Below are 55,443 nucleotides of genomic sequence, written 5' to 3'. Positions count from 1 at the left end.
TGCGGCAACCTGGTCGGCGCGCTGCGCGGCGCCGACGCGCTGCCGGCCGCCTTCCTGAGGCCGCTGGAGGGACGCGACACGATCGAGCGCCTGGCCGCCGCGCTCCTCTAGGCTGGAGGCCCTCCACCCGGACGGAAGAGATCGCATGCGAAACGTCGCGCGGACCTCGCTCGTTGACTCCGCCATCGAGGAGCTCCGCAAGGAGATCACCAGTGGCGCGTGGCCGGTCGGGACGAAGATCCCGTCCGAGAGCCGGCTCGCCGAGAGCCTCGGCATGAGCCGGCTGTCGGTGCGCGAGGCCGTGCGCGTGCTGGCCCATGCCGGGCTGCTGCAGACCAGGCAGGGCGACGGCACGTACGTGACGGCGACCGACGAGTCGCAGGTGGCCCTGCGCCGGCGGCTCGACCGGGCGGCCGCGATGGACATCATCGACGTACGCCGTGGGCTCGACCTGGTGGCCGCCCGGCTGGCGGCGGTCAGGCGCACCGGCGAGGACGTGGCCGCGATGCGCGAGGCGCTGGCCCGGCGCGAGGCGGCCGCGCGGGCGGGCGACCTCGACGGGTTCGCCGACGCCGACGTGGACTTCCACCTGCTGGTGGCCGACGCGGCGCACAACGCGCTGCTGGCCGACCTCTACCGGAGCATCCGCGACGCGCTGCGCGACAGCGTCAGGGACAAGGAGCACGCGGCCCTGGCGCCGGACCGTTCGCACGAGGACCTGCTGGAGGCGATCGAGGCGGGCGAGGCGGCCAGAGCGGTCGAGGTCTCGGTCGCCCTCCTCGACGACCAGGAACGCGAGCTCTGACCCGCCCCCGCCCCGAACGGCGGCGGACGGGGTGGTCAGCCGCCGATGACGAGCGTCTCCCCAGGGCCGTCCTGCGCGGGCGGGCCGGGGTCGGCGGCCTTCCGGCGCCGTGACGCCCCCCACGGGCGGGGCAGCCGCATCGCCGCGAGCACCACCAGGGCCCCGCCGGCCGCCGCCAGCACCAGCGTGTACCCGGGAACCAACCCACCCGGCGCCCCCACTGCCGAACCCCCTCCAACCGCGCTGTCTCCGACAATCTGAACCGGGGTGGACTTGCCCGGAGAGAAGCCCGGCGGGCGGACGGCGCCCCAGGGGTCCTTGCCGTCGCCGCCGAGCGTGGCCACCATCTCCGGCGGCACCGGGTTGACCAGCAGCCGCCCGGGGACCGTGAGCGTGCCCAGCTCGTACGGCGCGAACCACCCCTGGACGCCCTCCACCTTCCACACCCCGTCGGGCACGACCAGCGACGTGGCGTAGTGTCCGGCCTCCGGCAGGGCCGTGCCGTCGAAGGTCAGGACCTTGCCGTCACCGCGGGTGAGGCGCAGGCCGACCGGGTCGAGCTTCCCCACGAAGGGATGTGTGCCGTGTTGCAGCACCCAGAACCCCACCGTGTACGCCTTCCCGCCCGCGAACTCCTCCGGCGGCGGATCGAGGTAGGTCACCGCCCACCCGCCCTGGACGGACGCGAAGGCCGGGGCCTCCCACCAGGCGAACGCCAGCACGGCCACCACCAGGGCCAGAATCCTCTTCATCACGCACCTCCGACCTCCATACACCGGAGCGCCCCGCGAGGTTCCGGGCCCGCGTCAGCGGATCGGCGCCCCGATCGCCCGCGCGACAACCTCGGGCTGCGACTCGGGCAGGAAGCGGGCCGACGTGCCGCCAGGCCGGATGGGTCTGGGGGAAGCCGTGGAGCAGCAGGACGGGCGGCCCCTCGCCGCCCGAGGCGACACGCAGGCCCGACACCGTGTGCCGGCGGAAACCGGGGACAGAGACGGCCATGCCCCGGAACGATGCCAGGCGGGTGCGACATTTTCCGGTACGGCGAGCACAATGGAGTCAGCACGGAAAAGTCAGGGCGACAATTCGGCGAGGAGCGAGGAGGCTTACGCCGTGTCCGCCGCCGGAGGCGAATATCTGACCGCGATGCTCGACGTTCTGGTTTACGAGAACGTATTGGTCGCGTGGCGGCGTGTGCCGCCCGGCGGCTACATGATCGTCACGCATGAGGGCGAGGAGGTCCGGCTGACCGCGCAGCAGGCCGGGATGTGGGCGCAGGGCGCGTTCGCGGTTTATCTCGCGCTGGTGGATCAGGGCCGGATCACTCCGCGCATCCCCGGTGACCCGGCGACACGATAAGCAGCGCCCGAACAAAAACCCATTTTTCCGGATTTATCGCTACGCACACCATGACCCACCGAACCGGCCGGAAGTCAAACCGGTTTTCTGGCGCGTCCGAGAATGTGCGGAAGGCTCGGCGTGGCGGGCGACGGGCGGAACGCGAACCGTTCGCGTTCCTCGACCACCAGGCCGCTGTCGATCATGGCGCGCTCGGTGTCCCGGTTGGGCCGGCACCCACCCGCCAGCCGCCGCCACAACGGCGTCACGAGGTCCTGGAGCAGCGCCGCGACCGTCCGCGAGGAGCGCACGTGCTCGTAGAAGCGCACCTCACCACCGGGCCTGAGCACCCGGGACACCTCGCCGAGCGTCGCCCGCTGGTCGGGCACCGAGCACAACACCAGCGAGAGCACGACGGCGTCGAAGGAGGCGTCCTCGAACGCCAGGTCCGCGCCGTGCCCGGCGACCACCCGTACGGGCACCTGAGCCGCACCGGCGGCGCGCACGGCGAGCTCCCGCAGCACGTCCTCCGGCTCGACGGCGACCACTTCGTGCACGGTCGTGGGGTAGTGGGCGAAGTTCATCCCGTTTCCCGCGCCGATCTCCAGCACCCGCCCGCTCAGCCCGGACAGCAGGCGCCGCCGATGCCCGGCCACGCCCCGCCGCTCAGCCTCGGCGCTCATCCGCTCGTACGCGCGGGCGAAACGGGGGTTCTGGAAGCGCGACAAGTCCTGCACGCCACCCACGCTAGCCCGCGCCCGTGCGCGTCGCGCGCCGGGACGGCCCGTCACGGACGGATGAGCCGGACGGAGGAACCGGACGTTGGACCCAGGCGGAGGAGCCGGGCGGAGAAACCGGGCGGAGGAACCGGACGACGGCGCCGGGCGCGCCGTGCCCGGCCCTCGATCCGGCGCGGCGGCCGGACGTGGTCCTGTTCGCGCCGGTCAGGACGCCTGGTTGTTCATGAAGCGCGAGATCAGCCAGTGGCCGCCCTCTTGCGTGAGCACGAAGAGCTCGCGGTAGTTCGTGTCGCCCTGCTTACTGGTCGAGCGCGCGATGGCGTCCTTGCCTCCGATGGTGCGCGTCTCGTCGATGGTGTGCGTCGCGCTCTTCAGGTCGTTGCCGTCCTGGAGCTGCTTCTGGAAGAGGGTGCGGATGGCCTGCGCGCCCGTCGCCGTGGCCTCCCCGTCCATGGCCACCACCGCGTCGTCGGTGAACGTCCCCACGACCTGCTCGACGTTCCCGCCCTTGAGGGCGTCGAAGTAGTTCTGGACGGCGGCGCGCGGCTGGGTGGCGGGCGCCATCGTGGCCGTCCCCGTGGGCGAGGCGGTCTCGGTGCCGGTCATCGTCTCGGTCGGCGACTCCATGCCGGTCTCGGTCTCGGAAGGCGTCATCATGGTGTCGGTCGGTGTCGCCGGACTGGCCTCCCCCTTCATCGCCTGCGTGTTGCTCCCGGCGGAGCAGCCCGCGACTAGGACGACGGGAACGATCGCGGCAAGCAGGAGTGCCCTGCGCTGAGAAATCTTGCTCATGGCCGGGTTGATGCCCCCGCCCGTCGTCACCGAATGCCCGGTTTATGCACTCCGCACGACCCCTTTACCTGGACCCGGTATTACTCACGGTAACGGTTCACTGTCATTGGTGAGACCGGTCAGAGCTGCGATCGTTGCCGCACCGAGACCGGGAGGCGAAGGGGCACCTATAGCGTCCCTCCAGTGCGGCCAACACAGGCGAACCCCGAGCCACTGCCCCAGCGCGAGGACGCCGAACGCTGCGCCAGCGTCCGGTACGACCGGAGGTGCGTCCTGCCCGCGGCCCACCGGACCCCACACGTCTACCCGCCGGTCGAGAGCGTCTAGAGCCGCGTCGTCGCAGGTGAGCGGGCGGCCCGGCGGGGCAGGTGACGGCGAGCCGACCGACCCGGGAAGGGCCACGGTCGCGCTGTGCCGGTGCGGCCGGTCGTCGACCAAGCCGTTCTGCGATGGTTCGCACAAGTCCGTCGACTTCCGGGCGCCGAGCGAGCCGGATCCGCCCACCGTTCCCTGAGCCCGCTCCAGCACCCACAGCGGCGCGAACAGCGAGGCCGAGGCGGGGAACACGCGCCGCCCGCCGGCGGGCGGCACCGGCTCGGGACGCGGGACGGCCTCGGCCGGCTCCCGTTCGAAGCGCCGTTCCAGCAGGCCGCGCAGGTCGGGTGAGCGGGCCACGGGCGGGCGGCAGGCGCATCAGGCGTTCCTGCGGTAGACGGAGACGTGCGCGCGGCTGTCGTCGGTGAACGGGGTGCCGAGCCAGTCGGCCCAGCGGTGTTCCAGGGCCATCCCGGCCAGCCGGGCCATCAGGTCGAGCTCGCAGGGCCAGGCGTAGCGGTGGTCGGCGGGCAGCAGCCGCACGCCCTCGGCGGTCAGCCGTACGCGGGTGGTGCGCATGTGCTGGGTGGCCGGGGCGAGGCCGGCCGCCTCGATGAGGACGGCGTCCTCGGCCAGCGACAACACCCGCAGCGCGGACCCGTTCCGGAAGGCGGCCGGGTCGGGCACCCACGCCTCGACCACGAACCGCCCGCCCTCGCGCAGGTGCCGGGCCGCGTTGGCGAAGCAGTTGACCTGCGCCTCCTGGGTGGGCAGCGCGAAGATCGTGTTGACCGCCAGCACCACCAGCCGGTACGCCCCCTCGACCCGCATCGTGGAGAAGTCCCCCACGGTGACCGGAACGGCCGCGCCACCGGGTTTGGCCCGCAGCTCGCGGGTCATCTCCGTGGAGGCGTCGATCCCGGCGACGGACAGGCCGCGGGCGATCAGCGGGAGCGCCAGCCGTCCGGTGCCGATGCCGAACTCCAGCACCGGGCCGCCGTCCGCCAGCGCGGCCAGCCGTTCGACGGCCGCGCCGGTCGGCAGCTCCGTGACCGTGGCGTCGTAGATGTCGGCGATGGAACGCCCGTAGGCGGAGGCGTCGTAGGCCACGCGCACCTCCTGTCCCCCGTGTTTCAGCAGGTCAATGCCCATGGCCTGATCGGCTAAACGCTGACCTCCACCCGCCCGCCGGCCACCCGTACGGCGTAGACGGGCACCTGGACGGCCTCCTCGTCCAGGCACGTACCCGACACCAGCGAGAAGACCTGTTTGTGCAGCGGCGAGGCCACGGTGGGCTCGCCCTTCCGGGTGCCGACGATGCCGCGCGAGAGCACGTACGCGCCGCTGAACGGGTCGAGGTTGTCCAGCGCGTGCACGTGCCCCTCGTACGTGCGGAACAACGCCACCTGCCGGTCGCCGACCAGCGCGCAGACGCCGCGCTCCGGCGGGATGGCCGCGTACGCGCAGACCGGGGTCCAGCTCATCGGGCCATCACCGGCCTGATCTGGCCGCGCTCGGCGGCGAACACGATCGACGGGTCGGGCACGCCGGGGGCGTTGACGAAGCTGACGAACCGGCCCAGCTTCTCCGGGTCGTCCAGGGTCGCCGCCCATTCGTCGGCGTACGTGGCGATGTGCCGGTCCATCTGGGCGTCGAGGTCGGCGCAGATGCCGAGCGAGTCTTCCATGATCACCTTCCGGAGGTGGTCGAGGCCGCCGTCGAGCGTGTCCAGCCAGGCGGCGGTGCGTTGCAGGCGGTCCGCGGTGCGGATGTAGAACATCAGGAACCTGTCGACGGTCCTGATCAGGTCGTCGGTGCTCAGGTCGGTGGCCAGCAGGTCGGCGTGGCGGGGGCTGAAGCCGCCGTTGCCGCCGACGTACAGGTTCCAGCCCTGCTCGGTGGCGATGACGCCGAAGTCCTTCGACCTGGCCTCGGCGCACTCGCGGGCGCAGCCGGAGACGGCCGACTTGAGCTTGTGCGGCGCGCGCAGGCCGCGGTAGCGCAGCTCCAGGGCGATGGCCAGGCCGACGGAGTCCTGTACGCCGTAGCGGCACCAGGTGGAGCCGACGCAGGACTTCACCGTGCGCAGGGCCTTGCCGTAGGCGTGGCCGGACTCGAATCCGGCGTCCACGAGCCGCCGCCAGATCCGCGGGAGCTGCTCGACCCTGGCGCCGAGCAGGTCGATGCGCTGGCCGCCGGTGATCTTCGTGTAGAGCCCGAAGTCGCGGGCGACCTCGCCGATGACGATGAGCTTGTCCGGGGTGATCTCGCCGCCCGGGATGCGCGGGACGACCGAGTACGTGCCGTTCTTCTGGATGTTGGCGAGGAAGGCGTCGTTGGTGTCCTGCAACGCGGCCCGCTCGCCGTCCAGCACGTGCCCGTTGTGCAGCGAGGCGAGGATCGAGGCCACGGCGGGCTTGCAGATGTCGCAGCCGCGTCCCTGCCCGTGCTCGGCGATGAGCCGGGAGAACGTAGTGATCTCCCGTACCCGGACGATGTCGTACAACTCGGCCCGCGAGTGCGTGAAGTGCTCGCACAGCGCCTTGCCGACCTCGACGCCCGACCGCTCCAGGAGCCGCCTGAGCATCGGCACGCAGCTCCCGCAGGTGGTGCCGGCCCGCGTGCACGCCTTGAGGCCGGGCACGTCGGTGACCCCGCGCTCGGCGACGGCGTGCCGGACCTCCCCCGCGCACACGTTGTTGCACGAGCAGACCTGCGCGTCGTCGGGCAGGTCGAGTTGTGCCCCCTGTGCCCCCGCGCCGCTGAACAGCAGGTCGGCGGGCGGCGCGGGCAGCGGCTTGCCGACGAAGGGCCGCAGCGCCGAGTACGGCCCCGCGTCGCCCACGCAGACGCCGCCGAGCAGCGTACGGGCGTCGTCGCTGATGAACAGCTTCTTGTAGACCCCGGCCACCGGATCCATGTAGGTGACGTCGAGCGCGCCCTCCATCGCGCCGAACTGCGCGACCTCGACGCCGAGCAGCTTGAGCCTGGTGGACAGGTCGGCGCCGGCGAACGCGGCCGTCCCGCCGGCGATCCGGTCGGCGGCCACCTCGGCCATCGTGTTGCACGGCCCGGCCAGGCCGTAGACCGTGCCGCCGGCCAGCGCGCACTCGCCGATCGCGTAGACCGCGGGGTCGGAGGTGCGCATCCCGGCGTCGACCACGATGCCGCCGCGCTCCCCCACCTCCAGCCCGCACGCCCTGGCCAGTTCGTCGCGCGGCCTGATGCCCGCCGAGAACACGACGACCTGGGCCTCGATCAGCGTCCCGTCCGGCGTGCGCAGCCCGGCGACCCGGCCGTCCGGGCCGGTGACGATCTCCTGGACGCCCGCGCCGGTGTGCACGCCGAGCCCGAGCGCCTCGATGTGGCCCCTGAGCACCGCGCCGCCGCCCTCGTCCACCTGGCGCGGCATCAGCCGGGGGCTCATCTCGACGATGTGCGTCCGCAGCCCGAGCGCCCGCAGCGCGTCGGCCGCCTCCAGCCCGAGCAGGCCGCCGCCGACCACGACGCCCTCGGCGGCGTGCTCGGCGGCCGTCCGGATCGCGTCCAGGTCGTCGATGGTGCGGTAGACGTGGGCGTGCTCGTGTCCGGGCACCGGCGGCACGAACGGCGCCGACCCGGTGGCCAGCACGAGCACGTCGTACGGCTCGGTGTGCCCGTCCTCGGCGGTCACCGTACGGGCCGTCCGGTCGACGGCGACGACGCGGCTGCCCAGCCTCGTCACGATCCCGGCGGGCACCGGGTAGGCGAGATCCCGTTCGGTGGCCCCCGACAGGTACGAGGTCAGCGCCACCCGGTCGTAGGCCGGGCGCGGTTCCTCCCCGATGACGGTGATCCGCGCGCCGGGCTCCCGGCCCGCCATCGCCTCGGCGAAGCGGTGGGCGGCCGGGCCGTAGCCGACGACGACGATTCTCCTCATACCGGTACTCCTTCCTGATCGCACAGCCAGCCGACGATGCCCTCCACGGCGTCGCGGCAGGTGCCGCAACCGGTGGTGGCCCTGGTGGCGGCGGCCACCCCGGCCACGTCCCGGGCGCCGGCCTCCCAGCACGCCCTGATCTGTCCCTTGGTCACGCTGTTGCACCGGCAGACCTCGGCCGCGTCCGGCATCAGCACCGGGCTGCCGGCCACCGGCGCCGCCGACAGGCCCGGGAACAGCAGCCCGGCGCGGTCGCCGGGCACCGGCCCGCCGCGGTCGAAGAGCTGGGTGAGCGTGCCGACGGCGTCGCTCTCGCCCAGCAGGATCGCGCCCACCAGCCGCCCGTCGCGGATGACGAGCTTGCGGTAGGTGCCGCGGGCGCGGTGGCTGAAACGCACCACCTCGGCGTGCTCCTCATCGAGCTGCGTCTCGCCCATGGCGGCCAGCTCGACGCTCTTCGCCTTGAGCCTGGTGACCAGCCGGGAGCCGCGGTAGCGGGCCTTGCCGCCGGTGATCACCTCGGCGGCCACGGCGGCCTGCTCCCAGGCGGGGGCGACCAGGCCGTACACGGTGCCGTCGTGCTCGGCGCACTCGCCGATCGCGAAGATCGAGGGGTCGTCGGTGCGCAGCTCGTCGTCCACGACGACGCCGCGACGTACCTCCAGGCCCGCCGCGGCGGCCAGCCCGGTGACCGGGCGCACGCCGCAGGCCAGCACCACCAGGTCGGCCTCGACCAGCTCGCCGCAGGCCAGCCGGACGCCGCCCGGCTCGACGGCGGTCGCGCTGACGCCGGTGCGGGTGGTCACGCCGAGCCCGGCCAGGGTCTCGCCGAGCACGTCGCCCGCCTCGGCGTCGAGCTGGCGGTCCATCAGGTGCCCGGCCAGGTGCAGCAGCGTGACCGGCAGGCCGCGTCCGGCCAGGCCGCGGGCGGCCTCGACGCCGAGCAGCCCGCCGCCGACGACGGCCGCGCCGCGCGAGCGTCCGGCCGCCGCCACGATCCGCTCGCAGTCCGCCAGCGTGCGGAACGGGACGGCCCGCCCGGCGCCGGGCACCGGCGGCACGACCGCCTCGCTGCCGGTGGCCAGGACCAGCAGGTCGTACGGCTCGCGCCGCCCGTCCGCGGTCAGCACGTGCCTGGTCTCCCTGTCGATGCGGGCGACCTCGGTCCCGAGCACGGCCTCGACGTCGTGCTCGGCGTACCAGGAGGGGTCGAGCAGGCGTACCTGCTCCGGACGGGAGCCACCGGCCAGTACGTCCGACAACAAAACCCGGTTGTACGGCCGGCACGCCTCGGCCCCGAACACGGTGACCCGCATCTGCGGGTCGCGTGCCCGCGCCTCGCTGACCAGGCGTGCCCCGGCCATTCCGTTCCCCACGACGACGAGCCTCATGAGTCCCTCTCCAGCCTGACCGCGCAGACCTTGAACTCCGGCATCCCGGAGACCGGGTCGAGCGCCGGGTTGGTGAGCCGGTTGGCGCCCTCCCAGTGGAAGGGCATGAACACGGTGTCGCGCCTGATGGCGTCGCTGATCCTGGCCACCACCCGGCTCTCGCCCCGGCGGCTGCTGACCCGGACCAGGTCGCCCGCGGCGATGCCGAGCTGCGCGGCCAGGTCGGGATGCAGCTCCACGAACGGCTCCGGGGCGGCCCGTACCAGCGAGGCGATCCTGCGGGTCTGGGCGCCGCTCTGGTAGTGGGCCAGCACCCGGCCGGTCGTCAGGCGTACGGGGTAGTCCTCGTCGGGCTCCTCGGCCGCGGGCCGGTGCTCGACCGGGACGAACCTGGCGCGGCCGTCCGGGTGGGCGAAGCGGTCCAGGAACGGCCGGGGCGTGCCGGGATGGCCGGCGGACGGGCAGGGCCAGTGGAGGGCCGTACCGGCGGCGATGCGCTCGTAGGTGATGCCGGTGTAGTCGGCGACGCCGCCCGCGCCGGCCCGGCGCAGCTCGTCGAAGACGGCGGCCGGCTCGGTGCCGAAGCGGTGCCCGAGCCGCGCGGCGAGCCCGGCCAGGACCTCCAGGTCGCTGCGGACGCCCGCCGGCGGCGCGACGGCCCGGCGGCGCAGCAGGACGCGGCCTTCGAGGTTCGTCATCGTGCCGTCCTCCTCGGCCCATTGGGTGACCGGGAGGACCACGTCGGCCAGCGCGGCGGTCTCCGACCTCACCACGTCGGCCACCACCAGCAGGTCGAGCCCGGCGATGCGCCCGCCGATCCGCGCGGACGCGGGCGCCGAGACCACCGGGTTGGACCCGAACAACAACAACGCCCGCGGCCCCTCCGGCGTCCCGAGCGCGTCCAGCAGCTCGTACGCCGACCGCCCCGCCCCCGGCAGGTCCTCGGGCCGTACGCCCCACACGCCCGCGACGTGCTCCCGGGCCGCCGGGTCGTCGATCCTGCGGTACCCGGGGAGCTGGTCGGCCTTCTGGCCGTGCTCCCTGCCGCCCTGGCCGTTGCCCTGGCCGGTCAGGCAGCCGTAGCCGGAGCCGTACCGGCCGGGCAGGCCGAGCGCGAGGGCCAGGTTGACGAACGCGGTGACGGTGTCGGTGCCCTTGGCGTGCTGCTCGGCGCCGCGCCCGGTCAGGATGTAGGCGTTCCCGGCGGCGGCCAGCGCGCGTACCGCCTGCCGCATCCGGTGCACCGGCACCCCGGTGACACGTTCGACGCGCTCGGGCCACCAGGAGGCCAGCGAGGTGCGCACGGCGTCGAACCCGGTGGTCCTGGCCTCGACGTAGTCCGCGTCCACGAGGTCGTCGGCGACCGCCAGGTGCAGCAGCCCGAGCGCGAGCGCCAGGTCGGTGCCGGGCGTGGGCTGGAGGTGCAGCCAGGCGAGCCTGGCCGTCGGGGTGCGGCGCGGGTCCACGACGATCAGCCGCGCCCCCGACAGGCGGCGGACGAACGGCGGCATGGTCTCGGCCACGTTCGCGCCGGCCAGCAGCACGACGTCGGCGTCGTCCAGGTCGGTGATCGGGAACGGCAGGCCCCGGTCCATGCCGAACGCCCGGATGGTGGCGGCGGCGGCCGAGGACATGCAGAAGCGGCCGTTGTAGTCGATCTGGCTGGTCCCGAGCGCGACCCTGGCGAACTTGCCGAGCTGGTACGCCTTCTCGTTGGTCAGCCCGCCCCCGCCGAACACGGCCACGGCGTCGGGGCCGTGCTCGGCGCGGATCGCCGACAGCCGGGCGGCGACGTGGTCGAGGGCGGCCTCCCACGACGCCGGCTTCCCGTTCAGCAGCGGCGTGGTCAGGCGGGCGCCGTTGGTGAGCAGCTCGCCCGCCGTCCAGCCCTTCTGGCACAGCGCCCCCGGCCCGTCGGCCGGGACGTCGGTGCTCGGGCTGATCTCCAGCCCGGGGCCGATCTCCATGCCGCACTGCAACGCGCAGTACGGGCAGTGTGTGCGCGTCATGTCAGATCCGGGCGTGGGCGAGGCCGGCGACCGACCTGACGGCGGCGGTGCGCGTGTAGCACCACCAGGTCAGCGCCAGGCAGGCGGCGTAGAAGACGGCGAAGGCCAGGAACGCCGGCGCCGGGCTGCCGGCCGCGGCGAACGCCATGCCGAAGGCCCGGTTGACGAGGAACCCGCCGAGCGCGCCGACCGCCGAGATGACGCCGATCGCGGCGGCGGCCTGGCGCCTGCCGTACAGCAGGGCCTCCTCGCCCTCGCCGCGCTCGGCCACCGCCCTGGCCTGGAAGATCGCCGGGATCATGCGGTACGTCGAGCCGTTGCCGACGCCCGAGGTGAGGAAGAGCAGCTGGAAGGCCAGGAAGAACAGCCAGAAGCGGCCCGAGACGCTGCCCAGCCACACCAGCGGCATGCCGACGCCCATGGCCGCGAACGTCCACATCGTCACCGGCGCGCCGCCGAACCGGTCGGCCAGCCACCCGCCCACCGGCCTGACCAGCGAGCCGAGCAGCGGCCCCGCGAACGCGACCGCCGCGTACGGCGCGTCCGGGAACAGGCTCTTGCTCAGCAGCGGGAACGCCGTCGAGTAGCCGATGAACGAGCCGAACGTGCCGACGTACAGAAAGGACATGATCCACGTCTGCGCCCGCCGGGCCACCGCGAACTGCTCGCGCGGATCGGCCCTCGCGCTGGTCAGGTTGTCCATGAAGAACCAGGCGCAGGCCATGGCCGCCACGATGAACGGCACCCAGAACCACCCGGCGGCGGCCGGCCCCAGCGAGCCGATCACCAGCGGCATGACGAGCTGCACCGAGCTGACCCCGATGTTGCCCCCCGCCGCGTTCAGCCCGAGTGCCAGCCCCTGCCTGCCGCGCGGGTAGAAATAGGTGATGTTGGCCATGCTGGAGGCGAAGTTGCCGCCGCCGACCCCGGCCAGCGCCGCGATCACCAGGAACAACCAGTACGGCGTGCCGGGATCGTTCACCGCCACCCCGAGCAGCACCGCCGGGACGAGCAGCAGCCCGGCGCTGACCACGGTGAAGTCGCGCCCGCCGAACCTGGCGGGCCCGAACGTGTACGGCAGCCGCAGCGCCGACCCGACGAGGTTGGGCAGCGCGACGAGCCAGAAGAGCTGGTCGGTGGAGAAGTCGTAGGCCCCCATCCGCGTGGCCACGACGCTCCACAGGGTCCAGACGGTGAACCCGAGGTGCTCGGCCACGATGGAGAAGACCAGGTTGCGCCGGGCGACGTGCCTGCCCGTGCGCTCCCAGAAGGCCGGGTCGTCGGGGTGCCACTCGGTGATCCAGCGCGCCATCGGTCTCTCCTGCGCTCGGCGTCGGGAGCACCAACGTAGGAAGGGCGGGTTACGCGCGCCGACCACCGGCGACGGTGCGGAGGTTACGTGTGATTCACCGCCGTAACGGGACGCGCACAAGCGTCACCTGCGAAATCTGCCGGTAATCAACGGAGATCCGGCAGGTTACCGGGTCTTCCCGGGGGTAACAGCACTCACAGCAAGGGGGGAATTATGATCAAAAAGCTGCACCAGATGGGAATCAAGTCAGGCCACATGTACGCCTGCGGGCTGGCGTCCATCGGCCTGTCCTTCTGTTCCTGGATGATCTCGCGGAACAACGAGACCGCGGGCCTCGACCGGGCCGACCGATGGGGGATCTTCATCGGCGAGTGGGCGCCCACGTTCTTCGCGATGGGCGTCGCGCTGCGGATCGAGGAGACCCACAAGGAGCTCGGCGAGCCGGGCTCGGAGATGTTCGACACCGCGCAGGGCCATCGGGCCAGGTCGCACGTCGGCGTTTGAGCACGACGCCGCGCAGGTCACGCCGGGGGGCGTACCTGCGCGGCACACCCCCGGCCGGCGGCCTCAGCGGGAGAGCCGTTCCAGCGGCTCGTCGGTCAGCCGGTACTTCAGCCACTCGTCCTGCCGTACGGCGCCGAGTTTGTCGTAGAAGGCGATGGACGGCTCGTTCCAGTCGAGCACCGACCACTCCAGGCGCTGGTAGCCGCGTTCGGCGCAGATCCTGGCCAGCTCCGCCATCAGCGCGCGGCCGTGGCCGCCGCCGCGGTGGGCGGGGCGCACGTACAGGTCCTCCATGTAGATGCCGTGCACGCCGCGCCAGGTGGAGTAGGTCAGGAACCAGACCGTGAAGCCCACGGCCGCGCCGTCCTGCTCGGCCATGTGGGCGAACGCGGCGGGCCGCTCGCCGAAGAGCGAGTCGCGCAGCATCTCCTCGGTCACGCGCACCTCGTGCGCGGCGTTCTCGTACGCGGCCAGCTCATGGATCATGCTCACGATCGCGGGGACGTCGTCTGGGGTGGCGGGGCGAATCATGCGCACAGGGTAGCCACCGGATTTGGTTGAACCGTCCACCGCCCCGGTACGTGGTACCAGCAGAACGGTATTCGGGGAACCGTCTGAACGCTCAGCCCAGTTGACCGAATGGGGACGGAAACCGTGGGCGTTTTAGAGGAACTGGGGGTACGTCTGCCCTCGTATCCGGACATCAGGCTCGCACTCGTACTCGGAGAGCGCGCCCTGTACGTGAACGGGGATCTGCAGACCGCCAGGCGCTGGTTCGACTCGGCCTACCGGCAGGCCGAGTCGTGCGGCGACGTGCCGGCGCTGGCCAGGGCCGCGCTCGGCCAGGGCGGGGTGTGGGTGCAGGAGCATCGCACGTGCGCGGAGTCGGAGATGGTACGGGCGCGTCAGCGGCACGCGTTGTCGCTGGTCGATCCGTACTCGTCGCTGGCGCTGCGGCTGCGCATCAGGATGACCGGGGAGGAGGACTACGGCGCGGGCGGGCACGAGGCGATCCTGCGGCTCGTCGCGCGGGCCAGGAACGCGGGCGATCCGACGGCGCTGGCCGAGGCGCTGAGCCTGGCCCACCACTGCCTGCTCGGCCCGGAGCACGGGCCGCTACGGCTGGAGCTGGCCAGGGAGCTGATCGGCCAGGCGCCGGTCACCGGCCGCAGAGGCGACCTGCTGATGGGCCTGCTGTGGCGGACGGTCGATCTCCACCTGGCCGCCGACCCGCACGCCGGCCGCTGCCTGGAGGAGTTGCAGGGCCTGCTGGCCGAGCATGACCACCTGGCGGTCGGGTTCGTGGTCGACGTGATCAGGGTGATGCTGACGATCAGGGCGGGCCTGTTCGACCAGGCGGAGAAGATGGCCGGCGACTGCTTCGAACGCGGCGTCAAGGCCGGCGACATGGACGCGACCGGCTGGTACGGCGGCCAGATCGCCGCCGTCCGCTGGTACCAGGGCCGCGTGGCCGAGCTGCTGCCGGTGCTGACCGACCTGGTCAGCTCGCCCACGCTCAGCCCGATCGACAACTCCTACCTGGCGGGCTTCGCGCTGGCCGCGGCCACCTCGGGCGACCGCCGGCTGGCCGCCGGTCACCTGGCCCGGCTGCGCGGCCGGGACCTGGCCGACCTGCCGAGGTCGAGCTCGTGGTTGTTCTCGATGTACTGCGTGGCCGAGACCGCCCACCTGCTCCAGGACGCCGGCACCGCCGCCGAGGCGTACGCGCTGCTGCGGCCCTTCGCCGGGCTGCCGGTGATCGCCAGCCTGGGTGTGGTCTGCTTCGGCTCGGTGCACCACAGCCTCGGCATGGCCGCCCTCACCACGGGCGACGTGGACCTCGCCGCCGAACACCTGGGCGAGGCGGTGCGGGCCAACCTCGCGCTCGGCCACTGGCCCGCCGCGACGTTGTCGCGCTGGCGGCTCGGCCAGGCGCTCGCGCTGCGCGACGGGCCGCACGACAAGGCGGCGCGCGCCGCGCAGAGCACCGCCGCCCAGGAGGCCAGGGATCTCGGTATGGTGCTGCCGGCCGTGGTCGGCAGGGCGAGCGCGGCGCACGGGACGTTCCGGCTGCGCCGGCACGGGCGGCACTGGCAGGTGGAGCAGGCCGGACGGCTGGTGGTGGTCGAGCACAGCGTCGGCATGCAGCACCTCGCGACCCTGATCGCCAATCCGGGGCGCGAGATCCTGGCCGCCGACCTGGCCGCGGGGGCGGCGGCGCAGGAGAGCGAGCCCGCCTCGGCGCAACCCCTGCTCGACGACCAGGCCAGGGAGACCTACCGGCAGCGGCTGAGCGAACTACAGGCCGAGATCGACGAGCTGGAGGCGATGAACGACATCGAACGGGCCGCCGCGCTGCGGCTGGAGCGCGAGTGGCTGGTGGCCGAGCTGACGGCGGCGACCGGGATCGGCGGGCGGGCGCGGCCGTTCACGGGCACGGAGGAGCGCGCGCGGATCGCGGTCGGGAAGGCGATCCGGCGGGCGATCTCCCGCGTCTCGGCCGCCGACCGGGTGCTGGGGGAAGAGCTGCGGGCCACCGTGCACACCGGGGTGCGCTGCTGCTACCGGCCCCGCTGAGGGCCGTACGGGCGCGTCCGCGCGGCGCGCCCATCCCTCCCCGTCCGGGACACTGGTCGCAGGAACCAGAGGAACGGACATACAGCATGGAGCACCGCACACTCGGACGTACGGGACGCCAGGTGGGCGTCGTGGGCCTCGGCGCCTGGCAGCTCGGCGCCGACTGGGGCGAGGTGAGCGAGGACGAGGCGTTCGCCACCCTGGACGCGGCCGTCGACGCGGGCGTCACCTTCGTCGACACCGCCGACGTCTACGGCGACGGCCGCAGCGAGCAGATCGTCGGCCGTTTCGCCAGGACCCGCCCCGGGATCACCGTGGCCACCAAGATGGGCCGCAGGGCGGCGCAGGTCCCGGCCAGCTACGTGATGGACAACTTCCGGGCCTGGAACGAACGCTCCCGGCGCAACCTGGACGTGGACACCCTCGACCTGGTCCAGCTCCACTGCCCGCCCACCCCCGTCTACTCCTCCGACGCCGTCTTCGACGCCCTGGACACGCTGGTCGCCGAGAAGAAGATCGCGGCGTACGGCGTCAGCGTGGAGACCTGCGAGGAGGCGCTGACCGCCATCGCCAGGCCGGGCGTGGCGACCGTGCAGATCATCCTCAACGCCTTCCGGCTCAAGCCGCTGGAGCGGGTCCTGCCCGCCGCCCGCGCGGCCGGGGTGGGCGTCATCGCCCGCGTCCCGCTGGCCAGCGGCCTGCTGTCGGGCCGCTACGACGAGCACACCGTGTTCGCGCCCGACGACCACCGCACCTACAACCGGCGCGGCGAGTCGTTCGACGTGGGCGAGACCTTCTCCGGCGTGGACTTCGGCACCGGGCTGGAGGCGGTCCGCAAGCTGGCCGGGCTCGTGCCTGAGGGGGCGGCCATGGCCCAGTTCGCGCTGCGCTGGATCCTCGACCAGCCCGGCGTCTCCGTCGTCATCCCGGGCGCGCGCAACCCCGGCCAGGCGAGGTCCAACGCGGCCGCCGCCGGCCTGGCCCCGCTGCCGCCGGAGACGCTGGAGGCCGTGCGGTCGGTGTACGACGAGCTGATCCGGCCCCAGGTCCACGGGCGGTGGTGAACTCGTTGACGGTCCGGCGTCCCGGCGCTTATATTTAGGAAACTTTCCTAAGCAATTCTCGCCGCGCGTACACCTCCGAGGAGCCTCCGCATGAACGCGAGAAGATGGGCCGCCGGCTGCGCGGCGCTGACCACGGGGGTGGTGCTGCTGACCGCCCCGGCCGCCTCCGCCGCCCCCACGGGCTGTACGTACCAACTCAACACGGGCGAGCGCTGGGCCACGAGCTACTGCCCGAGCGGCACCGGCGAGCACCGCATCCACGTGATCCAGCGCCACTTCCTGCCCGAGGTCGGCCTGATCGCGATCGAGGGGCCGTGGGTGCCGGCCGGGCAGACCTCCTACACCGGTATCACGGCGCACACCACCGTGAGCGTCTGGGTGGACACCCGCGGATGAACACCAACGGATACGGCGGCTTCCGCCGCCACCTGCCTCACGCCAACTAGGCGCCCGGCCCACCCGGCCACGAGCCTCGGCCCGCGGTCCCGTACGGGCGGGCGGTCAGCGGCGGACGTCGATCTCGTAGGAGTAGCGGTCGCCGCGGTAGATCGACTTGGCCGCCTCCACCGCCCTCCCCCGCTGGTCGTAGGCCACCCGCTCGACCAGCAGCGCGGGGGACAGCGGGGCCGCGCCCAGCAGCCCGGCCTCCTCGGGCTCCAGCACCGTGGCCCTGATCGACTGCTCGGCCCGCTCCAGCCTGATCCGGTACGCGCCCGCCAGCACCTCGTACAACGACCCGCCGAGCGGCCGGTCGAGCAGTCCGGGCACGAGCGCGGCCGGCACGTGCGCCCGCTCCAGGCACATCGGCGAACCGTCGGCCGTCCGCACCCGGCACAGCCGTACGACGGCGTCGGCCGGGCTGATCCCGAGCGCCTGCCCGACGCGGGCCCCCGCGGGCACCTCGGCCGCCTCCAGCAGCCGTGACCCCGGCTCCAGCCCCCTGCCCCGCATGTCCTCGCTGAACGACGTCAGCTCGATCGTCTTGGTGATGCTCCGATGGGCGACGAACGTGCCCGCGCCCTGCACCCGGTAGACCCGCTGGTCGGTCTCCAGCCGGTCGACCGCCCTGCGCACGGTCAGCCTGCTCACCCCGAACTCCTCGGCGAGTTCGCGCTCGGCGGGCAGCCGCTCGCCCGGCCGCAACTCGGTCTCGATGAGCGTGAGCAGGTGGTCTCTGAGCCGGCCGATCTTCGTCACGGGGGTCGTCCTCGGTCAGGGGTGCGCTCTTGACGCTCCGATCGTAATTGGGCTATACCAATCGGGCAACCTGGAGGTGGGCTGCTGCCTCGCTACCTCGCTGTCGACAGATTGGGCTGTACCAGATGGACGTGGTGACCGCGATCGAAGGCGGGTTGGTGGTGAGCTGCCAGGCGCCCGAGGGCCATCCGCTGCGCGACCCGCGTGCCATCGTGCTCCTCGCCAGGTGCGCCGAGCTGGGCGGCGCGGCCGGACTGCGGGTGAACGGGCCCGAGGACGTCCGCGCGGTCAAGGCCGTCACCGGCCTGCCGCTCATCGGCCTGGCCAAGGTGCCCCGGCCGCACGCCCGGCCCCTCATCACGCCCTCCTTCGCGCTGTGCGAGGAGCTGGTGCGGGCCGGGGCCGACCTGGTCGCCCTGGAGGTCACGGCGGAGGCCGAACCTTCGGCGGGCGACCTGCCGGGGCTGGTCGAGCGGGTACGCCGGGAGCTGGGGGTGCCGGTCATGGCCGACGTCTCGACGGCGGAGGAGGGGGTGCGGGCCTGGGAACGCGGCGCGGCGCTGGTCTCGACCACCCTGTCGGGCTACACCCCGTACACCCTTGCTTCCGGTCCCGAGCCCGACCTCGCCCTCGTCGGGGAGCTCGCCGCCCTGGGGATCCGTATGGTCGCCGAAGGGCGGCTGCGTACGCCGGAACACGTGGCGGAGGCGTTCGCGCGAGGGGCCTGGTCCGTGGTGATCGGCGGCGCGATCACCGACCCGCTCGCCATCACCCGCCACCTCACCGCGGCCACCCCGGCCGGAAGCCGCCGATGACGTCCCGGGCGTACGCGGGCGGCGGCGTCCGGGCCGTGCTCGGCATCGACATAGGCGGCACCAAAACCGCCGCCGCCCTGATCCCAACCACACAGCTCCCAGCCCCCACACCTCCGGGATCCACTACCCCAGGATCCGTGACCTCGGGCACCACGAGGCCGGGATCCGCCTCCCCGACCACCGCGTCCCCGGGATCTCCCTCCTCGGGTTCTCCTGGGGCGGGGGTCTGTCTTTTCGCTCGGGTCCGGACGCCTGCCGAGGGGGGTGCGGCGGCTGTGCTGGCCGCCGCGCTGGACCTGGCCGCGGACCGGCTCGCCCAGGCCCGCGCCGCCGGCATGGACGTCGTCGCCTGCGGCGTGGGCAGCGCGGGGACGGTCGACGCGAAGGGCGTGGTCACGCACGCCACCGACGCCCTGCCCGGCTGGCGGGGCACCGACCTGACCACCGCCTTCGCCGACCGACTCGGCCTGCCGGTGACGGTGCTCAACGACGTACACGCCTGGGGGCTCGGGGAGGCCCGGCACGGCGCGGCCAAGGGCAGCCGCCTGGCCCTGGTCCTCACGATCGGCACCGGCGTCGGCGGCGCACTCGTACGGGACGGCGAACTGCTTCGAGGCCGCTACGGCATGGCAGGCTCCCTCGGCCACACCCCGGCCCTCTTCCCCACCACTCACGCAGCCACCGGCCCGAGCACCGGCACCGATATCGACACGGCTCGCCCGTGTCCGTGCGGGGCGGCCGGTCACCTGGAGGCGTACGCGGCGGGCCCGGCGATCCTGGCCGCCTACCGCGCCCGCGGCGGCACCGCCGCCGACCTGCGCGACCTGGCCGGGACCGCCGACCCCGTGGCTCTCCAGGTGATCCACGAGGCCGCGGGCTTCCTGGGCAGGTCGATCGCCGCCGCCACCACCCTCCTGGACCCCGACGTGATCGTCCTGGGCGGCGGCGTCACCGGCCTCGGCGACCTCCTGACCGTCCCGTTGACCGAGGCCGTGCGCCGGCACACGCCCCCCGGCCTCGGCCCGATCCCGGTCAGGCTCAGCACGCTCGGCCCCCACGGGGCGGTGCTGGGCGCCGCCTCGGCCGCTTTCACCCCGTGACGTCCCCCCGAGCCGGAAGGCGCAGCCAGAGGTCGGGCGGTCCGAGCACGGGCCGGGCGTCGGTCAGCCGCAACCCCGCGTACGCGCAGGCGTAGGCGACCGCCTCCTCCTGGTACAGGAAGGCGGCCAGGACCTCGTCGGCCGAGCTGTCCGGCGTCACCAGGCCGACACCCGGATGCGCGTCCCACTCCTCGATCACGCCGTCCCGCGAGCTGCAGCCCCGGTCGCCGCTCGTCGGGTCGGCGATCAGCGCGTAGCAGACGGTCCCCGCCGAGAGGCGGTTGATCACGTCGGCGCCCGCCACCTCGAACCCGTCGCGCCGGCTGACCACGCACCCGCCCGGCACGTCGGTGGCCCCCACCAGGCCCACCCCCTCGCCCGGGTACGGCCCGTCGAGGACCCCGTCAATCCCGGCCCCCTCGGCGACGGCCGCCCCCAGCCGCCGCGCGGCCTCCGCCGCGGTGATGCCCGCGACGCACGCCAGCCCCAGCCCTTCGTACGTGAAGTCGCCCAGGGCCTCGATCAGCCGCTCGGCCTCCAGCACGGCCGCGTTCTCCGCCTCCGACAGCGTGGGCTTGTCCCGGGGGAAGGGGAAGAACAGGCCAGGGTTGGGCCCGGCCAGGCTGAGCCGCCCTGGCGACCAGCCGCCCGTCATCGGCCGCCACGGGTCGGCCCCGGCCGCGGCCAGGGCGAGCGCGTTGTCCCTGCGGTTAGTGAACACGGCCTGCCAGAGCGCGCTGCGCCCTTCGTGGACGGCGTCCACGTCGCCGACGCGGCGGGCCAGCTCGGCGATCACCTCAGGCGAGCCGTACTCGGCCGCGAGGTGCAGCGGCGGGCCCTGATGCCACAGGTCCGCATGCGGGTCGGCGCCGGAGTCGAGCCGAGCGCGGATCTCGCCCAGGTCGGACCAGTCATTCCAGCCCAGCCCCACCCATCCGGCTTCCTTGGTGACAACCACGGCACCCCCCAGAGGCAGTTCTCGAACACCAGTACGAGCATACCGTGATCCCCGTGGGCCGCTCCACAACTCCGGCCGCTGCCGGAGGGGCCTCGACCGGCGACCCGACAAACCCTAGACGTAGGGTCGCCGCACCTCGACCAGGAGTGACATAACCGTTCCCTCCCGGAGGTACACCTCTGTCTACCCAAGGGCGTCTCCTCCCGTCCGGATCTTCCGTCCCTGGAGTCACGCCATGCGCCCGAACGCAAGCACGGCCAGGATCGTCACCACCGCGGCCGCCCTGTTCCCCCTCGCCCTCGCCGTCTCCGTGAGCGCGCCGGCCGGGGCGGCGGCCGTCCCCAAGGGGACGCTCTCCGCCCGCGTCGTCAAGATCGTGGACGGCGACACCGTGGACGTCATGCGGGCCGGCACGAAGTTCCGCGTGCAGCTCCTGGAGGCGGACACCCCTGAGCGCGGGCAGTGCTGGTTCAAGGCGTCGGCGGCCCGTACGGCGGCGCTCCTGCCACTCGGGACGACGGTGTACCTGCTCGCCGACAGGACGCCGAAGGACCGCTACGGCCGGCGGCTCTTCTACGTGTGGAACGCCAAGGGCTTACACGTCAACCGCAACCTGGTCCGCTACGGCTACGGCAAGGCCGTCCTGTTCAAGCCGGACGACAAATACATCGCCGTCTTCAAGGCGGACGAGGCCAAGGCCAGAGCGGAACGGCTGCGGATCTGGTCCGGCAGGTGCGACACGACCGGCTCCACCCCGTCCCCGAGCCCGACCCCGCGCCCCACCAAGACCCCACAGCCCACCACGAGCGCCCCGCCGTCCGGCACCGACCCGCGTTTCCGTACCTGCGCCGAGGCGAACGCCGCCGGCTACGGCCCGTACCGCCGCGGCGTCGACCCCGAGTACGCCTGGTACCAGGACCGCGACGGCGACGGGATCGTCTGCGAACGATGACCACCCCGGCCGGACGGCAGGGGTGCGGGCGGGAGGCACGGGCGGGCCGGGTTCTGTCGTCCGGCGCTGCTATGAATGGCGTGACCGCCCGACGCCTCGGAGGAGCGTGCCGTCCATGGCCTCAGTGATGTTCCGCGACGAGAGCGCGACCGGGCGCGCCCTGGCCGAGTTCGCCCTGCCCGGCCTGCCCGACCGCATCACCGCCCGCGAGCTCGTACGGCTGCGCGTCAGGGAGGAGGTCGCCCGGCACAACGCCGCCCCGGCGACCTCCGTCCAGGGCCTGGTCAGGCCGACGGACGCCGAGCTCGACGGCTCCCGCGTGCGCACCCCGCGTCATCTGGACTGGGAGCGGCAGGCCGACGCCGCCGAGCGTGCCTTCGGCCGTAACGGGTTCCTCCTGTTCGCCGGCGAGCGGCAGATCGAGGACCTCGACACGGAGATCGACCTGTCCCTCGACCCCGTGGTGTCGTTCGTCCGGCTCGTCCCGTTAGTGGGAGGGTGACAGCGGCATGCGGCGGCTGCCCGCGGCCCGCCGGGGTGCGTTGACGCGGTAGCGGGTGTCCGGCGGGTTCGAGCTGCCGGAAGGCTGGTGAAAGGCGGGTCAGGTGGATGTGAACCTCGCGGAGTTGCGCGCCCGGGTCGACGGCTCCCCGATGTCACGTGCCCAGTGGTCGGCTGTCGCCGTTTGTGTGCTGCTCAACGTGGTGGACGGGTTCGACATCATGGTCATGTCCTTCACGGCCGCCGCGGTGTCGCAGGAGTGGTCGTTGTCGAGCTCACAGCTCGGCCTGCTGCTGAGCGCCGGCCTGGCCGGGATGGCGGCGGGATCGTTGCTGCTGGCCCCGCTGGCCGACCGTGTCGGGCGCCGGACGCTCATCCTGGCCTGTCTCGTGCTCGCCGCCGCCGGGATGCTGGGCTCGGCGCTGAGCCGGGACGCCGTACAGCTCGGCCTGCTGCGCGTGCTCACCGGCCTCGGCACCGGCGGCATCCTGGCCGCCGGCAACGTCATCACCGCCGAGTACGCCAACAGCCGCTGGCGGGGCCTGGCCGTCAGCCTGAACGTGACCGGCTACGCCGTCGGCGCCGGCGCGGGCGGCGTCCTCGCGGCGGCGCTGCAGGGCGGGACCGGCTGGCGGTCGGTGTTCGCCTTCGGCGGCGTCGCCACGGCCCTGCTGGTCGGCGCGGTGTTGTGGCGGCTTCCCGAGTCGCTGGACTTCCTGCTCACCCGCCGTCCGCCGCACGCCCTGGACCGTCTCAACGGGCTGCTGCGCGCGATGGGCCGGCCCGGCCTGGAGTCCCTGCCCGGCGCTCCCGCCAGGCGGGCGTCCCGGATCCGGCTGCTCCTCACGCCTGGGCTGCGCCGTACCACGCTGCTGATCTGGACCGGCTTTCTCGTCGCCATGTCCACGTTCTACTTCGTCTCCAGCTGGACACCGAAGCTGCTGGTGGAGGCGGGCCTGACGGCCGAGCAGGGCATCGCCTGGGGGGTGGCGCTCAACCTCGGCGGCGTCGCCGGCACCCTGCTGCTGGGCCTGCTGGCCGCCCGGTTCGGGATCAGGCGCCTGCTGGTGGTCTACACCCTCGCCGCGGCCGTGCCGCTCGCCGCGTTCATCCCGGCCGTCTCCCTGTACGGGCTGTCGCTCGCGCTGGGCGTGCTGATCGGCGTGTTCGTCAACGGCTGTGTCGCCGCCCTGTACACCCTCGCCCTGTCCGCGTATCCGCCCGAGGTCCGCGCGACCGGCCTGGGCTGGGGCGTCGGCGCCGGCCGTATCGGCTCGCTGGCCTCCCCGCTGCTGGCCGGCGGGCTGCTCGACGCGGGCTGGGACGTGGCGCGGCTCTACCTGGCGGTGGCGGTGGTGTTCACGGCCGGCGGCCTGCTGGCGGCGCGGGCGGCCGGTCTCCCGTCCGGCACACCGCGCTCGCCTCACGCGCTGCAACGCCGCTGACCTGCGTTCATATCGAAGTCCGAATGACAGAGGAACCCATCACAATATTGGACACATATCCGCTGCCCGTGGTCTTCTGATCGCCGCCAAGAACGATCAGGATGAAGACCAGGGGGCTGACATGAAGCACGTTCGTCACGGCCGGCCAGGCTGGGGAGGCTCCATGGCGGCGATCGCCACGGCGCTCGCGGCCGTCGCCGCTTTGGGCGCACCCGCGGGAGCCGAGGCGCGCCCCGCGTCCGCCGCGCGCCCTGTCTCCGGTACGGCCGAGGTCAAGCAGCAACTGCGCGCACTCGAAGTCTCCTACCGGGGACGCATCGGGGCCTACGCGATCGACACGGGCACCGGCAAGACCCTCTCCTACCGGGGCGGGGAGCTTTTCCCCAGCCGGTCCACCTTCAAGGCCATCTTGTGCGGCGCCATCCTGACCAAGGCCCGCACCACCGACCCCGGCCTGCTCCAGCGCACGCTGCACTGGACCGCGCAGGAGGTGGTCAGGGACTCGCCGATCACCGAACTGCCGGAGAACGTCAAGAACGGCATGACCGTCGATCGCCTGTGCCACGCCGCGATCACGGTCAGCGACAACACCGCGGGCAACGTACTGCTCAAGCAGATCGGCGGGCCCGCGGGCCTGACCCGCTACTACCGCTCGCTCGGCGACCCCGTCGGACGGCTCGACCGCTGGGAGCCGGAGCTCAACGACTGGAAGCCGGGCGAGAAGCGCGACACCATCAAGCCGGCGTTCATGGCCCGCAGCCTGAGCAAGCTCACCGTCGGCGACACCCTGGAGCCCAAGGACCGGCAGCGGCTCAACGAATGGCTGCGGGCCAGCACCACCGGACCCGAGCGCATCCGCAAGGGGCTCCCGTCCACCTGGATCGTGGGCGACAAGACCGGCGGGGCCGCAGGGGCGTACGCACCGGGCAGCGACATCGCCGTCGCCTGGCCGCCCACCGGCGCCCCGCTGATCATCGCCGTCTACACCAACCGCGACGACCCGGCCGCGACCATGGACAACAGCGTGATCGCCAAGACGGCGACCCTCTTGGCCCGCGGCCTGGGCCGCCTGTAGCGGGCGTACGCGCCTGAGGCGCCGCGGCGGTCGAGAGGCGTGCGGTGAGCGCGCCGCCCCAGGTGTGCGGGGCGGCGCGTGGAGACGGCCACCGGGCCCTCTGGGCGGGGGCGCAGAGGGTCACAGGGCCCCGAAGGCCGGCCCCTCAGGGGGCCCGGAGGAGGGGTCAGAAGTAGCGGGAGGTCAGGTCGGTCGTGGGCCAGGAGGTTACGGTGACCTTGTTCATGTCGTCGTCGATCGTGTCGAAGTCGAGCGACCCCGTCTCCTCCCGCCGGTTGAACACGACCGCGTAGCTGAAGCCGTTCTGCAGCCGGGCCAGGTACGAGAACGTGCCGGGCATCGAGCCGTCGTGCCAGGTGTTGAGGTGGCCGGTGACCTGGCGCACCCACCAGCCGCCGCCGTACCAGGAGCCGTACTGGTTGACGCCGATCTCCGGCTTGGCGAACAGCTTGGCGATGGAGGCCGAGCTCAGCACCGTGCCGGGCCGGTCGAAGGCGAGGGTCCAGCGGACGAGGTCGACGGCGGAGGCCAGCCAGCCGCCGTTGGCGTCCTGGTTGGGCATGTTGAAGCCGCCGTACGGGTACGGCACGACCGTCCCGGAGGTGTCCACCACGGACTTGTTCGTGTACTGCGACTCGTAGCCGACCTCGCCCGGCGCGGCCTCGCTCTTGAGGCTCCGGCCGAGCCGCATGCGGGTGATGCCGAGCGGCTGGAGCAGCTTGGTCCGGATGTACGACTCGTACGACATCCCGGAGACCTTCTCGATGATGCGCCCCAGCAGCAGGTAACCGTAGTTGCTGTAGACCATCTTGGCGCCGGGGGCGAAGTCGAGCTGCCGGGCGGTGGCGTACTTGATGATGTCGGCGTGGCGGATCGGCAGCGGCACGTCGAGCGCGGCCGAGATGGTGTGGTCCAGCCAGAGCTGGTCCTTGGAGACGTCGCGGTCCCAGCCGCCGAGATGCTGCATGAGGCGCAGTACGGTGACCTGCCCCATGCGGGCGTCGGCGGGGGTGAGCCCGAGGAGCTGGGTGACCTTGGCCGACAGGCTGAGCTTGCCGTCCTGCACCAGGCGCATGATCGCGGCGGAGGTGATGTTCTTGCTCAGGCTGGCGACCCGGAACAACGACGTCGGCGACACCGTGGGCAGGGCCCTGGAGAAGTCGTTGTAGCGGTAGCCACGGGCCAGGACGATCTTGCCGCTCTTCATGATGGCGAGCTGCGCGGCCGTGATCTTTCGGTCCAGTACGAACTTCCGCACCAGCTTGTCGAACCCGGCCAGCGAGGCGGGCGCCACCCCCGACACCTCCACCCCCGGCACGGGCGCCGCCGCCCGCGCCGCCGTTCCGGGCGCCAGGACCGCGGCCGGCACCGCGATCGCACTCGCCTTGAGCAGGTCTCTCCGGGAAAGCAGCGTCACGTCAGGCTCCCAAGTCACATCCGTACCGTAGAGCCACGTATCTTACGGATGTTTCGGTCATCCTTGACAAGAACCTGCCAGATCGACCCCCGCTCGGGGCGGGCACGATGACGGCTGGTCGCCGGGTGGACGGGCGCTCCACAAGCCAGCCGAAAACAGGTTGAATACTATTCATCGCGTCGAGACAAATATGACCGAGCAGTGAGGCGTCATGACTCGGTCCTCCACAATCTGCCATAACTCAGCTAGCATCGTGAATCACTCGGATTTTTCCGGCGGGTGCGGGGTGTTCCAGGTTGACCTACCAGGTGGAGGACCTAGCTGGAGAGTGGCCCGCTACTCTCAATGTCCCCGAAATGCTGCGAAACGGATGGCGTCCTCATCCCTTCCGGCAATACCTCCTTAAAGTGCACAGTCGTTGCAACCTCGCGTGCGACTACTGCTACGTCTACACCCTCGCCGACCAGAGCTGGCGCTCGCGGCCCATGGTCATGACCCCGGAACTCGTCGCGATCGCCGCCGAGCGCATCGCCGAGCACGCCGCCGCCCACGACGTACGCTCCGTCAAACTGATCCTGCACGGCGGCGAACCCCTGCTCGCCGGCCACACCTACCTGCGCGAGATCGTGGAGACCGTACGCGGCAAGGCGGGCCCCGACCTGCACGTCGACGCGGCGGTGCAGACCAACGCGGTGCTCCTGAACGAGGACACGCTGCGCTCCTTCAGCGACCTCGACCTGACGGTGGGGGTGAGCCTCGACGGCAGCCGGCGCGCCAACGACCGCAACCGGCGCTTCGCCAACGGCCGCAGCAGCTACGACCTCGTCTCCGACGCGCTCGGCCTGCTGCTGACCCCGGAGTTCCGGCACCTGTACAACGGCCTGCTCTGCACGGTGGACCTGGCCAATGACCCGATCGAGACTTATGAGTCCCTGCTGCAATTCCGGCCCCCCGCGATTGATTTCCTGATCCCGCACGGCACCTGGGAATCGCCGCCGCCCGGCCGCTTTCCGGACTCACCGAAAACCCCGTACGCCGACTGGCTGACCGCCATTTTCGACCGCTGGTACGGGCAGAGCGGCGAAACCGTCGTACGCCTTTTCCAGGAGATCATGAACGTGCTGATGGGCGGTTCGTCGGCCAGCGAGGCCATCGGGCTGACGCCGTCCACCGTGGTCGTGATCGAGACCGACGGGACGATCGAGCAGACCGACTCCTTGAAGGTGGTCGGGCAGGGCGCCCCGGGCACCGGGCTGAACATCGTCGACCACCCCTTCGACGCCGCCCTTGAGCACCCCGGGATGGTGGCCAGGCAACTCGGCTGGGACGCCCTGGACGACACCTGCAAGGCGTGCAGGTTCGGCCGGGTGTGCGGCGCCGGCCTCTACCCGCACCGCTACCGGCCGGGCAGCGGCTTCCGCAACCCCTCGGTCTACTGCCCCGACCTCTACCGGCTGATCGAGCACATCCATTCCCGCCTCGTCAGCGATCTCCGCCGGGCCACCCGCTGAAAGGACCGCGCATGCCCCCCAGGCACCACCGGATACCCGACGACGTGCTGACCCGGCTCGCCGCCGGTGGCGGCGGCGCCGAGGCCGCGCGCCACCTCGCCGCCGCCGAGTGGAGCAAGCGCCGGTTGCTCGTGTTGCGCCTGGCTCGGCTGGCCGCCGACTCCGGCCACCCGCACGCCGAAGCCGCCGACCACGCCTATGACGTGCTCGCCGAGGTGGAGAAGAAGCGGCCCGACGCCGTACGAACCGCGCTCGGGCACCCGGCGGTGGGCGCGTGGGCGGCGCAGACGGTGGGCGCGCTGGAACGGGGCCGGACGCCCGCGCTCGGCCCCGGGCACCTGGGCGCGGTGGCGGCCGTCGCGGCGCTCAAGGCGGGCATGCCCTGCCGGACCGAGGCCCCGGCGCCCGGCGGCGACCTCGCACTGCCCGCGCTCGGCCGGCTCTCGCTCCCCGGCCCGGACGTGCCCGACCTCGTCGAGGTGCACGTCCACGCCGACGGCCGGATGACGGCGGGCGGCGTACGGCTGCGGCCCGGCCAGGGCGAGCACCCCGGCTGGCGGCCCCTCCACCGGCTGGCCACGGCGGACGGCCGCCTGAGCCTCCTGGTGGACGACCTCCACCCCTTCCGCTGGACCCCCTCGACCCTGATCGAGGGACGGCTGCCCGAACCCGAGCTGCCCCGCTGGCAGGAGTGCCTGGAGTCGGCCTGGCAGACGTTGCGGCGGCACCACTGGACGATCGCGGACGAGACCCGCGAGCTCGTCTCCGTGCTCACCCCCGTCCAGGGGCCGGCCCAGGGGATGAACAGCGCGTCGGCGGCCGACCGCTTCGGCACGGTCGCCATGTCGACGCCTCCCGACGGCCGCTGGCTGGCCTCCACCTTCGCCCACGAGGTCCAGCACGCCAAGCTCGGCGCGATCCTGGACGTCCTGCGGCTGCTGGAACCGGACGACGTCGTCCACTACGCGCCGTGGCGGCCCGACCCCCGCCCCCTGTCGGGCCTCGTCCAGGGCGCGTACGCCTACCTCGGCGTGTCCGGCTTCTGGCGGCGGCAGCGGGAGCACGAGAGCGACCTGCGCCCGCACATCGAGTTCGCCCGCTGGCGGGAGTCCGCGTACGCGGTGACCGGCACCCTGCTGGACAGCGGCCGGCTGACCGACATCGGCGAGCGGTTCGTCTCCGGGATGCGGGCCACCCTGGCGGCCTGGCTGGCCGAGCCGGTGCCTCCCGCCGCGCTCGACGAGGCGAGGCGGGAGGCGGAGGCTCATCTGGACGCGTGGCGGGCACGCAATCCGGGCTTCTCACCCGACGGCGGCGCGATCACAGCGTGAACGGGTCGAAGTCCCAGTTGAACCGCTCGCCCCTGGCCGCGACCACCCGCTCCGGGTGGTTCGGCGGGAGGAGCCGCTCGTATCCGGCCATCGTCCTGTCGTACAGGGCCTTGCCCTCCGACTCGTCGCCGGTGGCGCGCATGTCGATCGACAGGTTGATCGCGCCGGCCAGCGACAACAGGTTGTCCGGTCCGTAGAAACTGCGGATCTGCTCCAGCACCTGCTCGTCCAGCTCGCGCGCCGCGACCGGGTCGCCGAGCGCCGCGTGGTCGCTGGCCAGGTTGATCGTGCTGCTGCAGGTGTAGAGGTGGGTGGGGCCGAGCCTGTCCATGAGCCCGGCGCGCGCCGCCGAGTCCAGCTCGCTCGCCTTGCGCGCGTCGCCGCGCAGGCGGTGGAGCAGCGCCAGGTTGATCATGCAGCCGTACGTGAAGGGGTGCTGGTCGCCGAACGCGTGCTGGTAACGCGGCAGCGCCTTGCGGGCCAGCTCCATGGCCTCCTCGGGCAGGTCGGCCTGACGCAGGGCGTTGCTGAGCGCGACCGCGGCGGCCATCGTCTCCGGGCTTTCGTAGCCGTAGAGCTTCAGCAGCCGGTCATGGGTCTCCCGGATCAGCTCGAGCGCCCCTTCGAGGTCGCCCACGCGCCGCCGGGCGATGGCGAGATCGCGGGCCGTCATCAAGGTGAGCGGATGCTCGATCTCCAGTTCCCTGATGCCGTGAGCGTAGGCCTCCTCCCCCACGTCACGGGCGCGGGCGTGGTCGCCGACCAGGCGCGCGACGCGGGCCAGGCCGTTCCAGGCCATCTGCTCGTCCCAGGTGCTGACACCCTGACGCGCGCTGCTCATCTCGATGAAGGCGAGTTGCTGGAGTTCGAGGGCGGTGTCGTACTGGCTGAGCAGCGCGTGGTCGAGCGCGAGATTGTTGATCGCACGCAGGGTGGCCGGGTCGAGCGGCCCGAACACCCGCTCGTGCGCCTCAAGGGACGCCTCGTCCTGCTGGTACGCCTCGCGGAACATGCCCTGGGCGCGCAGGTTGGCGCCGTAGGTGAGGGACATGCGCAGCGTCTCCTCATGGTCGGGGCCGAACGTCTCCCGCATGAGGTCGAGCGTGCGCTCGTTCAGCTCGCGCGAGTCGTTGTAGGCGCCCATCTGCCACAACACGTTCCCGAGGTGGCGGCGCAGCCGCAACACGTTGGCGCTGCCCGGCCCGCTGCTCTCCGACCACTGGGCGAGGAACTCCTCGGCGAGCGTCTTGGCGGAGGTGTAGTTGGCCACGCGGTAGAGGTAGCGGACCACGTCGATGCCGAACCGCTGCACGGCGTCGTCGGTGCTCAGGACGAGCCCGGACGGGCGGACATGCGGCAGGAGGTTGGCGAAGTCGTCCCAGCTCGACGTGCTCTCGGGGTCGGCGGGGGCGCCGCCGGCCAGCAGCAGGTGCACCTCGCGGCGGATCTCGTCGCGTTCCGGCTCCTTGAGCGAGTCGCGCAGGAGCGCCTGGACCAGCCGGTGGACCTGCACGGTGCCCGCGTCCTGCTCGATCTTCACCAGGGCGAACCGGTTGAGCTCGGCGAACGCCTGGTTGAGCACCAGCGGGTTGGCCAGGATGGGCCCCATACGCTGGGCGCCGCTCTTGTTGCCGCGCCGGAACACCACGCGCGGGATCGGGTCGGGGCCGAAGAAGGCCAGGCAGCGCAGCACCTCGGCGGCCTCGGGCAGCCGGTTCTCGATCTCGTGCACCGACAGCTGCCAGGCCGCCGTCATCGAGTGGGGGTATTCGGTGGACTTGCCCATGCCGAGCAGGGCGCGGGTCTGCCTGGTCAGCAGCTCGACGTACTCGTCGGTGGACATGCCGGTCATGACCTGGAGGGCGGCGGCCTGCTCCAGCGCCAGCGGGAGGTCGCCCAGCTCGCCGGCCAGGCGCTCGGCCTCCTGCTGGGCCACGTTGCGCTCCAGGCGCTTGCGCAGGAACGCCACGCTCTCGGCGGTGGAGAAGACGTCGACGGGGACGGTGTCGGCCACGCCGCTCCACCGGCTGTTCCTGGAGGTGATCAGCACGTGCCCAGGGCCACCCTGGGGGATGAAGTCCTTGATCTCCTCCGGCTCGTCCGCGTTGTCGAAGACGAGCAGCCATCTGTCGATGGGGTCGCCACGCTGGAGCGCGTCGCGTACGGACGCCGCCGCCTCCTCGATGCCCGCGCTGCCCGCCGAGGGCAGTTTCAGCTCGTTCGTGAGCGCGGCCAGGGTGCTCGGCACCAGCATCGGCTGGTCGGCGGGCACCCACCAGACCAGGTCGTAGAAGCCGCGGTACTTCCACGTGTACTCGACCGCGAGCTGGGTCTTGCCCACGCCGCCGAGCCCCTGCAAAGCTTGGGGCAGGGGCACGACCGCGGCCTTCGTCGTGGTCGTGAGGCTCTCCCGCAGCTCCTCAAGGAGACTTTCGCGCCCGGTGAAATGCTTATTACGGCCTGGAATCTTCTTGCCCCAAATGGGGGGCATCCGGGGCGTCGCCTGAGTACTGGCCTGCTCGCTCACGTCGCCTCCGCTCTTCCTGCACGTTATTACCGATCCTACGATTGATTTCTGCCGAATGGAGACCAGACAATCGTAATCGAGACCCGATCGGGGCGTCCGGCGAAAAGGAGCCGTTTTACGGGCGACCGTAAACCGGCAGAAGGAGGGTTTATGGGCGACGACCGCGGGACCGAGCTCATCGATGTCAGCGACGTGAACCTGGAGGACCTCAAGCGCCTGCAGAACCCGGCGCTGCTGCGCGCGCTGCAGGCGTCCGGCAACGGGGAAGGGCCTGTGGCGGGCTTCACCTCGGTCATCTGATTCGCGGCGGTATTCAACCACGACGCCGGAAAACAGGCGGCGGCGGCGCGGGCGGAGTACGGTGGGGGTACTTCCCTTCGCGTTTGTCGCCCGGCAACCGCATTTCCCTCCCGCGACGAGACGACGGACGAATATCGACCCCTACGGCACCGACGGAGTGTGGCCATGACTTCCAGCGGCAGAGGCCTGACGCCGTTCGTCGGCCCACACCCCTTCCGCCGGGACGACGCGCCGAAATTCTTCGGCCGCGAACGGGAGATCGACGAGCTGACGAAACGCTGGACGCAGAGCCGGCTGACCATTCTGCACGGCGCTTCCGGGGTCGGTAAGACGTCGCTGGTGACCGCCGGCGTGCTCCCCCGGCTCGACGCCACGCGCGCCGACGTGCTGCCGGTGGGCACGGTGTCGCGGCCGCCGTTCGTGCCCGCGGCCGTCATCCCCGGCGACAGCGATCCGCACGTCTTCGGCCTGCTGGCGTCGTGGTCGCCGTACGAGAACCCCATCCGCTTCGCGGGCCTGACCGTGAGCGCCTACCTGCGGCGGCACCACTGGAGCCCGCACGGCGGGCTCATCATGGCCGTGCTCGACCAGGCCGAGGACGTCTTCACCACCTTCCGCCGCGACCGCGGCGCGCACCCGCACCTCCTCGACCAGCTCAGCGACGCGGTCGGCGCGTGCGACCGGGACCTCCCGCTGCGCCTGCTCGTCGTGGTCGGCGACGAGCACGTCGAATCCCTGCGCAGGCACGACGGGTTACGCGCGCACATCATCCAGGGCGCCTCCTACCGGCTGAAACCGCTGGGCGTCGAGCCCGCTCTTCAGGCGTGCCGGCGGCCGTTGGAGGCGGCCGGCCGCGCGTTCCGTCCGGGGGTGGCCGAACGGCTCGTCGACGAGCTGCGCCGCACCGGGCCCGGGCCGCTGGGGCCGGGAGCCGTCGAGCCCCTCCATCTGCAACTGGCGTGCGCGGCGTCGTGGGAGTCCGTGAGCGAGGGCTCGGCGGCGATCGGGCCGGCCGACCTCGCCGACGTCAACGAGGTGCTGGCCGGTTTCTGCCACCGCGCGATCGCGGCGGTGGCCCGCGACCATCTGCGCGGGGACGCCGACGGGCTGCGCGCGCTGCTGCGTCCGCTCGCCCGGGTGCGCGGTCTGCGCGGCGCCGGCGGCGAACGGCTGCCGGAGCCGATCGCCCGCGCGCTCCTGGCCCACCACGTGATCCGGCCGGGCCGCAAGCACCGCTGGGAGATGCCCGCCCGGCTGGTACGGCCGTTCCTGCGCGGCCCGTCCTCGCCCGCGCCGCCGCCCCCGCCGGCCGACCGCCTGGCCGCCACGAGCGCCGCGCTGCACCAGGGCTGGTTCGCCCTCGCCGAGGACCTGGCCGGGCAGGAGGTCCGCGACCCGGCCGGCACCAGGTCGCGGGCCCGCGCCGAGTCCCTGCTGGGAGACGCGGCCTACCTCCAGAACGACCTCGGCGGCGCGCTCGCCCACTACCGCGAGGCCGCCCGGCTGTTCGACACCACGCGGGGCACCGACCAGATCGTCGCGACCCTGCTGACCGCGGCCGGCCGCATCCTGATGGACCAGGGCGCCTACCGGGCCGCCGTCACGGAGCTGCGCTCGGCGGTCCGCCGCAGCACCGAGCCGGTCATCCAGACCGAGCTGGCCTGGGCCCTGTGGTACCTCGGCCAGGAGAGCGGCGCGGTGGACGTGCTCGACGGCGCGCTGCGTTCCGACGGCGACACCCCCGAGGCCCTGCGCGCCCGCGGGGAGATCCTGTCCGACCTGGACAACCCGGAGCGCGCCCTGCGCGACCTGGACAAGGTACGCCCGCACGAGCTGGCCTCCACCCGGGCCGCGTACGCGCTGGCCCTGGCCCGCAACGGCGACGTGGGCAACGCGGTCAAGGCGATGCCGCCGCTCGACGTGCACAGCGACCCGGCGACCCTGCTGCGCGCCGCCCGGGTCATGAAGGCCGCGGGACGCGACTCGGAGGCCGCCCGGCTGGCCCGGCAGGCCCGGCGCGGCACGAGCCGGCGCCCGCTGCCGCCCCAGCTGACCGCCGAGGCCGACCGGCTGATCGTCACGTAGCGGCAGCTCAAAGAGATCTTCACGGAAAGATCGCCCGGAGCTGGCAAAGTGGCGGCCAGCGGTGCTCTATTCTCTGAGCGTGCCACGGCTCCGATCCGTGCGCCGGATCGTAGCAAGCGCTACCCACGCCCGAAGTTCGCGAGCCGTGATGGCGGGCGTGCAGCAGATCCGGTGCTTCAAAGAGCTTCTCACCGACTATCCGGCATTTCGGCGGTCATGGGTGGGATCCACCATCTCCATGCTCGGCAGCCGCACGATCGGCGTGACGTATCCGCTGCTGGCCTACACGCTGACCGAGTCCCCGACCTGGATCGGCTGGGTCATGTTCGCCTCGACCGTCCCAGGGCTGCTCTGGTACGTCCCCGCCGGGGCGCTCATCGACCGGCTCGGCCCGCGGCGGGTGATGGTGTGGAGCGAGTACGCCCGCGGGATCCTCGTCGCCGGGCTCTGCGCCGCGATGGCGTTCGACGTGCTGCGGCTCCACCATCTCGTGATCGTCGCCCTGCTCGAAGGCACACTCTCGATCAACTCGTCGGTGGCCGAGACCGCGCTGATCCCGACCACGGTCAAGCCGGGCAACGTCGAGACGGCGCTGGCCCTGCACGAGGGGTCCGTGCACGGCATGGTCCTGGCGGGCCGCCCGCTCGGCGGGATGTTGTTCGGGCTCGGGCCGATCGTGCCGTTCCTGGCCAACACCCTCATGTTCTTCTCGGCCGGCCGGGTGCTGAGCAGACTGGAACGCGACATCACCGCGAAGGGGCCGCGCGGCAGGCTGCTCGCCGACATGCGCGCCGGGCTCGTCGAGTTGTGGAACCACCGGTTCCTGCGGGCGGCGACCATCGTCACCGCGCTGATGAACCTCATGGTTCAGGGCCTGATCGTGGTGTTCCTGTCGAAGGCGACCAATGACGGCCTGCCCTCGGCGCTGGCGGGCGTCATCCTGGCCGCCTCGGGGATCGGGGGGATCGCCGGGGCCCTGCTCTCGCCCAGGTGGCGGCACATCTGGCAGCGGGTGGTACGGCGGGCGTCCCGCCGACGACGGGCAGCCGTCCTCATCGACCGGTTCGGGCTGGCGCGGCTCGACGGGTCCATGATGCTGGCGCACACCTGGATGTGCGCGGCCGCGCTCACCCTGCCCCTGGCGCTCAACCAGGCCCCGCCGGTGTTCGCGGTGTCGCTGGCCGCCATCGGCCTGACGGGCGGGCTGAGCAACGTCACGATCCGCACGGCGCTGAGCCGCGTGCCGTCCGACCTGGTCGCGCGGGTCGTGGGCGTCTCCCGGCTGGGCAGCTACAGCGCGGTCGCGCTCGGCCCGCTGCTGGCCAGCCTGCTCATCGGGCGGGTCGAGCCGTTCGCCGCCCTGCTGTTGTTGTCGCTGACCGTGCTCGTGCTGGCCCTGGTGGTGACCCTGGTGCCGGTGCTCCGGAGCAGCCTGATCCCTCAAGGGGAGCCGGAGAGCGTGCCTGTCACGTCGTGAGCGATTCGCCGGGATCACGTGCATCGGCGATCGTTTTACGTTGCAATGCAGGCATGGCGAGTGCCCGGCGCGTGTTGTCGTCCTCCTGCCTGCTCGTGCTCCTCGTGCTCGTCTGGTTTCCGGCGGGCACTCTGGCCGCGCGGGCGGCGGCGGGGCCGGAGTTCCTGGAGCAGGAGCAGTTGTCCATCCCGCTGGAGCGGGTGCCCGGCGGCAGGTGGGACGTCGTGGTGATCAACCCGGGCGCTGCGGCGGCCGTCGAGGTGCGGCTCGCCGGGTCGCTGGCCGACGCGCTGGCGGTCCAGGGCGGGCGGGCGTACGTCGCCGGCGGCGGCAGCGCGACCTTTCGGCTCGTGCCCGGCAGGCGGCCCCACGCGGGGACCGGCGAGCTGGTGCTGATCTCGGCGGACGGCGTGGACCGGCTGCGTGTGACGGTGACGCCGCCCGCCCCCTTCCTGACCCGCTACCCGTTCGTCCCGGTGCTCGGCGGTCTGCTGCTGCTCGCCGGATTCGTGGCGCTGCCCCTGTGGCGGCGGCGCCGTACCGCGTCCGGCGAGAGCCGCCCGCCGCGTACGGGCGGCGCCGTACGGCCGGGCCTGCGGGGCTTCACCCACAGCGACGAGCCGGCCCACGCGGACGAGCTGAACCGCGCCGAGTACGCCCGCCACCTCGCCGAGCTGGCCCGCCACGCGACCCCGCCCATGGTGATCGGCGTCTACGGGGAGTGGGGCACCGGCAAGACCTCGATGCTGATGCAGGTACGCGACGAGCTGCGCGACGCCCCCGAGTGCGCCCACGTCTGGTTCGACCCCTGGCGGCACCAGTACGACGAGAACCCCGTCCTGCCCCTGCTGCACGTCATCGTCAACGACCTCGGCCTGGCGGGCCGGGAGAACGTGCGCCGCACGCTGCGGACGATCTCCGACGTGCTCGGCTCCCTGGTCATGTCCGCGTCGTTCAAGATCAACTTCTCCGACGTCCGCAAGTCGATGGAGGACTACGACGCCGAGCACTTCCGCGTCCGCTCCGAGCTCACCCGCCTGGACGAGCACCTCGGCGAGCTCATCGACGAGGCGCTGGCCGCCCGCGGCAAGCAGCGCCTGATCGTGTTCGTCGACGACCTCGACCGCTGCGACGCCGACCGGATCACCTCCCTGCTGGAGGTGCTGAAGCTGCACTTCAACCGCAACAACTGCGTGTTCGTCCTGGCCCTGGCCAAGGGGCCGCTCATGGCCGCCGTCAGGGAGAAGTACCAGGACCCGGTCGGCGACTACCTCGACAAGATCATCCAGTTCCCGTTCGAGATGCCGCGGCTGTCCGAGCGGGACTTCACCCGCTACCTCGACGGCCTGCTCACCCTCACCGACGACATCAGGGCCGCCGGCGGCATGCTCAGGTGCGGGCTGCGCCGCAACCCGCGCGCCGTCAAGCGGTTCGTCAACGTGCTCATCCTTCAGGACCGCGTCGCCAAGGCCAGGAAGCTGGACCCGTACGACGTCTCCGTGCTGGCCGCCGTCCTGCTGCTGCGTGACGGCGCTCCGAAGGTGTACGCCGAGCTCATGGACGACCCGTCGCTGCTCCAGCGCATCGCCTGGCAACTCGGCGCGCCCGAGGCCGGCGAGCCCGGGGAGCCCGGGGAGTGGGGCGGGCTGGCCACGCGGATCGTACGGGAGCTGGCCGGGTCGCCCGCGGGCGTGCCCGACGACGTGCGGACGTACATCGACCTGGTGCGCGACTCCCCGCTGCCGCAGCCCGGCGACCTGTCCGACGGCCCGCCGCAGGGCCGGCCGGAGGTGCCGGAGCTCATCCGGCTGAACGAGCTCTCGCTGAAGGCCGTACTGGAGAGCCTGGCGGCGGCCGTGCGCGAGCGCACCGGACGGCCCGCCGGGGACGGGCCCCGCGTGCTCGACCCGGTGGTGCGCTTCCGCGGCCAGGACCACACCGGGATGGCCGCCGTCGAGGACGCCGTCACCCGCGGCGGCGCGAAACTCCTGGTCACCGGCCCGCCCGGGGCCGGGAAGACGGTGCTCGCCGAGCGGCTGGCCGCCCACCTGGCCGAACGGCGCGCGCCGCAGAGCCCGGCGTTCCTGCCGTTCGCGGCGCTGAAGACCGAGTTCCCCGAGCACGACCGGTGGGTGACGCACGCGCTGGTGTCCGAGTACCGGATCTCCCTGCCCGACGCCAACGCGATGGTACGGCGGGGCTCGTTGTCACTGATCCTCGACGGCCTGGACACGCTGGACCAGGACAAACGCGCGGCGTTCCTGCAATGGGCCCGCGACGCCGCCTGCGGCGTGGTGATCACCAGCCGCGACGGGCCGGTCCCGGGCCTGGAGGAGGTACGGATGCTCGGCGTGCCCGCCACCGAGGTGCGCCGCCAGTTCGAGGCGGCGCTGGCCGCCCACGGGATCGAGCCGGACCGCCTGCTCGGCCTGACCTCCGAGCTGCTGAGCTCCCCCCAGCTCCTCACCGTCCTCACCGGCGGCCAGAAGTGGATCGAGGACCTGCCGGACCAGCCCGTCCGCTTCGTGCCCTGGTACGCCGACTGGACCCTGAGGGCGACGGCCGCCGCCGGGTTCGCTCCGGACGCCGTCGCCCAGGGCCTGCGGGACCTCGCCAGGTCGACCCGGCACGACGGTCACCACATGTTCTCCGGCGAGGACTCCGCCGTCCGGACCGTCCTGTGGCGCGCCGGCGTGCGCACGGTGGAGGCTCCGGCGCTGCTCGCCGCCGCGACCCGGGCGGGCCTGCTGCGCGAGTGCGGGCCGCGGGTCTACCACTTCCTCCACCCGCTGCTCCGGGAGCACCTGGCGGGGCTGGAGCTCTGAGCGGGGCTCAGACCCGGGTCATGGTGGACTGGTAGCCGCCGCCCGGCCACTCCCAGGCGCCGCTGTTGGTGCTGCGGTCCTCGTTGAACGTGCCCACGAAGCGGGCGGGCGAGCCCTGGTCGCCGTACCAGATGGTCAGCGTGTCGCCGTCGACCTCCCAGGTGTACTTCAGGATCTCGGCGGACTGGCCGAACAGGTGTGACTTGAGGGTCTTGCTCTCCTCGTCGTAGCCGATGTACTCCACGGCCTTGGTGTCGGCCAGGTCGACGTGCTGGACCAGGAAGTTGCCGCCCTCCAGCCAGGCGAAGCGGACGGTGCCGGCGTCGGTCGCCTCGCCGTCCTCGACGTTGCTGACCCGCCAGGTGCCGATGAGGACGTCGAGCTGCCGGAGCGCGGGGTTGGGGGATTTATCGGTCATGGTGGTTTTCCCTCCGTTTCAGTGTGACAAAGCACGGCTTGGCGCGGTGGGACCAGTGGCCCGGTGCCGTACGGCGAGGGCGGGAATCTTGCGGCCCGGCCCGCTGACCAGCGAGGACACCGATCGGCCGCACGCCGGTCGCGCGTCAAGCATCCCTTGGGTGCCAGCCGATTGTCCACCGGAAGAGCACGTTGGAAGAAGCCGCGACACGGGGGCCGTGCGATTGTCGGGAGAAATGCTTTCGTGCGGGAATTGTCGCGCGGCAGCGAATCGGCTGGAGGATTTTCATGGATTCGCCGGAGGTCTTCCGCAGGCCGCCGCCCCGCATCCCCGGCCCCCTTCCCCCGTGCCATCCGTGCCATCCGTGCGACCCGTACGACCCCTGCGACCCGCGCGACCCGTACGACCCGTGCGGCGAACCCCGACCGCCTGCGTCCGGCGTGGGCCGGAGGGTGTCCGGCGGTTCGTCGGCCGCGCGCGCCCGCGTCCCGTCGCCGGGCCGCTCGACCGCCCTTCCCCCTGCCTTCGCGCAGGCGTCCCTCTCGATCCCAAGGAGTCGCATGTGAGCCGCCGTGGCTGGGTGCTGTTCGCCCTGATGTCCGTGATCTGGGGCATCCCCTACCTCCTCATCAAGGTCGCGGTCGGCGGCGTGCCGGTGCCCGTGCTGGTCTTCGCGCGCACCGCGATCGGCGCCGCGCTGCTCCTGCCGCTGGCCATCCGCGGCGGACAACTCGCGATGGTACGGCGCTACTGGCGGCCGGTCATCGGCTTCGCCTGCCTGGAGATCCTGGCCCCCTGGTGGCTGCTCTCGGACGCCGAACGGCGGCTGACCAGCTCGACCAGCGGGCTGCTGATCGCCGCGGCCCCCATCCTCGGCGTGGCGCTGGCCCGGCTGACCGGCGGCGGCGAACGGCTGGGCAGGGCCCGCTGGGCCGGGCTGGTGGTCGGACTGGCCGGCGTGGCCGTACTGGCCGGGCCGCACCTGGGCGGCGGCGACGCCTGGGCGATGGGCGAGGTGCTGCTGACCGCGCTCTGCTACTCGATCGCCCCGCTCATCGCCGACCGCCATCTCCGGGACCTGCCCACGATCCCGCTGACGGCCGCCTGCCTGACCCTGGCCGCACTGGTCTACACACCCGCCGCGATCTGGACGTGGCCGTCCGCCATGCCGAGCGGCGAGGTGCTGGCGGCGCTGGTCGGGCTGGGCGTCGTCTGCACCGGGCTGGCGTTCGTGGTGTTCGTGGAGCTGATCAAGGAGGCCGGGCCGTCGCGCGCGCTGGTGTCGACGTACATGAACCCGGCGGTGGCGATCGTCGCCGGGGTGCTGATCCTGAACGAGCCGCTGACCGCCCTGATCGTCGTCTCCTTCGTACTGATCCTGGGCGGCTGCGTGCTCGCCACGCGCGCCGAGGAGGAGCCGCCCGCCCCCGCGGCCGAACGGGAACCAGAACTGGAAGTACGGTCCTGACACTTTCGCGTAGCAGGAAGCTGCACAGCGCAGGCAATTAGCTGAAGCTCCCGATCCCGATACCGAAGTCGCACATCGAAGAAAATCATTGGTATCCGGCAGGACCCCGCCAACCAAAGAAATCGATGGGTGACCTCAGATGACCACACAATTGATTCGCGATTTCATCGCGCACGCCAGGAAACGACCGTCCGCCCCGGCGCTGCGCACCAGAACGGAAACCGTCGGCTACGCCGAACTGGCCGCGCTGTCCGGCCGGGCCCAAAAAGAACTGGACGCCCTTCCGCCGGGCCCGGTCGCGGTGCTCGCCCGTAAATCCCCGCAGGCGATCGCGCTGGTGCTCGGCTGCCTTTCGGCCGGGCGGCCGGTGCTGCTGCCGCCGATCGACCTGGGAACGGTCGCGCTCGGCGAGTTGTGCGCGCGGGCGGGCTGCGTCCAGGTGCTCGCCGCCACCCCCGAGGACGCCGCCGAACACCCGGACGCCGTCACCGCCGTCATCGGCGGGCCGGGCGGCGGACCGGGCGGCGGCACCGGAGGCGGACCGGGCAACCGGCCGGGCTCCCGGGCCGTGTTCCCGGAACCGGTGGCGGTCGGCGACGCGGACACCGCGTTCATGCTGACCACCTCCGGCTCGACCGGCGCCCCGAAGATCGTCCCGCTGTCGGCGGGCTCGGTGACCCGGTTCACGGACTGGGCCGGCGACGCGTTCGGCCTCGGCCCCGGCGAGGTGGTGTTCAACTACGCGCCGCTCAACTTCGACCTGTGCCTGCTGGACGTGTGGGCCACGCTGCGGAGCGGCGGCTGCGTCGCCCTGGTCGACCCCGCGCTGGCCGCCAACCCGCGCTACGTCTCCGGCTTCTTCGCCGCCTCGGGGGTCACCGTGGTCCAGGGCGTGCCGATGTTGTACCAGTTGCTGGAGGAGGACGTCTTCCCCGGCGTACGGCACGTCATCGTCACCGGCGACCACGCGCCCGTCCCGGTACGCGCCGCCCTGCCGCGCAGGTTCCCCGACGCCCGCCTGCACAACGTCTACGGCTGCACCGAGACCAACGACAGCTTCTGGCACGAGTTCGACGCCGCCGAGGCCGTCCAGCCGGGCCCGCTGCCGATCGGCGAGCCGCTGCCCGGCGTCGTCGCCGCCTTCGGCCCGGACCTGGCCCCCTTCCCGCCCGACGACGGAGGCAGCGAGCTGCTGGTCAGGACGCCGTTCCAGACCACCGGCTACGTGACGCCCGACCCGGCGGCGGCGACCGGCCGGTTCGTGACCGGCCCGGACGGCAGCCGCTACTTCCGCACCGGCGACCTGGTCCGCCGCGGCGCCGGCGGCCGGCTGTTCCTCGTCGGCCGGGACGACTTCCAGCTCAAGGTACGCGGCATCCGGGTGAACCTGGAGCAGATCGAACGGGTGCTGCTGGAGCACGACGACGTCGTGGAGGCGGCCGTCGTCCCGGCCGTGGACGGCGCCGAGACCCGGCTCACCGCGTTCGTGCGCGGGAGCGGGCCGGGCCGGCTGTCGGGGCTGCGCCTTCGTACGCACTGCGCGATGCGGCTGCCAAGGGCCGCGATCCCGTCCTCCATCCGGCTGGTCGAGCAGCCGTTCCCGCGTACCTCGACCGGAAAGGTGGACCGGAAGCGCATCGGCTGACGTACGAAAAGGCAATTGCGGGCACGCGCATTCTCGGAGATGCGACCGCGTGCGCGCGCGTGTGATGCTGCCTTTCGTGGACATCACACTTCAGATTAAAGAATTCGTGGTGACCGAGTATCTCCCGGATACTCCGCCAGACGAACTCGAGGCCGACTACGACCTTTTCCGCAACGGGGTCATCAGCAGTCTGGGCCTGTTGAAGCTCATCGGCTGGATCAAGGACCGGTTCGACATCCCGGTCGACGAGCTCGACATCGCCCCGGAGAACTTCCGGACCGTGGCGGCCATTCGTGAATTCGTCGGAACAGCATTGTCAGCACCAGCAGAACGGACACTGAAATGATCATCCGCAAGATCTCGGACGTGACGCCGGTCGAGTGGGGGAACGGCCTCAGCCACCGTTTCCTGGTCGAGCGCGACGGCATGGGCTACTCGCTCACCGACACGATCGTCTGGGCCGGGACCAGCTCCCCCCTCCAGTACCGCAAGCACCTGGAGGCCTGCTACTGCATCAGCGGGCGCGGCGCCGTGATCGACGCCGACGGCCGCCACCACGTCCTGGAGCCGGGCACCATGTACGCCCTCGACCAGAACGACCCGCACCACCTGATCGCCGACCCCGGCGAGGACCTGCGGCTGATCTGCGTCTTCTCCCCCGCGCTGCAGGGCGACGAGCGCCACCAGCTCGCAGAGGCTCAGTTCTCCCACTACTGACGGATCTGGTCTCCCATGGATGAGTGGAGCGACACACACCGCGAGCTCCGGGCCGAGTTCGCGGACTGGTACGAGGTGCTGGGCGAAGGCCACCTGGACGCCGACCGCGACGCCGGACTGCCGGCGCGGAAGTGGGAGCAGGTGCGCGCCTCCGGGCTGCTGCGCCTGCCGTTCGCCCCCGAGTGGGGCGGCCGCGGGCTGGACCTGCTCAGCACCATGTACGTCCTGGAGGGCCTCGGCGAGGGCTGCAGGGACGGCGGGCTGTGCTTCTCGCTCTGCACGCAGATCGTCAGCGCCGGGATCCCGCTGCAACGCTTCGGCAGTCCCGAACTCAAGGCCCGCCACCTGCCCGGCATCTGCGCCGGGACGACGATCACCGCGCACGCCATCACCGACCCCGGGGGCGGGTCCGACGTGCTGGGCATGGGCATGACCGCCAAGCCCGACGGCGATCACTGGATCCTCGACGGGGACAAGGTGCTCGTGACCAACGGCCCGGTCGCCGACCTGATCGTGGTCTACGCGGTGACCGACCGCGACCTGGGCCCGTTCGGGCTGACCGCCTTCCTGGTCGAGCGGGACACCCCGGGCGTGCTGGCCGGCCCGGACGTGCCCAAGATGGGTCTGCGCACCTCGCCGCTCGGCGAGCTCACCTTCCGCGACTGCCGCGTCCCGGCCGGGAACGTGGTGGGCCGGCCCGGCATGGGCTTCACGGTGCTGGAGCACGTGATGCGCTGGGAGATCCTGTGCTCCTTCATCGTCCAGGCCGGCGCGATGCGGCACCGGCTGGACCGCTGCGTGGAGCACGCCTCCCGGCGCCGCCAGTTCGGCCGTCCCATCGGTTCCTTCCAGATGGTCGCCGGCCAGATCGTCGACATGAAGATCGGCCTGGAGACCGCCCGGCGCTGGTTGTACGACGCCGCGCGCGGCTTCGCAGCCGGCCGGGACGTCGCCACCGACATCGCGATCGCCAAGGTGCTGACCAGCGAGGCGAACGTGAAGTCGGCGCTGGCCGCGATCCAGGTCTTCGGCGGCAGCGGCTACCTGACCGAGACCGGGCTGGAGAAGGACCTCCGGGACGCGGTCGGCGGCACGATCTACTCCGGCACCTCGGAGATGCAACGGATCCGCATCGCCCGGATGCTCGGACTCAAGGAGTCACACACATGACCGCTGACCTGGACGCCACCACGTTCCTGGACGCCGGCCACCCCGTGGTGCGCGAGTTCGCCCGGCGGGCCGTCGAAGGCGCCACCACCCCCACCGAGCAGGCCGTACGCCTCTACTACACGGTGCGGGACACCATCCTGTACGACGTCTACGACATCGACATGTCCCGCGACGGCCTGCGGGCCAGCACGATCATCTCCCGCGGCAGCGGCTTCTGCCTGCACAAGTCGGTCGTGTACGCCGCCGCCGCCCGTTCGCTCGGCATCCCGGCCCGGCTGGTCTTCGCCGACGTGCGCAACCACCTGGCCTCGGGGCGGCTGCGGGAACTCGTCGGCGGCGACGTGTTCCGCTTCCACGGCCTGGTCTCCGTCCAGCTCGAAGACCGCTGGGTGAAGGCCACCCCCGTGTTCAACAAGATGCTGTGCCGGCTGTACCGCCTGAAGCCCCTGGAGTTCGACGGCACCGCCGACAGCGTCTACCACCCGCACGACGAGTCCGGTCGGCGGCACATGGAGTTCCTGCACTGGCACGGCGAGTTCGACGACTTCCCCTACGAACTGGTCCTGGACGCGTTCCGGACGTCCCACCCGGGGCTGCTGGGCGACCAGGACCAGACCGTGAAGGGCTCGCTGACCGCAGAAGCGGGCGTCTGACATCCCATCGACGAAGTCCCCTTGAGAGGTATCCGTTGAACGAGCGCGTCAAATACACGCTGAACGAGGACGACATCCCGTACACGTGGCTGAACATCGCCGCGGACTTCGGCGAGCCGGCCCCCATCCTCGACCCGGCCACCGGGGCGCCGATCACCCGGGCCGAGCTGTGCAGGACGATCGCCGAGCCGCTGGTGGACCAGGAGCTCAGCACCGAGCCGGAGTTCGAGATCCCCGGGCCCGTCCGCGACATCTACCGGCAGTGGCGCCCGACCCCGCTCTACCGGGCCCGCCGCCTCGAAATCGCCCTGGACACCCCCGCGCGCATCTACTACAAGTACGAGGGCGTCTCGCCGGTCGGCAGCCTCAAGCCCAACTCGGCGGTGCCGCAGGCGTACTACAACAAGCAGATCGGCAAGACCGGGCTGGTCACCGAGACCGGCGCGGGCCAGTGGGGCAGCTCGATCGCCTCCGCCGCGGCCATGTTCGGCCTGACCGCGCAGGTCTTCATGGTCGGCGTCAGCTACCGGCAGAAGCCGTACCGGCGGGCCCTGATGGAGGCGTACGGCGCCGTCTGCAACTCCAGCCCCAGCCCGCTCACCGCGGCCGGACGGGCCGTGCTGGCCGAGGACCCCGACCACCCCGGCAGCCTCGGCATCGCCAAGTCCGAGGCCCTGGAAGTCGCCTACGCCAACCCCGACCTGGGCTACACCCGCGGCAGCTCGCTGAACCACGTGTGCGCGCACCAGACCGTCATCGGCCAGGAGGCGATGCTCCAGATGGAGCTCGCCGAGGACTATCCGGACATCGTGGTCGGCCCGTGCGGCGGCGGCAGCACCCTGGCCGGGATGTGTTTCCCGTTCCTGCGCGACAAACTCCGCCGCGGCCGCGACATCCGGCTCATCGCCGCCGAGCCGGTCGCCTGCCCCACCCTGACCCGCGGCCGCATCGCCTACGACCACTCCGACGCGGCCCGGCTCACCCCGCTGTCGCGTATGCACACGCTGGGCCACAAGTTCGTGCCGCCGCCCGTGCACGCCGGCGGCCTGCGGGCCCACGACATCTCGCCGCTGATCAGCCGGGCCGTCGAGAACGGGCTGATGGAGGCGGTCGCGGTGCGGCAGCACGCCTGCTTCGAGGCCGGTGTGCTGTTCGCCCGCGAGGAGGGCATCGTGCCCGCCCCCGAGTCGGCGCACGCGGTGCGGGCCGCCATCGACGAGGCGCTGCGCTGCCGCGAGCAGGGCCAGTCGAAGGCGATCCTCATCGCCCTGTCCGGACACGGACATTTCGACCTGGCCGCGTACGAGAAGTTCCAGGCCGGGCTGCTGCCCGACGACGAGCCGTCGGACGAGGACCTCGAACTCGGCCTGTCCAGCATCCCGGACCTCGCCCGCGCCTGACCCCCGCCCCCCTCACTCAGTACGCCACCGCCTTCACGGTGAAGGTGGTGGCGTACTTGTCGAGGGCGGTCCTTACGCGCTCAGCGCTGCTTGAGCCGGGCCGCTTCCTTGCGGTTCTCGGCCTGAACGGTCCGCTCCCGCTCCAGCCAGTCCGGGTTGTCCGCCTTCAGCGCGTCGATCTCGGCGGTGGTGAGCGGCTCGGTGATCCCGCCCCTGAGCAGCCCGGAGATCGAGACCCCGAGCTTCGCGGCGATGACCTGCCTGGGGTGCGGCCCGTTGCGCCGCAGGTCGGCGAGCCACGCGGGCGGCTTGGCCTGCAACTCGTTGAGCTCGTCCCTGGAGACGACACCCGCCTGGAACTCGGCGGGCGTGGCCGAGAGGAGGACACCCAGCTTCTTGGCCGCCGTCTCGGGCTTCATCGTCTGGATGCTCTTCGGTTTGGACGAGGTCATGGCCCCAAGCGTAGCCAGTCGGACCGGTATCCCTGACATCGATACCCTGTGGAGGTGACTGACGAGACCGGCAACACCTTCCGCCTGGCGTACGTGCCCGGGGTGACCCCCGCCAAATGGGTCGGCGTCTGGGCCGAAAGGCTGCCCGACGTGCCGCTCACCCTGGTCACGGTCCCGGCCGGGGAGGCGGTCGGCCTGCTGCGGGACGGCGCCGCCGACGCCGCGTTCGTCAGGCTGCCGGTCGACCGCGACGGCCTCAGCGTGATCCCCCTCTACGTCGAGACCACGGTGGTCGTGGTGCCCAAGGACCACGCGGTGGCCGCCGCCGACGAGGTGACCGTCGCCGACCTGGCCGACGACGAGGTGTTCCACCCCCTCGACGACACCATCGAGTGGACGGCGTCCCGCCCGGGGCAGCCCGCGTTCACCCGTCCCGCGACGACGGCGGACGCGATCGAGATGGTGGCCGCAGGCACCGGTCTCCTCCTGGTCCCGCAGTCATTGGCCCGCCTGTACCACCGCAAGGACCTCACCTACCGCCCGGTGACGGACGCCCCCCAGTCCCAGATCGCCCTGGCCTGGCCCACGGACGCGACCACCGACCTGGTGGAGGACTTCATCGGCATCGTCCGCGGCCGGACGGTGAACAGCTCCCGAGGCCGCACCCCCGCCGCCGCCCCCGCGGAGAAGCCGGCCCGGCGGCAACCTCAGAAGCCCGCCCAGAACCGCTCAGCCCGCCGTGACGTCCCCGCCAACCGCCGGCGGAAGGGCCCCCGCCCCCGCTGACCACCTATCTGATGATGAGACCGGCATCGGCGAGTACGGACAGGAACAGCCCTCCGCACAACAGCGCCACGGGCCACACCTTCTGAGTGAGGGCGACCAGGATCCCGGCGAGCAGCGCCAGCAGGGCGATGATGGTGAGGGCGTCCATAAGAGTGTTCCTGCCCTACGACGCGATCTCAGGCCGCGATCAGAGCTCACCGAGCCGAGGAATGATCTCGCTCAGCACCCAGAGCGCCAGTCCGAGCGCGAGCAGATTGATCCGCGCACCGCCGATGTTGAACGCCGACAACACGAAACAGGCCAGAGCGAGAACGAGCAGAAGAAGAGTGATCATGCCGGCTTCCACTTCTGTAGCTGGGGTGGTCGCACAGCACTACCCGTGATCATCGAACGTAGGCACTCGACATGGCGGCGTCCGCACGCCGCTCCCTAGCTTGTGTGCGTACACCCCGGAGCCGGACGGCGGGCGACCCCGGCGAGCACCAGGTCGAGTTCCGCCAGCGTGTCCTCCAGCGCGGCACGCTGGTCCGGGGCGCGTGCGATGTCCAGGGCGCTCTCGCAGATCCCCCCGTACAGCAGCGAGGTGGCGGGGTCCAACGGCCGGTCCGGGATGCATCCGGCCTCGATCGCGATGGCCAGCCCGCGCCGCATCTGCTCCTTGCACCCGGCCTGGATGTCTCGCATGGCGGTCCAGCCGAGCGCGCCCGGCGCCTCGACCAGCGTGATCCGGCGTACGGCGGGTTCGAGGGAGGCCTCCAGCAGGCGCCGGCACCCGGCCGACACCCCGTCCCAAGGATCCGGCTGGGCCTGGAACGCCTGCCGGACGAGCGTCGCGAGCGCCTTCTGGTCGGCGGCGTAGACCTCGCGGAAGATGTGTTCCTTGTTGCTGAAGTGATGGTAGAACGCGCCACGTGTCACGCCGGCCCTGGCGCAGATCCCGTCCACCGCGGTGGCGGCGAAGCCGTCGCTGATGAAAAGCTCGCGCGCCGCCGCGACCAGGGCGGCCGTGGTGGCCTGGGTGCGCTCGTGCTGGCTCCGTCGTACGTTCGTCTTCTCTGCCACCCGCGTACTTCCTCCTCTTGTTCTGCACCTGGCCGATCACGGCACCAGGGGTTTCGTCGTTGCGGAGTGCCATCGGCCCCTGTGCCGCGGCCAGGCCGGATCCTCATCCCTGGATTCGTCGCGTCCGATCAGCTGTACGGTCCTGCTCGATCAGGTGATCCAGCAGAACCTGGCCGATGTCGGCGAGTTGCCGCAGTTGTTCCGGGGTGAGCAGGTCGATCAGGTGCTCGCGGACGCTGGCCACGTGCTGGGGGGCGGCGGCCAGGAGCGCGGCGGCTCCGTCGTCGGTGAGCCGGGCCAGCCAGCCGCGCCGGTCGTCGGCGTAGTGCTCCCGGCGTACCCAGCCCTTCTGTTCGAGCTTGTTGACCGCGTGTGAGATGCGGCTGGGCTTGGAGTTGGTCCAGTGCGCCAGCTCGCTCATGCGCATGGTGCGCTGAGGCGCCTCCGACAGCAGGACGAGCAGCTCGTAGTAGGTGGGCGGCATGTCGGCCGCGGCCAGCAGATCGCGCTCAAGGCGGTCGGTCAGCAGGCGGACGGCCAGTCCGAAGGTGCGCCAGGTGTGCTGTTCGTCGTCGGTGAGCCATCGCGTCATGGAAGCGATCGTACTTGAAGGTTGCGTACTGAAATAAAACCAATGTACTGTCGTGCCGAAATTTCCAGTGCTGAACTAAATGTGAAGGCGGGCACGACCATGTATCCGAGCGAGCTCACCGGCGTCTACACCATCGACCCCGCGCACAGCCGGTTCGGCTTCGTCGCCCGCCACGCGATGGTGACCAAGGTGCGCGGCAGTATCCCCGTCCAAGAGGCCACCGCCCAATTGAACGCCGGCAACCCGGCCGCCTCCACCGTCCGCGTGGTCCTCGACGCGACCGGCATCCAGACCGGCAACCAGCTCCGCGACGACCACCTGCGCACCGGCGACTTCCTCGACGCGACCGCGCACCCCCACATCACCTTCGACTCCACCTCCGTCAAGCACCTCGACGGCGACAGCTTCGAGGTCACCGGCGACCTGACGATCCGCGGGACGACCCGGCGGATCACCGTCCCGCTCGACTACGCCGGGACGGCCGTCGACGCCCAGGGCCTGACCCGGGTCGGCTTCGAGGGCAGCACGGTGATCAACCGCAAGGACTTCGGCATCAACTACAACGCCGTCCTGGAGACCGGCGGCGTGATGATCTCCGACAGGATCACGCTCGAGTTCGACCTGTCCGCCGTCAAGACCGCCTGACCAGATCGACGGGACCTGCCGGTCAACCGCGGCGCCGGACAACGGCGCCCGCCGGCGACCCGGTCCGACGGATCGTCCTCGCCGCGTACGTTCGGGACGCGTACGCGGGTCAGAGCAGGACGTCCGCCAGTTCCCGCGGCGCGGTGACCATGGCGTCATGGCCGACGTCCAGGACGGTCGCCGCCCAGCCGTGCTCCTCGGCCAGCCGCGGGAACGGCATCGGACCGCCGGGCGTGCAGATCACCGCTCGGCACGGGATCGTGTCGACGGCCCCCGACAACCGGGTCGGCTCGGAAAACGTCCGCCGCGGGTGGGCCGTCAGCCGGGACTCGACCCATGCCACCTGATCCGGTTCCGTCACGCCGACGGTGGCCGCCGAGGAGGGCGGCATCATGCCGTTCACGGTGGCCGACTCGATCCAGTCGAGGAAGAACGTGGGAGCCAGGTCTTCCAGCGACTCCCCGTCCCGGGCCGCCCAGGCGTCGATCATGACGATCCGGGAGACACGTTCCGGGGCGCGGTCGGCGGCCTCGCGTACGACCAGACCGCCGTAACTGTGCCCGACGAGCACGACCTCCCGCAGATCCTCGTACGTCAGCAGGCCCAGCAGGTCGTCCACGTGCGTCCGCAGCCCGATCCCGGGATCGGCCAGATGGGCACGCTCGCCGAGACCCGTCAGCGTCGGAGCGTGAACCTCGTGACCGGCCTCCCGCAACCGCGCGGACACGTGCCGCCAGCACCACCCGCCGTGCCAGGCCCCATGAACCAACACGTACGTCGTCACAGCGCCACCGCCTTCGCCCGCTCCCGCCACGCGACGAACCGCGCCACGACCGCGTCAGCGGGCGTGCTGTGCTGTTGCGTCACTGCTCCTCCTCAGTTCAGCTCGCCGACGGCGAGCACGACCTTGCCCTTGGTACGTCCCGAGCCGAGGAGCTCGTGCGCCTCGACCGCCTCCGCCAGCGGGAACACCGCGTCGACGTGCACCGTCAACCGCCCCTCCGCCACGAGTCCGGCCAGCGCGGCGAGCCCGGCGCCGTCGGGATCGACGAGGTAGGCCTCGGCACGCACACCGAGTTCGCCGGCCCGCTCGCGCAGTCCGGGGGTCCAGGCCGCCTGCCCGCTGACCAGGACGCCGCCCGGCCGCAGGCACTCCAGCGCCTTGAGCCCGGCCACACCCCCGAACATCTGCACCACGACGTCCATGTCACGCGCCACCGCCGAGACCTCCGCCGTGGTGTGGTCGATCACTTCGTCGGCCCCCAGTCCGCGCACGAAGGCGTGTTTGGCGGCGCTCGCGGTGCCGGTCACGTGCGCGCCGCGGGCCTTGGCGATCTGGACCGCCAGGTGCCCCACGCCCCCGGCCGCGCCCGCCACCAGGACCCGCTGTCCCGGGACGACGGCGGCGACCTCGGTGAGCATCTGCCACGCCGTCAACCCGGCGAGCGGCAGCGCCGCCGCCTCGGTGAAGCCCAAACCCTCCGGCATACGGGCGAAGTGGCATACGCCTGCCCGCGGCGCGTGAAGACGTCCACCGGGTTGACCCCGGCCGCCATGACCCTGACCAGCACCTCCCCGAACACCGGCACAGGCTCCTCCACCTCGACCACCGTCATGGCCTCGGCCTCTCCCCACGCCGACTGCCGCACCGCCCGCATGACCGCCCCTCCCGGAGTGATGACGACAAGAATGATACATACATACACCATGTACGTAAATGCGAGCACTAGCCCCATGCCCAAGCCGGAATCGTGCACCCCCGCAACATCCCCGACGGGCGCGTGAACCGTCCGGGGAGAGCGCGCGCCGAGCGTGTCAGCAGGTTGCGCGGTTACGACTTCCGGCACCTGCGCTGCCGGCGGGGAGCGCCCTCGCCACCACTCACGACTTCAGTTCCAGCCTCTTACTCGACGCGCCCGGGAACACGACGACCAGGTGCTGCTCCTCCCCTGCGTCGACCCGCACGTAGACGCGCAGCCGGTAACGCCCCTTCCCCGCGATCGCCAGGTTCGGCATCGGAGCACCCGCGCCCACGTCCCCCTCGCCCTTCTCAGGCACGGTGAGCCGGCCGCCACGGCTGACGATCGGCACCTCCATGACCTGATCCCACCCGGCCGTCCGCGGTGGCGGCGCGGCGCGAAGGGCCTTCACCGTGAGGCACAGATCGCTGACGTCCGCGACGTGCCCGATGAGCACCGCGCTGCCGGCCACCCCGAGGAGGGCGTTGTCGTCGTAGGACCTGTCCGTCGCCAGCTCCGCCATCTCGTCGGCGACCTCGTCCTCGGGGTCATGGACCAGATAGCCGGGATCGCCGTCGACGAACAGGAAGTACTTGGCCGTGGACTGGACGACGCCCTTCGTCCGGGGCCACGGGTCGCGGCATTTCGCGTTCTCCTCGGCGGTGTAGGCGGTGTCCGCCGCCGCCGTCTCCGCGGTGGACCGCAGCAGCTCAGGACGGGTCGCGCCGATGATCTCCGGACAGACATAGACGAGGTCCCACGGGTCCACGCCCCAGGCGGGCCACGCGCTCCCGGCCCGCTTCAGAATCGCCTCCTGCTCGTCACGGTCCTCCGTACGGCACAACACCCGCCCGTACGCGAGGATCGCCTGGTCCGACAGGCTGTCCGGGAACATGGGCGGGCCTCCGCCCTCTGTGCGCCGCGCCCGGCACAGGAACGCGGCCTCGCGCTCCGCGGGTTTCAGATCGCCGAAGCTGGGCCGGTCGTAGCAGTCGATCGACCAACCGCTGTAGGTGAGATACGCGTTCTGCTCCGGGTTGATCACCACCATGATCGGCAGTACGGCCACGGCCGCCATCGCGACGCGGACCACCGGCCGCCTGGCGGGAGGAGGCTCCGCCGGAAGCCTCTCCGCGGACAGTTCACGAGCGGTCGCCACGATCCACACGGTGCTGACGAGCCCCACCGCGTCCATCAGGACCAGCATCGCCGCCGTGCCGCTGGAGATCCTTCCGATGAGAACGTTGAACGGGAGCACCAGCGCGTAGGCGCCCACCGACCACCATCCGGCGATCAGCGTGCCACGGCTCCACCGGCCGTCACGCCACTGCCCGATGACGGTGACGACGGTCGCCGCCACTCCGCCCAGCATCAGGCCCGGTTGAACGAGGTCGCCCGATCCGAGCTCCAGGAGATCGAGTTCGTCGAGCAGTTCGTTGGCCATCCCGGTCAACTCGACCGCGAACATCACTCCGGCCACCGCGCGCAGCACGCGCGACCGCCAGCGGATGACCAGCAGATAAAGCACGTCGATCGCGGCCCACAACACGAACTGGAACGCCGCATCGACCGAGCCGGGCAGCAGCGCGATCGGGTACCACAACACGAGGGCGAACGCCGCCGCCATCCACAGCAGCCGGCGAAGCGCCTTCTCCCTGCGGTCCAGCGGTCCCGGCACAGGGGCACGCAGGATCAGCCACAGGAACGCGGCCTTCACCGGGGCAACCACGAGCAGCACCACAACGGTTGGGGTATCAAGCGCGCCACGCGCGTAGAACTCGCCATAGGCCGGCGGCGACCATTCAACGGCCATCCAGAGCCAGGCGTCGCCGAGCACCAGCCCCACAACCGCCGCCCCGAGAACCAGCCCGACTAACCCGACCCTAAGATTCCGCCATAAACCATCCGACAACACGGAACGCGATCTTAGTCCGACACCACCCCCACAATTTCACCACCGAATGCGCGGAGGATTCGCGACCAAACCGAAGCCCGAACTCGTCAGCGTTCAGCAGCAACCACGAAGCCGACCCCGAGACACCATCCGACCAGACTCGACCGAAGCTCCCCGAACGAGACCTACGTGTACAGCAGGGCGGGCCTGACCAGGCGGACCAACGACATCAAAGCACGCACGACCGCAGGAACGTCAAATCGCTCTCAGCACTATTCGCGACAAGCTTGAACGTCGTAGCGGAAGCACCGTTTCGCCCCGCCAACAGCGCCGTACTCTACTTGAGGCGCTCGCGCCCCTTGTCCGTCAAAGACGCCAGGTGTACTGCCACGCCGAAGGTGGTGAAACCCGACCTGGCCGCATCCGTGAACCCTGCGATCACCGCTTCTGACGGAAAATCCTTGACCAGGACGTCATAAGCCGCGAAGTCGTGGTCCCGGATGGCGGCGAGGACCATGTCCGTGGTCAACTCGGAGCGATTCACGATCTCCTCCAACAGGTGGCCTTGCCCTCTACAGTCCCACCGTCTGCCGAAGCCCGCCACCCTGAACGACCTTCCCAGACCCTCCGATCCGCCACCCAGCGCCCGCGCCCCGGGGCTTGCAGCCCGCACACCAAGTGACGTGGCCCTGAGGGCTGATGTCTCCCACTGCGTGCGATCATCAACGCATGGACTCCGCCTCCGATCGCGGCACCACAGCTGGGGCTTCCCTCTCAGCCATCGCAGCCCTGCTCGCGCTCGCCCTCTACGTACTGCTCGTCTGGGCGATCTGGGCCGCCTGGGAGCCGTCCGCGGCGTGGTTGCTCGGATCATGCGTCGCCGGCCTGGTCGTGCCAGGTGCCGGGATGGCCTCGGGGTGGGCGATCGCGTCACGCAGAGGACGCGGCAGACAGGTTGTCGCCGCGGCGGGCGGAGGGGCGGCGGGCGCGTGGCTCCTGCTGCTCGGCTCCATCGCACTCCAGTGGTTCAGGATGCTGGACAACCTGTAGCCAGGCGTGCAACGGATCAGCATCCATTGCGCCCTCCTTCGACGCCTTGGAGGCAGGGTGGACAGGCGTCACGGGCACCGCTGGGAGCGGTATGCCTCATGGTCCGAGTCCCTCGAAGCGGGGATGCGAAGGGAAGGACGCACGCTCGGCTTCTTCGTGCCGACGCGCCTTCAGGAACATCGCCAGCTCTTCATCCGCGGCTCTCAGTCTCCTCAGAGGGCAAGCTGGACAGCCACTCGTCGAGATCATCCCGCAGAGCCTTCACCTGCGCCCTGTCCAACACGACAGTGGCCGACGCTTCCCGCCTCGGCTCCCTCCCGTTGTAGCCGTCCATGGACAGCCGGAGGTACGGCAGCGGAGGGCCCGCCTCGTCGACATCGACGGGTTCCACGCCGTAAGCACACCAGGGCGGGATGTGGGCGGTGCTGAGGTGCCCATGCCGCCGCGGGTCAGGCTCAATGCGGACGTGGGAGCCGAGGTAGGCGATCGGCGACGGCAGATCGTCGGGGCAGTCGTCGGCCATCAGCAGGCGCGTACAGTAGATCGACATCGAGCCTCCTAGGCATTCGGCAGAGCGGTGGCGAACGTCGTCAGCCAGACGAACCCGTACTCGTCGAGAAAGTCCAGCCGTTCCCGCCCAGACTTCCTCACGCCCGCCAACATGCACACCGCTGCACACCATGCTCGCCGACCTCGCCGCACTGGTCGTTCACCTCAGCTTCAGAACGACAGCTTGAACCCGTCGTGACTGCGAACGAAGCCCAGGGAGCCGTAGAAGCGATGGGCCTCGGTACGCCGCTTGTTGCTGGTGAGCTGCACCAGGGTGCATCCGCGGGCCCGTGCGCGTTCGATCGCCCAGGTGAGCAGCTCACGCCCAAGTCCTGACCCACGTCGATCGGCACGCACTCGCACCGCCTCGATCAGCGCCCGCTCCTGCCCGTGTCGTCCCAGGCCGGGGATGTACGTCAGCTGAAGACAGCCAAGGACCGTACCGTCTCCGTCGTCCAGAACGATCATCTCGTTCCGCTCATCCGCGTCGACGGCCTTGAAGGCACACTCGTACGCCTCGTCGACTTCGACGGTCCGGGGATCAACCACAGTGTCCTCATCAGCCAGGAGCGCGATGATCGCGGGCAGATCCTGGCGCATCGCAGTACGAATTGTCACGCCACAGAGCATGCCAGCCACCCGAGCACGGCCGAGCGGCGCTCCTCAGAAGCAGCGTCATCGTCGGCGTCTCCGGAGCCTCGAAGATCTCATGCAGCGTTTGGGACACGCCTCGGTCCGGGCCGCGCCGATCTGCCGGCACAGCATTGCGGAAGCAGACCGAAAGATCGTCAACGGCACGAAGCCCCGTTTCCATGATGGGTGAAGTCAAGGGGTCGTCGCAACACTGATTGATCAACTGGCGAGTGCCAGGAGCTTGGTGAGACGCTCGGCTGGGGTTTCCCAGCCGAGCGTTTTGCGTGG

At 71.6% G+C, this 55,443-nt stretch carries 57 protein-coding genes (1 of these 57 only partly in view); 31 read left to right on the top strand and 26 right to left on the bottom strand.

The features are described from left to right. Nucleotides 1-111, top strand: partial view of an ADP-ribosylglycohydrolase family protein gene (locus IEZ27_RS04180; RefSeq protein WP_189646011.1) — the final stretch only. The gene continues 894 nt to the left of window position 1, outside the view; only the last 111 of its 1,005 coding nucleotides appear in the window; its start codon lies beyond the left edge, outside the window; it ends in the stop codon at nt 109-111. Between the two features lie 34 nt (nt 112-145). Continuing rightward, nucleotides 146-805 (top strand): FadR/GntR family transcriptional regulator, encoded by a 660-nt coding sequence (locus tag IEZ27_RS04175; protein WP_189646010.1) that lies wholly within the window; start codon nt 146-148, stop codon nt 803-805. Between the two features lie 35 nt (nt 806-840). On the opposite strand, the gene IEZ27_RS04170 is transcribed toward IEZ27_RS04175, so the two are convergent. Further along, complete coding sequence (locus IEZ27_RS04170) at nt 841-1,557, bottom strand: hypothetical protein (RefSeq protein ID WP_189646009.1); 717 nt, start codon at nt 1,555-1,557, stop codon at nt 841-843. Between the two features lie 361 nt (nt 1,558-1,918). On the opposite strand from IEZ27_RS04170, the gene IEZ27_RS04165 reads away from it, so the two are divergent. Then, a complete protein-coding gene (locus IEZ27_RS04165) occupies nt 1,919-2,164 on the top strand; it encodes a hypothetical protein (protein WP_125640046.1) in 246 nt (81 codons plus the stop codon). A 74-nt stretch (nt 2,165-2,238) separates the two neighbouring features. Here the strand turns inward: IEZ27_RS04165 and IEZ27_RS04160 are convergent, their stop codons facing one another. Together IEZ27_RS04160 and IEZ27_RS04155 are read right to left on the bottom strand one after the other, a co-directional pair. Beyond that, the gene (locus IEZ27_RS04160; RefSeq protein ID WP_189646008.1) at nt 2,239-2,880 is read right to left on the bottom strand and encodes a class I SAM-dependent methyltransferase; all 642 of its coding nucleotides are present in this window, start codon (nt 2,878-2,880) and stop codon (nt 2,239-2,241) included. Between the two features lie 207 nt (nt 2,881-3,087). Beyond that, entirely contained in the window at nt 3,088-3,675 is a 588-nt protein-coding gene (locus IEZ27_RS04155) for a YybH family protein (RefSeq protein ID WP_189646007.1), read from the bottom strand. Nucleotides 3,676-3,858: 183 nt separating this feature from the next. Between IEZ27_RS04155 and IEZ27_RS53625 the strand changes: the two genes are divergently transcribed. Both IEZ27_RS53625 and IEZ27_RS55440 read left to right on the top strand, forming a co-directional pair. Further along, nucleotides 3,859-4,002, top strand: coding sequence for a hypothetical protein (locus IEZ27_RS53625; protein WP_185844960.1), 144 nt, complete (start codon nt 3,859-3,861; stop codon nt 4,000-4,002). A 16-nt stretch (nt 4,003-4,018) separates the two neighbouring features. After that, nucleotides 4,019-4,189 (top strand): CDGSH iron-sulfur domain-containing protein, encoded by a 171-nt coding sequence (locus tag IEZ27_RS55440; RefSeq protein WP_379478594.1) that lies wholly within the window; start codon nt 4,019-4,021, stop codon nt 4,187-4,189. A gap of 179 nt (nt 4,190-4,368) precedes the next feature. Here the strand turns inward: IEZ27_RS55440 and IEZ27_RS04145 are convergent, their stop codons facing one another. From IEZ27_RS04145 to IEZ27_RS04120, 6 genes are read right to left on the bottom strand one after another with little or no spacing between them, the layout of a single operon-like run. Further along, nucleotides 4,369-5,142: a class I SAM-dependent DNA methyltransferase gene (locus IEZ27_RS04145; RefSeq protein WP_229823223.1), complete on the bottom strand. Its 774-nt coding sequence runs from the start codon at nt 5,140-5,142 to the stop codon at nt 4,369-4,371. A gap of 11 nt (nt 5,143-5,153) precedes the next feature. After that, nucleotides 5,154-5,474: a nitrite reductase small subunit NirD gene (gene nirD / locus IEZ27_RS04140; protein ID WP_125640030.1), complete on the bottom strand. Its 321-nt coding sequence runs from the start codon at nt 5,472-5,474 to the stop codon at nt 5,154-5,156. Continuing rightward, the gene (nirB, locus tag IEZ27_RS04135) at nt 5,471-7,909 is read right to left on the bottom strand and encodes a nitrite reductase large subunit NirB (RefSeq protein WP_189646006.1); all 2,439 of its coding nucleotides are present in this window, start codon (nt 7,907-7,909) and stop codon (nt 5,471-5,473) included. Before nirB ends, nirD begins: the two co-directional genes overlap by 4 nt. Then, on the bottom strand, nt 7,906-9,300 hold the full coding sequence (locus IEZ27_RS04130; RefSeq protein WP_189646005.1) for an FAD-dependent oxidoreductase: 1,395 nt from the start codon (nt 9,298-9,300) through the stop codon (nt 7,906-7,908). The genes nirB and IEZ27_RS04130 overlap by 4 nt, the downstream gene beginning before the upstream one ends. Then, entirely contained in the window at nt 9,297-11,309 is a 2,013-nt protein-coding gene (locus tag IEZ27_RS04125) for a molybdopterin oxidoreductase family protein (RefSeq protein ID WP_189646004.1), read from the bottom strand. Before IEZ27_RS04125 ends, IEZ27_RS04130 begins: the two co-directional genes overlap by 4 nt. Nucleotide 11,310: 1 nt before the next feature. Next, a complete protein-coding gene (locus tag IEZ27_RS04120; protein WP_189646003.1) occupies nt 11,311-12,621 on the bottom strand; it encodes an MFS transporter in 1,311 nt (436 codons plus the stop codon). Between the two features lie 234 nt (nt 12,622-12,855). Between IEZ27_RS04120 and IEZ27_RS04115 the strand changes: the two genes are divergently transcribed. Next, nucleotides 12,856-13,125, top strand: coding sequence for a hypothetical protein (locus IEZ27_RS04115; RefSeq protein ID WP_125640299.1), 270 nt, complete (start codon nt 12,856-12,858; stop codon nt 13,123-13,125). A gap of 63 nt (nt 13,126-13,188) precedes the next feature. Here the strand turns inward: IEZ27_RS04115 and IEZ27_RS04110 are convergent, their stop codons facing one another. Next, the gene (locus IEZ27_RS04110; RefSeq protein WP_189646002.1) at nt 13,189-13,656 is read right to left on the bottom strand and encodes a GNAT family N-acetyltransferase; all 468 of its coding nucleotides are present in this window, start codon (nt 13,654-13,656) and stop codon (nt 13,189-13,191) included. Nucleotides 13,657-13,779: 123 nt separating this feature from the next. On the opposite strand from IEZ27_RS04110, the gene IEZ27_RS04105 reads away from it, so the two are divergent. The 3 genes from IEZ27_RS04105 to IEZ27_RS04095 all read left to right on the top strand — a co-directional run bounded on the left by IEZ27_RS04105 (nt 13,780) and on the right by IEZ27_RS04095 (nt 17,162). Beyond that, a complete protein-coding gene (locus IEZ27_RS04105; RefSeq protein ID WP_229823222.1) occupies nt 13,780-15,702 on the top strand; it encodes a hypothetical protein in 1,923 nt (640 codons plus the stop codon). Between the two features lie 86 nt (nt 15,703-15,788). Continuing rightward, nucleotides 15,789-16,766, top strand: a complete 978-nt coding sequence (locus IEZ27_RS04100; RefSeq protein ID WP_189646000.1) for an aldo/keto reductase — start codon at nt 15,789-15,791, stop codon at nt 16,764-16,766. Between the two features lie 90 nt (nt 16,767-16,856). Continuing rightward, on the top strand, nt 16,857-17,162 hold the full coding sequence (locus IEZ27_RS04095) for a hypothetical protein (RefSeq protein ID WP_125640006.1): 306 nt from the start codon (nt 16,857-16,859) through the stop codon (nt 17,160-17,162). A 105-nt stretch (nt 17,163-17,267) separates the two neighbouring features. On the opposite strand, the gene IEZ27_RS04090 is transcribed toward IEZ27_RS04095, so the two are convergent. Continuing rightward, nucleotides 17,268-17,963 (bottom strand): GntR family transcriptional regulator, encoded by a 696-nt coding sequence (locus IEZ27_RS04090; protein ID WP_189645999.1) that lies wholly within the window; start codon nt 17,961-17,963, stop codon nt 17,268-17,270. Between the two features lie 125 nt (nt 17,964-18,088). Between IEZ27_RS04090 and IEZ27_RS04085 the strand changes: the two genes are divergently transcribed. Together IEZ27_RS04085 and IEZ27_RS04080 are read left to right on the top strand one after the other, a co-directional pair. Further along, entirely contained in the window at nt 18,089-18,778 is a 690-nt protein-coding gene (locus IEZ27_RS04085; protein ID WP_189645998.1) for an N-acetylmannosamine-6-phosphate 2-epimerase, read from the top strand. A 275-nt stretch (nt 18,779-19,053) separates the two neighbouring features. Beyond that, nucleotides 19,054-19,878 (top strand): ROK family protein, encoded by an 825-nt coding sequence (locus IEZ27_RS04080; protein ID WP_189645997.1) that lies wholly within the window; start codon nt 19,054-19,056, stop codon nt 19,876-19,878. On the opposite strand, the gene IEZ27_RS04075 is transcribed toward IEZ27_RS04080, so the two are convergent. After that, complete coding sequence (locus IEZ27_RS04075; protein WP_189645996.1) at nt 19,868-20,836, bottom strand: ankyrin repeat domain-containing protein; 969 nt, start codon at nt 20,834-20,836, stop codon at nt 19,868-19,870. The genes IEZ27_RS04080 and IEZ27_RS04075 overlap by 11 nt on opposite strands. Before the next feature lie 235 nt (nt 20,837-21,071). Here IEZ27_RS04075 and IEZ27_RS04070 point away from each other — a divergent pair, with 235 nt between their 5' ends. The 4 genes from IEZ27_RS04070 to bla all read left to right on the top strand — a co-directional run bounded on the left by IEZ27_RS04070 (nt 21,072) and on the right by bla (nt 24,809). Continuing rightward, nucleotides 21,072-21,788, top strand: a complete 717-nt coding sequence (locus IEZ27_RS04070) for a thermonuclease family protein (RefSeq protein WP_189645995.1) — start codon at nt 21,072-21,074, stop codon at nt 21,786-21,788. A gap of 115 nt (nt 21,789-21,903) precedes the next feature. Then, the gene (locus IEZ27_RS04065; protein ID WP_189645994.1) at nt 21,904-22,290 is read left to right on the top strand and encodes a hypothetical protein; all 387 of its coding nucleotides are present in this window, start codon (nt 21,904-21,906) and stop codon (nt 22,288-22,290) included. A gap of 103 nt (nt 22,291-22,393) precedes the next feature. Next, a complete protein-coding gene (locus IEZ27_RS04060; protein ID WP_229823220.1) occupies nt 22,394-23,734 on the top strand; it encodes an MFS transporter in 1,341 nt (446 codons plus the stop codon). A 163-nt stretch (nt 23,735-23,897) separates the two neighbouring features. Next, nucleotides 23,898-24,809: a class A beta-lactamase gene (gene bla / locus IEZ27_RS04055; RefSeq protein ID WP_189645993.1), complete on the top strand. Its 912-nt coding sequence runs from the start codon at nt 23,898-23,900 to the stop codon at nt 24,807-24,809. A gap of 166 nt (nt 24,810-24,975) precedes the next feature. On the opposite strand, the gene IEZ27_RS04050 is transcribed toward bla, so the two are convergent. Beyond that, nucleotides 24,976-26,226 carry a serine hydrolase domain-containing protein gene (locus IEZ27_RS04050; RefSeq protein ID WP_189645992.1) on the bottom strand — a complete coding sequence of 417 codons (1,251 nt, stop codon included), beginning with the start codon at nt 26,224-26,226 and terminating at the stop codon, nt 24,976-24,978. Between the two features lie 356 nt (nt 26,227-26,582). Between IEZ27_RS04050 and IEZ27_RS04045 the strand changes: the two genes are divergently transcribed. Together IEZ27_RS04045 and IEZ27_RS04040 are read left to right on the top strand one after the other, a co-directional pair. Continuing rightward, nucleotides 26,583-27,737: an FxsB family cyclophane-forming radical SAM/SPASM peptide maturase gene (locus tag IEZ27_RS04045; RefSeq protein ID WP_189645991.1), complete on the top strand. Its 1,155-nt coding sequence runs from the start codon at nt 26,583-26,585 to the stop codon at nt 27,735-27,737. An 11-nt stretch (nt 27,738-27,748) separates the two neighbouring features. Beyond that, entirely contained in the window at nt 27,749-29,068 is a 1,320-nt protein-coding gene (locus tag IEZ27_RS04040) for an HEXXH motif domain-containing protein (protein ID WP_189645990.1), read from the top strand. On the opposite strand, the gene fxsT is transcribed toward IEZ27_RS04040, so the two are convergent. Next, entirely contained in the window at nt 29,058-31,559 is a 2,502-nt protein-coding gene (gene fxsT / locus IEZ27_RS04035; protein ID WP_189645989.1) for an FxSxx-COOH system tetratricopeptide repeat protein, read from the bottom strand. The genes IEZ27_RS04040 and fxsT overlap by 11 nt on opposite strands. Nucleotides 31,560-31,745: 186 nt before the next feature. Here fxsT and IEZ27_RS04030 point away from each other — a divergent pair, with 186 nt between their 5' ends. The 4 genes from IEZ27_RS04030 to IEZ27_RS04015 all read left to right on the top strand — a co-directional run bounded on the left by IEZ27_RS04030 (nt 31,746) and on the right by IEZ27_RS04015 (nt 38,282). Beyond that, on the top strand, nt 31,746-31,895 hold the full coding sequence (locus IEZ27_RS04030; protein ID WP_189645988.1) for a hypothetical protein: 150 nt from the start codon (nt 31,746-31,748) through the stop codon (nt 31,893-31,895). Nucleotides 31,896-32,060: 165 nt separating this feature from the next. After that, complete coding sequence (locus IEZ27_RS04025; protein ID WP_189645987.1) at nt 32,061-33,980, top strand: tetratricopeptide repeat protein; 1,920 nt, start codon at nt 32,061-32,063, stop codon at nt 33,978-33,980. A gap of 148 nt (nt 33,981-34,128) precedes the next feature. Then, complete coding sequence (locus tag IEZ27_RS04020) at nt 34,129-35,457, top strand: MFS transporter (protein WP_268246033.1); 1,329 nt, start codon at nt 34,129-34,131, stop codon at nt 35,455-35,457. 53 nt (nt 35,458-35,510) lie between these two features. After that, nucleotides 35,511-38,282, top strand: coding sequence for a P-loop NTPase fold protein (locus tag IEZ27_RS04015; protein WP_189645985.1), 2,772 nt, complete (start codon nt 35,511-35,513; stop codon nt 38,280-38,282). A gap of 7 nt (nt 38,283-38,289) precedes the next feature. Here IEZ27_RS04015 and IEZ27_RS04010 read toward each other — a convergent pair whose 3' ends face one another. Beyond that, complete coding sequence (locus IEZ27_RS04010; protein ID WP_125639973.1) at nt 38,290-38,700, bottom strand: hypothetical protein; 411 nt, start codon at nt 38,698-38,700, stop codon at nt 38,290-38,292. A gap of 562 nt (nt 38,701-39,262) precedes the next feature. Here IEZ27_RS04010 and IEZ27_RS04005 point away from each other — a divergent pair. The 7 genes from IEZ27_RS04005 to IEZ27_RS03975 all read left to right on the top strand — a co-directional run bounded on the left by IEZ27_RS04005 (nt 39,263) and on the right by IEZ27_RS03975 (nt 45,753). Further along, nucleotides 39,263-40,168, top strand: a complete 906-nt coding sequence (locus tag IEZ27_RS04005) for a DMT family transporter (RefSeq protein WP_189645984.1) — start codon at nt 39,263-39,265, stop codon at nt 40,166-40,168. 139 nt (nt 40,169-40,307) lie between these two features. Further along, nucleotides 40,308-41,813, top strand: coding sequence for an AMP-binding protein (locus IEZ27_RS04000; RefSeq protein ID WP_189645983.1), 1,506 nt, complete (start codon nt 40,308-40,310; stop codon nt 41,811-41,813). 76 nt (nt 41,814-41,889) lie between these two features. Continuing rightward, nucleotides 41,890-42,159, top strand: coding sequence for an acyl carrier protein (locus IEZ27_RS03995; RefSeq protein ID WP_229823216.1), 270 nt, complete (start codon nt 41,890-41,892; stop codon nt 42,157-42,159). After that, the gene (locus tag IEZ27_RS03990) at nt 42,156-42,530 is read left to right on the top strand and encodes an ectoine synthase (RefSeq protein WP_125639961.1); all 375 of its coding nucleotides are present in this window, start codon (nt 42,156-42,158) and stop codon (nt 42,528-42,530) included. Before IEZ27_RS03995 ends, IEZ27_RS03990 begins: the two co-directional genes overlap by 4 nt. A 15-nt stretch (nt 42,531-42,545) precedes the next feature. Further along, nucleotides 42,546-43,700 carry an acyl-CoA dehydrogenase family protein gene (locus IEZ27_RS03985; RefSeq protein WP_125639958.1) on the top strand — a complete coding sequence of 385 codons (1,155 nt, stop codon included), beginning with the start codon at nt 42,546-42,548 and terminating at the stop codon, nt 43,698-43,700. Continuing rightward, nucleotides 43,697-44,353 (top strand): transglutaminase-like domain-containing protein, encoded by a 657-nt coding sequence (locus tag IEZ27_RS03980; protein ID WP_189645982.1) that lies wholly within the window; start codon nt 43,697-43,699, stop codon nt 44,351-44,353. Before IEZ27_RS03985 ends, IEZ27_RS03980 begins: the two co-directional genes overlap by 4 nt. 35 nt (nt 44,354-44,388) lie before the next feature. Further along, the gene (locus IEZ27_RS03975; RefSeq protein WP_189645981.1) at nt 44,389-45,753 is read left to right on the top strand and encodes a TrpB-like pyridoxal phosphate-dependent enzyme; all 1,365 of its coding nucleotides are present in this window, start codon (nt 44,389-44,391) and stop codon (nt 45,751-45,753) included. An 80-nt stretch (nt 45,754-45,833) separates the two neighbouring features. Here the strand turns inward: IEZ27_RS03975 and IEZ27_RS03970 are convergent, their stop codons facing one another. Continuing rightward, nucleotides 45,834-46,205 (bottom strand): DUF5997 family protein, encoded by a 372-nt coding sequence (locus IEZ27_RS03970; protein WP_125639949.1) that lies wholly within the window; start codon nt 46,203-46,205, stop codon nt 45,834-45,836. A gap of 54 nt (nt 46,206-46,259) precedes the next feature. Between IEZ27_RS03970 and IEZ27_RS03965 the strand changes: the two genes are divergently transcribed. Then, nucleotides 46,260-46,991, top strand: coding sequence for a LysR family substrate-binding domain-containing protein (locus IEZ27_RS03965; RefSeq protein ID WP_229823215.1), 732 nt, complete (start codon nt 46,260-46,262; stop codon nt 46,989-46,991). A gap of 4 nt (nt 46,992-46,995) precedes the next feature. Here the strand turns inward: IEZ27_RS03965 and IEZ27_RS03960 are convergent, their stop codons facing one another. From IEZ27_RS03960 to IEZ27_RS03945, 4 genes are all read right to left on the bottom strand, one after another. Continuing rightward, complete coding sequence (locus IEZ27_RS03960) at nt 46,996-47,139, bottom strand: hypothetical protein (RefSeq protein ID WP_185844957.1); 144 nt, start codon at nt 47,137-47,139, stop codon at nt 46,996-46,998. 39 nt (nt 47,140-47,178) lie between these two features. Then, nucleotides 47,179-47,325 carry a hypothetical protein gene (locus IEZ27_RS03955; protein WP_185844956.1) on the bottom strand — a complete coding sequence of 49 codons (147 nt, stop codon included), beginning with the start codon at nt 47,323-47,325 and terminating at the stop codon, nt 47,179-47,181. A 95-nt stretch (nt 47,326-47,420) separates the two neighbouring features. After that, the gene (locus tag IEZ27_RS03950; RefSeq protein WP_189645980.1) at nt 47,421-48,053 is read right to left on the bottom strand and encodes a TetR/AcrR family transcriptional regulator; all 633 of its coding nucleotides are present in this window, start codon (nt 48,051-48,053) and stop codon (nt 47,421-47,423) included. A gap of 103 nt (nt 48,054-48,156) precedes the next feature. After that, nucleotides 48,157-48,645, bottom strand: a complete 489-nt coding sequence (locus tag IEZ27_RS03945; RefSeq protein ID WP_189645979.1) for a MarR family winged helix-turn-helix transcriptional regulator — start codon at nt 48,643-48,645, stop codon at nt 48,157-48,159. Nucleotides 48,646-48,744: 99 nt separating this feature from the next. Here IEZ27_RS03945 and IEZ27_RS03940 point away from each other — a divergent pair, with 99 nt between their 5' ends. Further along, nucleotides 48,745-49,290 carry a YceI family protein gene (locus IEZ27_RS03940; RefSeq protein ID WP_189645978.1) on the top strand — a complete coding sequence of 182 codons (546 nt, stop codon included), beginning with the start codon at nt 48,745-48,747 and terminating at the stop codon, nt 49,288-49,290. A gap of 109 nt (nt 49,291-49,399) precedes the next feature. Here IEZ27_RS03940 and IEZ27_RS03935 read toward each other — a convergent pair whose 3' ends face one another. From IEZ27_RS03935 to IEZ27_RS03920, 4 genes are all read right to left on the bottom strand, one after another. Next, a complete protein-coding gene (locus IEZ27_RS03935) occupies nt 49,400-50,074 on the bottom strand; it encodes an alpha/beta fold hydrolase (protein ID WP_125639937.1) in 675 nt (224 codons plus the stop codon). A 92-nt stretch (nt 50,075-50,166) separates the two neighbouring features. Beyond that, nucleotides 50,167-50,778 carry an NADP-dependent oxidoreductase gene (locus IEZ27_RS03930; protein WP_308427254.1) on the bottom strand — a complete coding sequence of 204 codons (612 nt, stop codon included), beginning with the start codon at nt 50,776-50,778 and terminating at the stop codon, nt 50,167-50,169. Between the two features lie 393 nt (nt 50,779-51,171). Then, the gene (locus IEZ27_RS03925; RefSeq protein ID WP_189645977.1) at nt 51,172-52,758 is read right to left on the bottom strand and encodes a hypothetical protein; all 1,587 of its coding nucleotides are present in this window, start codon (nt 52,756-52,758) and stop codon (nt 51,172-51,174) included. A gap of 502 nt (nt 52,759-53,260) precedes the next feature. After that, nucleotides 53,261-53,479: a hypothetical protein gene (locus IEZ27_RS03920; protein ID WP_189645976.1), complete on the bottom strand. Its 219-nt coding sequence runs from the start codon at nt 53,477-53,479 to the stop codon at nt 53,261-53,263. A 173-nt stretch (nt 53,480-53,652) separates the two neighbouring features. Here IEZ27_RS03920 and IEZ27_RS03915 point away from each other — a divergent pair, with 173 nt between their 5' ends. Continuing rightward, a complete protein-coding gene (locus IEZ27_RS03915; RefSeq protein WP_189645975.1) occupies nt 53,653-53,973 on the top strand; it encodes a hypothetical protein in 321 nt (106 codons plus the stop codon). Nucleotides 53,974-54,163: 190 nt separating this feature from the next. Here IEZ27_RS03915 and IEZ27_RS03910 read toward each other — a convergent pair whose 3' ends face one another. Continuing rightward, on the bottom strand, nt 54,164-54,523 hold the full coding sequence (locus tag IEZ27_RS03910; RefSeq protein WP_189645974.1) for a hypothetical protein: 360 nt from the start codon (nt 54,521-54,523) through the stop codon (nt 54,164-54,166). 170 nt (nt 54,524-54,693) lie between these two features. Continuing rightward, the gene (locus IEZ27_RS03905) at nt 54,694-55,140 is read right to left on the bottom strand and encodes a GNAT family N-acetyltransferase (RefSeq protein ID WP_229823214.1); all 447 of its coding nucleotides are present in this window, start codon (nt 55,138-55,140) and stop codon (nt 54,694-54,696) included. Nucleotides 55,141-55,443: the final 303 nt, after the last annotated feature.

It is taken from the genome of Nonomuraea spiralis (assembly GCF_014648435.1).
Taxonomy (GTDB): domain Bacteria; phylum Actinomycetota; class Actinomycetes; order Streptosporangiales; family Streptosporangiaceae; genus Nonomuraea; species Nonomuraea spiralis.
Note: the sequence above shows the minus strand (reverse complement) of the source record. Positions and strands in the feature narration are given on the sequence as shown.

Bases quoted from the DNA above. Each gene is read 5' to 3' on its own strand.
- IEZ27_RS04175 (WP_189646010.1), top strand. From the start codon at position 146: ATGCGAAACGTCGCGCGGACCTCGCTCGTTGACTCCGCCATCGAGGAG.
- IEZ27_RS04170 (WP_189646009.1), bottom strand. From the start codon at position 1,557: ATGAAGAGGATTCTGGCCCTGGTGGTGGCCGTGCTGGCGTTCGCCTGG.
- IEZ27_RS04155 (WP_189646007.1), bottom strand. From the start codon at position 3,675: ATGAGCAAGATTTCTCAGCGCAGGGCACTCCTGCTTGCCGCGATCGTT.
- IEZ27_RS04145 (WP_229823223.1), bottom strand. From the start codon at position 5,142: ATGGGCATTGACCTGCTGAAACACGGGGGACAGGAGGTGCGCGTGGCC.
- nirD (WP_125640030.1), bottom strand. From the start codon at position 5,474: ATGAGCTGGACCCCGGTCTGCGCGTACGCGGCCATCCCGCCGGAGCGC.
- nirB (WP_189646006.1), bottom strand. From the start codon at position 7,909: ATGAGGAGAATCGTCGTCGTCGGCTACGGCCCGGCCGCCCACCGCTTC.
- IEZ27_RS04130 (WP_189646005.1), bottom strand. From the start codon at position 9,300: ATGAGGCTCGTCGTCGTGGGGAACGGAATGGCCGGGGCACGCCTGGTC.
- IEZ27_RS04125 (WP_189646004.1), bottom strand. From the start codon at position 11,309: ATGACGCGCACACACTGCCCGTACTGCGCGTTGCAGTGCGGCATGGAG.
- IEZ27_RS04120 (WP_189646003.1), bottom strand. From the start codon at position 12,621: ATGGCGCGCTGGATCACCGAGTGGCACCCCGACGACCCGGCCTTCTGG.
- IEZ27_RS04115 (WP_125640299.1), top strand. From the start codon at position 12,856: ATGGGAATCAAGTCAGGCCACATGTACGCCTGCGGGCTGGCGTCCATC.
- IEZ27_RS04110 (WP_189646002.1), bottom strand. From the start codon at position 13,656: ATGATTCGCCCCGCCACCCCAGACGACGTCCCCGCGATCGTGAGCATG.
- IEZ27_RS04100 (WP_189646000.1), top strand. From the start codon at position 15,789: ATGGAGCACCGCACACTCGGACGTACGGGACGCCAGGTGGGCGTCGTG.
- IEZ27_RS04095 (WP_125640006.1), top strand. From the start codon at position 16,857: ATGAACGCGAGAAGATGGGCCGCCGGCTGCGCGGCGCTGACCACGGGG.
- IEZ27_RS04085 (WP_189645998.1), top strand. From the start codon at position 18,089: ATGGACGTGGTGACCGCGATCGAAGGCGGGTTGGTGGTGAGCTGCCAG.
- IEZ27_RS04070 (WP_189645995.1), top strand. From the start codon at position 21,072: ATGCGCCCGAACGCAAGCACGGCCAGGATCGTCACCACCGCGGCCGCC.
- IEZ27_RS04065 (WP_189645994.1), top strand. From the start codon at position 21,904: ATGGCCTCAGTGATGTTCCGCGACGAGAGCGCGACCGGGCGCGCCCTG.
- bla (WP_189645993.1), top strand. From the start codon at position 23,898: ATGGCGGCGATCGCCACGGCGCTCGCGGCCGTCGCCGCTTTGGGCGCA.
- IEZ27_RS04045 (WP_189645991.1), top strand. From the start codon at position 26,583: ATGCTGCGAAACGGATGGCGTCCTCATCCCTTCCGGCAATACCTCCTT.
- IEZ27_RS04040 (WP_189645990.1), top strand. From the start codon at position 27,749: ATGCCCCCCAGGCACCACCGGATACCCGACGACGTGCTGACCCGGCTC.
- fxsT (WP_189645989.1), bottom strand. From the start codon at position 31,559: ATGCCCCCCATTTGGGGCAAGAAGATTCCAGGCCGTAATAAGCATTTC.
- IEZ27_RS04030 (WP_189645988.1), top strand. From the start codon at position 31,746: ATGGGCGACGACCGCGGGACCGAGCTCATCGATGTCAGCGACGTGAAC.
- IEZ27_RS04025 (WP_189645987.1), top strand. From the start codon at position 32,061: ATGACTTCCAGCGGCAGAGGCCTGACGCCGTTCGTCGGCCCACACCCC.
- IEZ27_RS04020 (WP_268246033.1), top strand. From the start codon at position 34,129: ATGGCGGGCGTGCAGCAGATCCGGTGCTTCAAAGAGCTTCTCACCGAC.
- IEZ27_RS04015 (WP_189645985.1), top strand. From the start codon at position 35,511: ATGGCGAGTGCCCGGCGCGTGTTGTCGTCCTCCTGCCTGCTCGTGCTC.
- IEZ27_RS04010 (WP_125639973.1), bottom strand. From the start codon at position 38,700: ATGACCGATAAATCCCCCAACCCCGCGCTCCGGCAGCTCGACGTCCTC.
- IEZ27_RS04000 (WP_189645983.1), top strand. From the start codon at position 40,308: ATGACCACACAATTGATTCGCGATTTCATCGCGCACGCCAGGAAACGA.
- IEZ27_RS03990 (WP_125639961.1), top strand. From the start codon at position 42,156: ATGATCATCCGCAAGATCTCGGACGTGACGCCGGTCGAGTGGGGGAAC.
- IEZ27_RS03985 (WP_125639958.1), top strand. From the start codon at position 42,546: ATGGATGAGTGGAGCGACACACACCGCGAGCTCCGGGCCGAGTTCGCG.
- IEZ27_RS03980 (WP_189645982.1), top strand. From the start codon at position 43,697: ATGACCGCTGACCTGGACGCCACCACGTTCCTGGACGCCGGCCACCCC.
- IEZ27_RS03970 (WP_125639949.1), bottom strand. From the start codon at position 46,205: ATGACCTCGTCCAAACCGAAGAGCATCCAGACGATGAAGCCCGAGACG.
- IEZ27_RS03960 (WP_185844957.1), bottom strand. From the start codon at position 47,139: ATGGACGCCCTCACCATCATCGCCCTGCTGGCGCTGCTCGCCGGGATC.
- IEZ27_RS03955 (WP_185844956.1), bottom strand. From the start codon at position 47,325: ATGATCACTCTTCTTCTGCTCGTTCTCGCTCTGGCCTGTTTCGTGTTG.
- IEZ27_RS03945 (WP_189645979.1), bottom strand. From the start codon at position 48,645: ATGACGCGATGGCTCACCGACGACGAACAGCACACCTGGCGCACCTTC.
- IEZ27_RS03940 (WP_189645978.1), top strand. From the start codon at position 48,745: ATGTATCCGAGCGAGCTCACCGGCGTCTACACCATCGACCCCGCGCAC.
- IEZ27_RS03930 (WP_308427254.1), bottom strand. From the start codon at position 50,778: ATGCCGGAGGGTTTGGGCTTCACCGAGGCGGCGGCGCTGCCGCTCGCC.
- IEZ27_RS03915 (WP_189645975.1), top strand. From the start codon at position 53,653: ATGGACTCCGCCTCCGATCGCGGCACCACAGCTGGGGCTTCCCTCTCA.
- IEZ27_RS03910 (WP_189645974.1), bottom strand. From the start codon at position 54,523: ATGTCGATCTACTGTACGCGCCTGCTGATGGCCGACGACTGCCCCGAC.